General features: G+C 63.6%; 54 protein-coding genes (2 of these 54 running past the window's edge). 27 read left to right on the forward strand and 27 right to left on the reverse strand.

The window, feature by feature from the left end; genetic code table 11:
- Positions 1–187 carry the 5' portion of a cyclase family protein gene (locus tag ACEWPM_RS13390; RefSeq protein WP_393962766.1) on the reverse strand. The gene continues 776 nt to the left of window position 1, outside the view, so only the first 187 of its 963 coding nucleotides appear in the window; it begins with the start codon at positions 185–187; its stop codon lies off the left edge, out of view.
- Positions 188–391: 204 nt separating this feature from the next.
- Between ACEWPM_RS13390 and ACEWPM_RS13395 the strand changes: the two genes are divergently transcribed.
- The 9 genes from ACEWPM_RS13395 to ACEWPM_RS13435 all read left to right on the forward strand — a co-directional run bounded on the left by ACEWPM_RS13395 (position 392) and on the right by ACEWPM_RS13435 (position 9586).
- A complete protein-coding gene (locus tag ACEWPM_RS13395) occupies positions 392–1516 on the forward strand; it encodes a zinc-dependent alcohol dehydrogenase family protein (protein WP_393962765.1) in 1125 nt (374 codons plus the stop codon).
- A 77-nt stretch (positions 1517–1593) separates the two neighbouring features.
- Positions 1594–2529 carry a LysR family transcriptional regulator gene (locus ACEWPM_RS13400; RefSeq protein WP_393962764.1) on the forward strand — a complete coding sequence of 312 codons (936 nt, stop codon included), beginning with the start codon at positions 1594–1596 and terminating at the stop codon, positions 2527–2529.
- 91 nt (positions 2530–2620) lie between these two features.
- Positions 2621–3793: an acyl-CoA dehydrogenase family protein gene (locus tag ACEWPM_RS13405; protein ID WP_393962763.1), complete on the forward strand. Its 1173-nt coding sequence runs from the start codon at positions 2621–2623 to the stop codon at positions 3791–3793.
- A complete protein-coding gene (locus ACEWPM_RS13410) occupies positions 3790–5079 on the forward strand; it encodes an MmgE/PrpD family protein (protein ID WP_393962762.1) in 1290 nt (429 codons plus the stop codon). Before ACEWPM_RS13405 ends, ACEWPM_RS13410 begins: the two co-directional genes overlap by 4 nt.
- Positions 5076–5900, forward strand: a complete 825-nt coding sequence (locus ACEWPM_RS13415; RefSeq protein ID WP_393962761.1) for an HTD2 family dehydratase — start codon at positions 5076–5078, stop codon at positions 5898–5900. The genes ACEWPM_RS13410 and ACEWPM_RS13415 overlap by 4 nt, the downstream gene beginning before the upstream one ends.
- A gap of 99 nt (positions 5901–5999) precedes the next feature.
- Positions 6000–6902, forward strand: a complete 903-nt coding sequence (locus ACEWPM_RS13420; RefSeq protein WP_393962760.1) for a metal ABC transporter substrate-binding protein — start codon at positions 6000–6002, stop codon at positions 6900–6902.
- A gap of 49 nt (positions 6903–6951) precedes the next feature.
- The gene (locus tag ACEWPM_RS13425; protein ID WP_393962759.1) at positions 6952–7869 is read left to right on the forward strand and encodes a manganese/iron ABC transporter ATP-binding protein; all 918 of its coding nucleotides are present in this window, start codon (positions 6952–6954) and stop codon (positions 7867–7869) included.
- The gene (locus tag ACEWPM_RS13430) at positions 7866–8744 is read left to right on the forward strand and encodes a metal ABC transporter permease (RefSeq protein WP_393962758.1); all 879 of its coding nucleotides are present in this window, start codon (positions 7866–7868) and stop codon (positions 8742–8744) included. The genes ACEWPM_RS13425 and ACEWPM_RS13430 overlap by 4 nt, the downstream gene beginning before the upstream one ends.
- Positions 8741–9586: a metal ABC transporter permease gene (locus tag ACEWPM_RS13435; RefSeq protein ID WP_393962757.1), complete on the forward strand. Its 846-nt coding sequence runs from the start codon at positions 8741–8743 to the stop codon at positions 9584–9586. Before ACEWPM_RS13430 ends, ACEWPM_RS13435 begins: the two co-directional genes overlap by 4 nt.
- A gap of 54 nt (positions 9587–9640) precedes the next feature.
- On the opposite strand, the gene ACEWPM_RS13440 is transcribed toward ACEWPM_RS13435, so the two are convergent.
- Complete coding sequence (locus ACEWPM_RS13440; protein ID WP_393962756.1) at positions 9641–10666, reverse strand: hypothetical protein; 1026 nt, start codon at positions 10664–10666, stop codon at positions 9641–9643.
- A gap of 13 nt (positions 10667–10679) precedes the next feature.
- Positions 10680–11150, reverse strand: a complete 471-nt coding sequence (gene greA, locus ACEWPM_RS13445) for a transcription elongation factor GreA (RefSeq protein WP_393962755.1) — start codon at positions 11148–11150, stop codon at positions 10680–10682.
- 257 nt (positions 11151–11407) lie between these two features.
- Between greA and ACEWPM_RS13450 the strand changes: the two genes are divergently transcribed.
- The 3 genes from ACEWPM_RS13450 to ACEWPM_RS13460 all read left to right on the forward strand — a co-directional run bounded on the left by ACEWPM_RS13450 (position 11408) and on the right by ACEWPM_RS13460 (position 15784).
- Complete coding sequence (locus ACEWPM_RS13450; protein ID WP_393962754.1) at positions 11408–13057, forward strand: electron transfer flavoprotein-ubiquinone oxidoreductase; 1650 nt, start codon at positions 11408–11410, stop codon at positions 13055–13057.
- 137 nt (positions 13058–13194) lie between these two features.
- A complete protein-coding gene (locus ACEWPM_RS13455) occupies positions 13195–14916 on the forward strand; it encodes a tetratricopeptide repeat protein (protein ID WP_393962753.1) in 1722 nt (573 codons plus the stop codon).
- Positions 14906–15784, forward strand: coding sequence for a 4-(cytidine 5'-diphospho)-2-C-methyl-D-erythritol kinase (locus ACEWPM_RS13460; protein ID WP_393962752.1), 879 nt, complete (start codon positions 14906–14908; stop codon positions 15782–15784). Before ACEWPM_RS13455 ends, ACEWPM_RS13460 begins: the two co-directional genes overlap by 11 nt.
- Here ACEWPM_RS13460 and ACEWPM_RS13465 read toward each other — a convergent pair.
- Positions 15781–16794 carry a polyprenyl synthetase family protein gene (locus ACEWPM_RS13465; protein ID WP_393962751.1) on the reverse strand — a complete coding sequence of 338 codons (1014 nt, stop codon included), beginning with the start codon at positions 16792–16794 and terminating at the stop codon, positions 15781–15783. The genes ACEWPM_RS13460 and ACEWPM_RS13465 overlap by 4 nt on opposite strands.
- Before the next feature lie 42 nt (positions 16795–16836).
- On the opposite strand from ACEWPM_RS13465, the gene ACEWPM_RS13470 reads away from it, so the two are divergent.
- Both ACEWPM_RS13470 and ACEWPM_RS13475 read left to right on the forward strand, forming a co-directional pair.
- Positions 16837–17058 (forward strand): putative signal transducing protein, encoded by a 222-nt coding sequence (locus ACEWPM_RS13470; protein ID WP_393962750.1) that lies wholly within the window; start codon positions 16837–16839, stop codon positions 17056–17058.
- Positions 17059–17207: 149 nt separating this feature from the next.
- A complete protein-coding gene (locus tag ACEWPM_RS13475) occupies positions 17208–17375 on the forward strand; it encodes a YdcH family protein (RefSeq protein WP_393962749.1) in 168 nt (55 codons plus the stop codon).
- 87 nt (positions 17376–17462) lie between these two features.
- Here ACEWPM_RS13475 and phbB read toward each other — a convergent pair whose 3' ends face one another.
- From phbB to ACEWPM_RS13490, 3 genes are all read right to left on the reverse strand, one after another.
- A complete protein-coding gene (gene phbB, locus ACEWPM_RS13480; RefSeq protein WP_393962748.1) occupies positions 17463–18185 on the reverse strand; it encodes an acetoacetyl-CoA reductase in 723 nt (240 codons plus the stop codon).
- 217 nt (positions 18186–18402) lie between these two features.
- A complete protein-coding gene (locus ACEWPM_RS13485) occupies positions 18403–19578 on the reverse strand; it encodes an acetyl-CoA C-acetyltransferase (protein ID WP_393962747.1) in 1176 nt (391 codons plus the stop codon).
- A 108-nt stretch (positions 19579–19686) separates the two neighbouring features.
- Positions 19687–20529: an EAL domain-containing protein gene (locus tag ACEWPM_RS13490; protein ID WP_393962746.1), complete on the reverse strand. Its 843-nt coding sequence runs from the start codon at positions 20527–20529 to the stop codon at positions 19687–19689.
- 90 nt (positions 20530–20619) lie between these two features.
- On the opposite strand from ACEWPM_RS13490, the gene ACEWPM_RS13495 reads away from it, so the two are divergent.
- Entirely contained in the window at positions 20620–21198 is a 579-nt protein-coding gene (locus ACEWPM_RS13495) for a DNA-3-methyladenine glycosylase I (RefSeq protein WP_393962745.1), read from the forward strand.
- A gap of 212 nt (positions 21199–21410) precedes the next feature.
- Complete coding sequence (locus tag ACEWPM_RS13500; protein ID WP_393962744.1) at positions 21411–22907, forward strand: D-alanyl-D-alanine carboxypeptidase family protein; 1497 nt, start codon at positions 21411–21413, stop codon at positions 22905–22907.
- 56 nt (positions 22908–22963) lie between these two features.
- On the opposite strand, the gene ACEWPM_RS13505 is transcribed toward ACEWPM_RS13500, so the two are convergent.
- Positions 22964–23848, reverse strand: coding sequence for a LysR family transcriptional regulator (locus tag ACEWPM_RS13505; RefSeq protein WP_393962743.1), 885 nt, complete (start codon positions 23846–23848; stop codon positions 22964–22966).
- 101 nt (positions 23849–23949) lie between these two features.
- Between ACEWPM_RS13505 and ACEWPM_RS13510 the strand changes: the two genes are divergently transcribed.
- On the forward strand, positions 23950–24090 hold the full coding sequence (locus ACEWPM_RS13510) for a hypothetical protein (protein ID WP_393962742.1): 141 nt from the start codon (positions 23950–23952) through the stop codon (positions 24088–24090).
- A 32-nt stretch (positions 24091–24122) separates the two neighbouring features.
- Here ACEWPM_RS13510 and ACEWPM_RS13515 read toward each other — a convergent pair whose 3' ends face one another.
- The 5 genes from ACEWPM_RS13515 to ACEWPM_RS13535 form a co-directional block, all read right to left on the reverse strand.
- Positions 24123–25721: an ABC transporter ATP-binding protein gene (locus tag ACEWPM_RS13515; protein WP_393962741.1), complete on the reverse strand. Its 1599-nt coding sequence runs from the start codon at positions 25719–25721 to the stop codon at positions 24123–24125.
- Positions 25718–26824 (reverse strand): ABC transporter permease, encoded by a 1107-nt coding sequence (locus ACEWPM_RS13520; protein ID WP_393962740.1) that lies wholly within the window; start codon positions 26822–26824, stop codon positions 25718–25720. Before ACEWPM_RS13520 ends, ACEWPM_RS13515 begins: the two co-directional genes overlap by 4 nt.
- Before the next feature lie 125 nt (positions 26825–26949).
- A complete protein-coding gene (locus tag ACEWPM_RS13525) occupies positions 26950–28041 on the reverse strand; it encodes a microcin C ABC transporter permease YejB (RefSeq protein ID WP_393962739.1) in 1092 nt (363 codons plus the stop codon).
- A 7-nt stretch (positions 28042–28048) separates the two neighbouring features.
- Positions 28049–30040: an extracellular solute-binding protein gene (locus tag ACEWPM_RS13530; protein WP_393962738.1), complete on the reverse strand. Its 1992-nt coding sequence runs from the start codon at positions 30038–30040 to the stop codon at positions 28049–28051.
- A 213-nt stretch (positions 30041–30253) separates the two neighbouring features.
- Positions 30254–30778 (reverse strand): c-type cytochrome, encoded by a 525-nt coding sequence (locus ACEWPM_RS13535; protein ID WP_393962737.1) that lies wholly within the window; start codon positions 30776–30778, stop codon positions 30254–30256.
- A 140-nt stretch (positions 30779–30918) separates the two neighbouring features.
- Between ACEWPM_RS13535 and ACEWPM_RS13540 the strand changes: the two genes are divergently transcribed.
- Positions 30919–31752: a prephenate dehydratase gene (locus ACEWPM_RS13540; RefSeq protein ID WP_393962736.1), complete on the forward strand. Its 834-nt coding sequence runs from the start codon at positions 30919–30921 to the stop codon at positions 31750–31752.
- A gap of 252 nt (positions 31753–32004) precedes the next feature.
- Positions 32005–32433 carry a hypothetical protein gene (locus ACEWPM_RS13545; RefSeq protein WP_393962735.1) on the forward strand — a complete coding sequence of 143 codons (429 nt, stop codon included), beginning with the start codon at positions 32005–32007 and terminating at the stop codon, positions 32431–32433.
- Between the two features lie 75 nt (positions 32434–32508).
- Here ACEWPM_RS13545 and ACEWPM_RS13550 read toward each other — a convergent pair whose 3' ends face one another.
- Positions 32509–32976, reverse strand: coding sequence for an SRPBCC family protein (locus ACEWPM_RS13550; RefSeq protein WP_393962734.1), 468 nt, complete (start codon positions 32974–32976; stop codon positions 32509–32511).
- 81 nt (positions 32977–33057) lie between these two features.
- The gene (gene nudC / locus ACEWPM_RS13555) at positions 33058–34014 is read right to left on the reverse strand and encodes an NAD(+) diphosphatase (protein WP_393962733.1); all 957 of its coding nucleotides are present in this window, start codon (positions 34012–34014) and stop codon (positions 33058–33060) included.
- 201 nt (positions 34015–34215) lie between these two features.
- Here nudC and ACEWPM_RS13560 point away from each other — a divergent pair, with 201 nt between their 5' ends.
- The 3 genes from ACEWPM_RS13560 (at position 34216) to ACEWPM_RS13570 (ending at position 37610) form a co-directional block, all read left to right on the forward strand.
- The gene (locus ACEWPM_RS13560) at positions 34216–36129 is read left to right on the forward strand and encodes a bifunctional 2',3'-cyclic-nucleotide 2'-phosphodiesterase/3'-nucleotidase (protein ID WP_393962732.1); all 1914 of its coding nucleotides are present in this window, start codon (positions 34216–34218) and stop codon (positions 36127–36129) included.
- 111 nt (positions 36130–36240) lie between these two features.
- Positions 36241–37137: an MBL fold metallo-hydrolase gene (locus tag ACEWPM_RS13565; RefSeq protein ID WP_393962825.1), complete on the forward strand. Its 897-nt coding sequence runs from the start codon at positions 36241–36243 to the stop codon at positions 37135–37137.
- 68 nt (positions 37138–37205) lie between these two features.
- Positions 37206–37610, forward strand: coding sequence for a metallopeptidase family protein (locus tag ACEWPM_RS13570; RefSeq protein WP_393962731.1), 405 nt, complete (start codon positions 37206–37208; stop codon positions 37608–37610).
- 21 nt (positions 37611–37631) lie between these two features.
- On the opposite strand, the gene ACEWPM_RS13575 is transcribed toward ACEWPM_RS13570, so the two are convergent.
- From ACEWPM_RS13575 to ACEWPM_RS13605, 7 genes are all read right to left on the reverse strand, one after another.
- Positions 37632–38420, reverse strand: coding sequence for a hypothetical protein (locus ACEWPM_RS13575; protein WP_393962730.1), 789 nt, complete (start codon positions 38418–38420; stop codon positions 37632–37634).
- A 140-nt stretch (positions 38421–38560) separates the two neighbouring features.
- On the reverse strand, positions 38561–38911 hold the full coding sequence (locus ACEWPM_RS13580; RefSeq protein ID WP_393962729.1) for an NAD(P)H-dependent oxidoreductase: 351 nt from the start codon (positions 38909–38911) through the stop codon (positions 38561–38563).
- Positions 38912–39004: 93 nt separating this feature from the next.
- A complete protein-coding gene (locus ACEWPM_RS13585) occupies positions 39005–40471 on the reverse strand; it encodes an aldehyde dehydrogenase (protein ID WP_393962728.1) in 1467 nt (488 codons plus the stop codon).
- A gap of 10 nt (positions 40472–40481) precedes the next feature.
- Positions 40482–41519 carry an LLM class flavin-dependent oxidoreductase gene (locus ACEWPM_RS13590; RefSeq protein WP_393962727.1) on the reverse strand — a complete coding sequence of 346 codons (1038 nt, stop codon included), beginning with the start codon at positions 41517–41519 and terminating at the stop codon, positions 40482–40484.
- Between the two features lie 13 nt (positions 41520–41532).
- Positions 41533–42441 carry a flavin reductase gene (locus tag ACEWPM_RS13595; protein ID WP_393962726.1) on the reverse strand — a complete coding sequence of 303 codons (909 nt, stop codon included), beginning with the start codon at positions 42439–42441 and terminating at the stop codon, positions 41533–41535.
- Positions 42438–43250 carry an alpha/beta fold hydrolase gene (locus tag ACEWPM_RS13600; RefSeq protein WP_393962725.1) on the reverse strand — a complete coding sequence of 271 codons (813 nt, stop codon included), beginning with the start codon at positions 43248–43250 and terminating at the stop codon, positions 42438–42440. Before ACEWPM_RS13600 ends, ACEWPM_RS13595 begins: the two co-directional genes overlap by 4 nt.
- Positions 43222–43824, reverse strand: coding sequence for an amino acid synthesis family protein (locus ACEWPM_RS13605; RefSeq protein WP_393962724.1), 603 nt, complete (start codon positions 43822–43824; stop codon positions 43222–43224). The genes ACEWPM_RS13600 and ACEWPM_RS13605 overlap by 29 nt, the downstream gene beginning before the upstream one ends.
- 107 nt (positions 43825–43931) lie before the next feature.
- Between ACEWPM_RS13605 and ACEWPM_RS13610 the strand changes: the two genes are divergently transcribed.
- Positions 43932–44633, forward strand: a complete 702-nt coding sequence (locus ACEWPM_RS13610) for a GntR family transcriptional regulator (protein ID WP_393962723.1) — start codon at positions 43932–43934, stop codon at positions 44631–44633.
- Between the two features lie 113 nt (positions 44634–44746).
- Here the strand turns inward: ACEWPM_RS13610 and ACEWPM_RS13615 are convergent, their stop codons facing one another.
- Entirely contained in the window at positions 44747–46411 is a 1665-nt protein-coding gene (locus ACEWPM_RS13615) for an NAD+ synthase (protein ID WP_393962722.1), read from the reverse strand.
- A gap of 150 nt (positions 46412–46561) precedes the next feature.
- On the opposite strand from ACEWPM_RS13615, the gene ACEWPM_RS13620 reads away from it, so the two are divergent.
- Together ACEWPM_RS13620 and ACEWPM_RS13625 are read left to right on the forward strand one after the other, a co-directional pair.
- On the forward strand, positions 46562–48079 hold the full coding sequence (locus ACEWPM_RS13620) for an MORN repeat-containing protein (RefSeq protein WP_393962721.1): 1518 nt from the start codon (positions 46562–46564) through the stop codon (positions 48077–48079).
- Between the two features lie 44 nt (positions 48080–48123).
- Positions 48124–48558: a GFA family protein gene (locus ACEWPM_RS13625; RefSeq protein ID WP_393962720.1), complete on the forward strand. Its 435-nt coding sequence runs from the start codon at positions 48124–48126 to the stop codon at positions 48556–48558.
- Positions 48559–48562: 4 nt separating this feature from the next.
- On the opposite strand, the gene holA is transcribed toward ACEWPM_RS13625, so the two are convergent.
- From holA to leuS, 3 genes are read right to left on the reverse strand one after another with little or no spacing between them, the layout of a single operon-like run.
- A complete protein-coding gene (gene holA, locus ACEWPM_RS13630) occupies positions 48563–49588 on the reverse strand; it encodes a DNA polymerase III subunit delta (RefSeq protein WP_393962719.1) in 1026 nt (341 codons plus the stop codon).
- Positions 49585–50082 carry an LPS assembly lipoprotein LptE gene (lptE, locus tag ACEWPM_RS13635; protein ID WP_393962718.1) on the reverse strand — a complete coding sequence of 166 codons (498 nt, stop codon included), beginning with the start codon at positions 50080–50082 and terminating at the stop codon, positions 49585–49587. The genes holA and lptE overlap by 4 nt, the downstream gene beginning before the upstream one ends.
- A gap of 24 nt (positions 50083–50106) precedes the next feature.
- Entirely contained in the window at positions 50107–52653 is a 2547-nt protein-coding gene (gene leuS, locus ACEWPM_RS13640; RefSeq protein ID WP_393962717.1) for a leucine--tRNA ligase, read from the reverse strand.
- Between the two features lie 165 nt (positions 52654–52818).
- Between leuS and ACEWPM_RS13645 the strand changes: the two genes are divergently transcribed.
- A complete protein-coding gene (locus tag ACEWPM_RS13645) occupies positions 52819–53493 on the forward strand; it encodes a hypothetical protein (RefSeq protein WP_393962716.1) in 675 nt (224 codons plus the stop codon).
- A gap of 27 nt (positions 53494–53520) precedes the next feature.
- Complete coding sequence (locus ACEWPM_RS13650; protein WP_393962715.1) at positions 53521–54771, forward strand: glycosyltransferase; 1251 nt, start codon at positions 53521–53523, stop codon at positions 54769–54771.
- Positions 54772–54789: 18 nt separating this feature from the next.
- On the opposite strand, the gene ACEWPM_RS13655 is transcribed toward ACEWPM_RS13650, so the two are convergent.
- Positions 54790–55072, reverse strand: the 3' portion of a protein-coding gene (locus ACEWPM_RS13655; RefSeq protein WP_393962714.1) for a DUF3576 domain-containing protein. Its footprint extends 200 nt past the window's final position; only the last 283 of its 483 coding nucleotides appear in the window; its start codon lies beyond the right edge, outside the window; its stop codon occupies positions 54790–54792.

The following is a 55072-nucleotide window of genomic DNA, read 5'->3' on the forward strand; positions in this document are numbered from 1 at the left end:
TGCCCTCTGTCACGAGACCCGCCGCGGATTTGACGCGCTCGGGCGTCATCGTGTTGGCGGCACCGATCTCATCGTCGGCGCCCCAAGGTGACTTGGTCCATTCGGGCTTTGCCGCGTCCTGGGCAAGCGCCGCGGTCCCGAGACAGGCCGCGAAGGCCGCAACGGCCGCTGTGCGTGAAATAAACATGATCAATCCTCCTCCCAAAGGTATGACGCCGATCAGCATACGCATGATCCGCACGGCGGCACTAATAGTTTGTGCCTTGTCCAGCCATAACACACACCTATACCTCTTGGAGCTTGTGGGTCTTTTGCATTACTCTGGCAGAGGACAAGAGTAGTCTGGGCCGCAGCCGCCACACCGCAGGTCGCGAAATTGGGAGAGGTCACCATGAAAATCACCGCAGCCGTGCTGATGCGCGACGGACTCACCGAGAACTTCGCCAAGGAGGCGCCGCTGGAGGTGCGCGAGGTCGATCTGGCGCCGCCGGGCCGGGGCGAGGTGCTGATCCGCATGGGCGCGGCGGGCGTTTGCCACTCGGACCTGTCGGTGATCAACGGCACCCGCCCCCGTCCCCTGCCGATGGCGCTGGGGCACGAGGCGTCGGGCTATGTCGAGGAGGTCGGCGAGGGTGTCGATGACCTGAAGCCGGGCGATCATGTGGTCTGCATCTTTGCTCCCGGCTGCCGCCAGTGCACGCCCTGCGCCGAGGGGCGTCCAGCCCTTTGCGAGCGTGCGGCCAAGCATCACGGCGTGGGCGAGTTGATGACCGGCGCGCGACGCCTCACTATGGATGGCCAGCCGATCAATCACCATGTGGGCGTCTCGGCCTTTGCCACCCATGCGGTACTGGACCGCCGCTCGCTGGTCAAGGTCGAGCATGACCTGCCTGCCCATATATCCGCCTTGTTTTCCTGCGCCATGCTGACCGGTGCGGGCGCTGTTTTCAACACCGCGCGCATCCTGCCGGGCCAGACGGTCGCTGTGATCGGGCTGGGCGGCGTGGGTCTCTCGGCGGTGCTGGGCGCGGCAGCGGCGGGCGCGGGGCGCGTTATCGCCATCGACCCGTTCGAGTCCAAAATGGAGGCGGCGCGCGGCATGGGCGCAACCGACCTCATCAAGGCTGATGGCGATACCATCCAGGCGGTGCGCGACCTCACGAATGGCGGAGTCGACTGCGCCATCGAACTGGCCGGATCGGTCAAGGCGCTGGAGACGGCGTATGAGATCACCCGCCGCGGCGGCCAGACCGTGACGGCAGGCCTGCCCCACCCTGATCAGCGCATGGCCCTGCCCGCGCTGAAACTGGTGGCCGAAGAGCGCACCCTGAAGGGCAGCTATATCGGCTCCTGCGTGCCGCAGCGCGATCTGCCGCGCATGTTCTCGCTCTACGAGCAGGGCAAGCTGCCGGTCGAAAAGATGCTGAGCCACCGCGTCCGTCTCGACGAGATCAACCTTGCGATGGACCGGCTGAACGATGGTAGCGCCATCCGCCAAATCGTCGATTTCGACTAGTCGGCGCCGTGCGCGCCAGCTTGACAATCCCATAGGCGACCCCTTTAGCTGAATGTCCGCGCTAGAAGGGTCTGCCTATGGATATCCGCCAGCTTCGCTATTTCATCGCCATCGCCGAGTCGCCCTCTCTGTCCGTCGCGGCCAGCACTCTGGGCGTGGCGCAGCCGTCGCTGTCGCAGAACGTGGTGCGCATGGAGGAAGAGCTGGGCGTGCGCCTGGTCGAGCGCAGCCCACGCGGCACGGTGCTGACCGACGATGGAACGCTTTTCCTGAAACACGCGCGCAATGTCTGCGCCGCCTTCGAGGATTGCCTCGACGAGATGCGCGAGGCGGGCGGGGCGCTGCGTGGCAAGGTCGGCTTTGGCATGCCGCCCTCGGTGTCGATGGTGATGGCGGTCCCGCTGGCCGAGACAGTGCGCGTCGAGTTCCCCGATCTGCGCCTGCAGGCGATCGAGGCGATGAGCGGGTATATCAAGACATGGATCGACGATGGCACTGTCGATATCGGCTTCATCTATGACCTCGCCAAGGCCGATCATTTCCGCACCATCCATGTGCTGAATGAACGCCTTTTCTTCTTTTCCGCGCCCGATGCGTGGCCACTGGACACGCCCCCCGGCACGCCCGTGCGCCTGCGCGATCTGCAAAAGCTGGACTTGATCCTGCCCAGCCCGTCCCATGGCCTGCGCCGCACGATCGAAGATTACGCCCAGCCCCGCGGGATACAGCTTAACGTTACCATCGAAATGGACGCGATGACGCAGATCAAGGAACTGGTGGCGCGCGGATCGGGCTATGCCATCTTCGCGCCCGCCGCCGCGCATGATTTCGTGGCGCGCGGCGATCTGGTCAAGGCGCCGATCTGCGAGCCCGATATGGTGCGCCCCGTATATCTTGCCACCAACCCCGCCCGGAAAAGCAGCCGCGCCTGCCACGCCATCGCGCAGGTCACACTGGACGTCGCGCGCGACCTGGTGCAGCGCGGCATTTGGGAAGGCGAGCTTGAAACATAGGACACCCCAATAGCCGCCAGAGCGCAACCCTATTGGCCGTTCCCGGCGCATTGCTGCACATATGGGCCAAGGCAGTTTTGCGAGGTAGCCCATGACATCCTTTCATCCGACGGCGGAGTATCAGGACATCCGCGAAGGCGTCGCATCGGTCTGCGCCCAGTATCCCGGCAGCTATTGGCGCGATCTGGATGCGCGGCGCGCCTATCCGAAGGATTTCGTGCAGGCGCTGATGCGCGAGGGCTATCTGGGCGCGATGATTCCCGAGGAATATGGCGGCCTCGGCCTCAGCCTGACGGCCGGCGCGGTGATTCTGGAAGAGATCCACCGCAGCGGCGGCAACGCGGCGGCCTGCCACGCGCAGATGTATACGATGGGCACCGTCCTGCGCCATGGCAGCGACGCGCAAAAAAAGATGTATCTGCCCGGCATTGCCGATGGCTCGATCCGCTTGCAAGCCTTCGGCGTGACTGAACCCACCAGCGGCACCGATACGCTGAGCCTTAAAACCACTGCCAAGCGCGACGGCGACGACTATATCGTCAACGGCCAGAAAATCTGGATCTCCCGCGCCGAGCATTCCGACCTGATGGTCCTTCTCGCGCGCACCACCCCGCGCGATCAGGTCGAAAAGAAAACAGATGGCCTGTCGGTCTTCCTGATCGACCTGCGCGAATTGCGAGGCAATGGCGTTGAAATCCGCCCCATCCGCACGATGATCAACCACGCGACGACAGAGATATTTTTCGAGAATGCGCGCATTCCCGCCTCGTCCCTGGTCGGCGAAGAGGGCAAAGGATTTCGCTATATCCTCTCGGGAATGAATTCCGAGCGGATCCTGATCGCCGCCGAATGCATTGGCGACGCCAAGTGGTTCCTAGAAAAAGGCTCGGACTACGCCCGCGAGCGGGTCGTTTTCGGCAAGCCGATCGGGGCCAATCAGGGGGTGCAATTCCCACTGGCCCGCGCGCAGGCCCATATGATGGCCGCGGAAGGCATCGTCTACCGCGCCGCCGCGATGTATGATGCGGGCGAGAACCCCGGCGTGGAGGCGAACACAGCCAAGATGCTGGCCGCCGATGCCAGCTGGGAGGCCGCCGAGGCCTGCCTGCAGACCCATGGCGGCTTCGGCTTTGCGGAGGAATACGATGTGGAGCGTAAATTCCGCGAGGCGCGGCTCTATCAGGTGGCGCCCATCTCGACCAACCTGATCCTCTGCTTCATCGCCGAGCGCGTGCTGGGCCTGCCGAAATCCTACGGCGCATGAGCGGTCTGGATGCACTCCTTGATCTGGCCGCGCTGCCGGATCACGCCATCCCCGAGGCCGGCATGGGCATCGCGCGCCTGTCGCTGATGGACTGGATGATGTGCGGCCGCGCCGGCACGCCCGAGCCTGTGGCCGGCATTTTGCGCGGACTGGCCAAGGCCGAGGGCGGCGCGCCACAGGCCGCGCTCTTCGGCGGGGGCCGTGCGCCTGCGCGCATGGCCGCGCTGGTCAACGGCACGACCTCTCACGCGCTCGATTATGACGACACGCATTTCGCCCATGTCGGGCATCTGTCGGTCGGCATCTATCCAGCTGCCGTCGCCGTCGGCGAGATGATGGATGCGCGCGCCGAAAGGGTCTGTGCCGCCTTCGCCATCGGCGGCGAGGCTGCGATCCGCGTCGGCCTCGCCCTAGGCCGCGCGCATTACGAGCGCGGGTTTCACCAGACGGCCACCGCGGGCGCCTTTGGTGCGACCATCGCCGCCGGGCGCCTTCTGGGCCTCAGCCGCGCCCAGATGCGCGCCGCCATAGGGCTGTGCGCCACGCGCGCGACCGGCTTGCGCTGCCAGTTCGGCACGATGGGCAAGCCCTATAACGCGGGCGTCGCAGCATCCGCGGGCATCGAATGCGCGCAGCTGGCCAAGCTGGGCATGACCGCGCCCGATGACGGGCTTTTCGGCCAGAATGGCTATCTGGCCACCCATAGCGACGCGCCGGGTGAGATCACGGCGCCGACCGGCGCGTGGCTGCTCGATGACATGAAATACAAGCTGCACGCTTGCTGCCACGGCACTCATGCGATGATCGAGGCGCTGAAGGGCCAGAGGCTGGAGGATGTCCGCGCCATCACCCTGCGCACCAATCCCCGCTGGCTGACCGTCTGCGACATCAAGGCGCCGCGCACCGGCCTTGAGGTGAAGTTCAGCTATGCCTGGCTGGCAGGGATGGCCCTGCGCGGCGATGCGACGGGCAGCGACCGAGCCTATACCGACGCGCTGGCGGCCGATCCCGCGCTGGCCGCGTTTGCCAAGGCCGTGACAGTGACGGGCGACAGCGCCCTCACCGATATGCAGGCCGCGGGCGAGGTGACGCTGGCCGATGGCAGCACGCAGAGCTTTGCCCATGACCTCGCCGCGCACATCCCGTTGGATACGCTCGCGCGTAGTCTGCGGGAAAAGGCGACCGCGCTGCTGGGCGCGCCCGGCGGCGCGCTTTGCGACGCGCTGACCTCGCTTGAGGGTATGGATGCGCGTGCTCTGGGTGATCTTATGGAGGCCGAGGCATGAGCGATTTCTCGGACTGGATCGGGCGCAGCATCACGCGCACGGACCCCGTCGCGCCCCGCCTAATGGCCGAATTTCGCGCGACGCTGGACGGCACGCTGGCCCCGCTGGATATGCCGCCGGGGGTCGAGTTCTGCCTTGCGCCCGACATCTGCGCGCCGGACCTGCTGGGCCGGGACGGGCATCCGCGCACCGGGGTATTCCTGCCCGATCTGCCCCTGCCCCGCCGCATGTGGGCAGGCGGGCAGATCACGCGCCACGCGCCGTTCAAAGAGGGCGATGAGGTCACGCGGATCTCGACCATCGAGGATGTGACCTTCAAGACCGGGCGCAGCGGTCAGCTGGGCTTCGTCACCGTGCGCCATCTCTATCAGGTCGAGGGCGAGACTTGCATCGACGAGCGGCAGGATATCGTCTACCGCGAGGACCCCGCACCCGGCGCCCCCGCGCCCGAACTGCCGCAGGCCGAGCCATGGCCGGATGCAGAGGGGTGGGACGTCACCACCACCCCGACGCTTCTCTTTCGCTATTCGGCGCTCACCTTCAACGGCCATCGCATCCATTATGACGCGCCCTATGCGCGGGAGGTCGAGGGGTATGACGGCCTTGTTGTGCACGGGCCGCTACAGGCGATCTGGATGCAAAACCTTGCCACCAGCCTGATGGGGCATGCGCCTGCGCGCTTCAACTATCGCGGCACTGCGCCACTGATCTGCGGTCAGCCCGTGCGCGTCGAGGCAACGACGGAGGGCACCACCCTGTCCCTCCGCGTGCGCCGGCCCTCGGACAATGCTGTCACGATGCAAGGCACCGCCCAAAGCTAGGGCCTCACCGCACCTTTTTGCGAGCCATTATCATTTTACTTGCATCTTGCGAGTGCTTCGCATTTACATTGCCTCAAGCTTAACCAGATCGAGGTCCAAATGATCCGCCGCACCGCCACCGCCCTGACCCTTGCCACATCACTGACCGTGCCCGGACAGCTGGCCGCTGCGGAGGGTCCGATGAAGGTGGTCACCACCTTTACCATCCTGCAGGACATCGCCCAGAACGTCGCCGGCGAGGCTGCCGAGGTCGTCTCGATCACCAAGCCTGGCGCCGAAATCCACGGCTATCAGCCCACCCCACAGGATATCGTGCGCGCCTCGGACGCCGATCTGATCCTCTATAACGGCCTCAACCTCGAGCTTTGGTTCGAGCAGTTCCTCGCCAATCTAGGCGACATCCCCTCGGCCACGCTGACCGACGGGATCGACGCGATCCCGATTTCCTCCGGCGCGTATGAGGGCAAGTCGAACCCGCATGCCTGGATGGGGCTGGATAACGCGATGGTCTATATCGACAATATCGCCGCCGCTTTTACCCAACATGACCCGGATAACGGCGGCACCTATGCCGCCAATGCCGAAGCCTATAAACAGCAGATCACGGACGCGGTCGCCCCCCTGCGCGAGCGTATCGCGCAGATCCCCGAAGAGGACCGCTGGCTGGTCAGTTGCGAGGGGGCGTTCAGTTATCTCGCGCGCGACTTCGGGATGAAAGAGCTATACCTCTGGCCAATGAACGCCGATCAGGTCGGCACGCCGCAACAGGTGCGCAAGGTCATCGACAGTGTGCGCGAGAACGCCATCCCCGCTGTCTTCTGCGAAAGCACGGTCAACACAGACCCTGCCCGACAGATCGCCCGCGAGACCGGCGCGGTTTTTGGTGGCGTGCTCTATGTCGACAGTCTCAGCGGGCCGGACGGCCCCGTGCCCAGCTATCTCGATCTTCTGCGCGTCGATGCCGAAACCATTGCCACCGCCCTCTCGCCGCAGGGCGAATGAGCCTTAGGTTCAGTGCGAAGCGCCCGAAACACATAAGGCCTACACAATCATGACGCCGGAACAGCTACAACCCGCGCCCCCCGAACCGATGGCGGATCAGCCGATGGACGGCATCACCGCCGAGAACGTGACAGTAACCTATCGCAACGGCCATACCGCCCTGCGCGGCGCCACATTCCAGATCCCGCGCGGGACCATCACGGCGCTGGTCGGCGTCAACGGCGCCGGCAAATCCACACTGTTCAAGGCGATCATGGGCTTCGTGCCTGCCGCCAGCGGGCAGATCCGCCTGTTGGGCAAATCAGTGAAAGAGGCGCTGGCTGCCAACCTCGTGGCCTATGTGCCGCAATCCGAAGAGGTCGACTGGGCTTTTCCGGTCCTCGTCGAGGATGTGGTGATGATGGGGCGCTACGGGCATATGGGCTTTCTGCGCCGCCCCCGCGCCGCCGACCGCGCCGCCGTGGATCAGGCCCTCACCCGCGTCGGCATGGAGGGCTATCGCCACCGCCAGATCGGCGAGCTTTCGGGCGGCCAGCGCAAGCGCGTCTTCCTTGCGCGCAGCCTTGCGCAGGACGGTCAGGTCATCCTGCTGGACGAGCCATTCACCGGCGTCGACGTCAAGACCGAGGAGCAGATCATCGCCCTCCTGCGCGAGCTGCGCGACGAGGGCCGGGTGATGCTGGTCTCGACCCACAATCTCGGCTCGGTGCCGGAATTCTGCGACAGGACGGTGCTGGTCAAGGGCACCGTCTTGGCCTTTGGACCGACCGACGAGGTGTTTACCCGCGACAACCTCGAGGATGCGTTCGGGGGCGTCCTGCGTCACTTCACCCTCGGCGGGGATGAGTTGCACGACGATGACGATCCGCGCGAGCTGCGCATCATCACCGATGATGAGCGTCCCTTCGTGCATTACGGCGAGCGCCGCAAGAAGGCCAAGCCCGCCAAGCCGGAGCGCGGCGAATGATCGAGACGTTGCTCGCGCCCTTCACCTATAGCTACATGTTCAACGCCATGTGGGTCTCGGCGCTGACGGGCGGCGTCTGCGCATTCCTGTCATGCTATCTGATGCTCAAGGGATGGTCCCTGATCGGAGACGCGCTCAGCCATTCGGTCGTACCGGGCGTCGCGGGTGCCTATATGCTGGGCCTGCCCTTCGCGCTGGGGGCCTTTATCGCGGGGGGGCTGGCGGCAGGCTCGATGCTCTTTCTCTCGGGCCGCTCTGGCCTCAAGATCGACGTGATCATCGGCATCATCTTTACCTCGTTTTTCGGGATCGGCCTTTTCATGGTGTCGCTCTCGCCCATGTCGGTCAGCATCCAGACCATCATCATGGGAAACATCCTGGCCATCACCCCCGAGGATACGCTGCAACTGGCCATCATCGGCTTTGTCGCGCTCGCTGTCCTTCTGGCCAAGTGGAAGGACCTCATGGTCGTTTTTTTCGACGAGAACCATGCGCGCACCATCGGCCTCAGGCCCGACCTGCTCAAAGCGATGTTCTTCGTCCTCCTTTCGGCCGCCGTCGTCGCCGCGATGATCACGGTGGGCGCATTCCTGGTGATCGCGCTGGTCGTGACGCCGGGCGCGACGGCCTATCTGCTTTGTGACCGGTTCCCGCGCCTCATCGTGGTCTCGGTGCTGATCGGCACGCTCACCAGCTTTGTCGGGGCCTATGCCAGCTATTTTCTGGACGGCGCGACGGGGGGCATCATCGTGGTGCTGCAAACGGTAATCTTCCTCATTGCCTTCTACTTTGCGCCCAAGCACGGGATGCTGGCGGCACGGCGCAAGGCCGCCAGCGCATTAGAGACGCCTGCCGCCGAGGGACCGCAGCCATGATCGACACAATCCTACTGCCATTCCAGTTTCCCTTCATGCAGAATGCCTTCTGGATCGCGCTGCTGGTGGCGCCACCGACGGCGATGCTGTCCTGCTTTCTGGTGCTCAAGGGCTGGGCACTGATGGGCGACGCGGTCAGCCACGCGACCCTGCCGGGGATCGTGCTGGCCTGGATGCTGGGCTTGCCTCTAATCGCGGGCGCCTTTGCCGCCGGAATGGCCTGCGCGCTGACCACCGGGTATCTGTCGCATAACAGCCGGGTCAAGGAAGACACGGTAATGGGCGTCGTCTTCAGCGGCATGTTCGGCCTCGGGATCGTGATGTATACGTCGATCACTACGAACGAGCATCTCGACCATATCCTTTTCGGCAACATGCTGGGCGTCGGTCCCAAGGACCTGTGGACCTCGGGCCTGATCGCGCTCGCTGTTACGGGCCTTCTGACGCTGAAGTGGCGCGACCTCTTGCTGCATGCGTTCGATCCGGCGCAGGCACAGGCTTCGGGGTTGCGCACGGGGCTCTTGCATTATGGGCTACTGACGGCGCTGTCGCTCTGCATCGTCGCGACGCTCAGTTCGGTCGGGCTGATCCTTGCTGTGGCGCTTCTGGTGACGCCCGGCGCGATAGCCTTCCTGCTGGTGCGCAGCTTTGGTGCCATGCTCTGGATCTCGGTGCTGGTCTGCGCCGCGTCGATGATCGGCGGCACTTATGCCAGCTTCTTCCTCGACTCGTCGCCGGCAGCAACCGTCGTGCTGATCCTCACGGGCCTCTTCGTGATCGCATTCCTGCGCCGCATCGCGATCACCCGGCGCACGTCGCGAAGGGCCGTGCAGGAGGCATAGGCCCTTTCGCTGTTCCAGAAAGACTCAGATCCGGCACCGGGCCCACGGGCGCCTTCAGTCGAAGGTGCCCGCGACCCGCCCCAGCAGCATGAAGGCGCGCGCCGTGCGCGTGTCGGACAGGTCCGAGATGTCGCTGTCACTCGCATCATCGGCAAAGCTGCTGAACATCTGGTCGAACCGGCGCAGGAAGTGATGTGCGGCATCGCGAAAGATCGGATCGTTCTTCATCCGCGCCGCCGCCAGCACCAGGGATGACCTGTCGTGAATCCCGCCCAGTGCGGCAATTGCGCGCCCGCGCGTGCCGCCTGCAAAATTGCGCCACGTCTCAGGGCGGGCCATATCGGGACGCAGATCGTCCATGTAGATCCCGTCCTCGCTCAGCAGCGTCAGGATGTCCTGCGCCGCCTGGATCAGCTGCGCGGTGGGCCGGTCCTTCAGCGCGCGGCGCAAGGCGGCAAAACCCTCCTTGTCCTCCGCCGTTTCGGGAAAGTTCAGCGCCCGGATGAAATCGCTGCGCTCCAGCGGCGGACGCATATCTTCGGCCTGAGTGCCCAGCGGCAGAGAAACCTGCGCATCATCGGCGGCCGGCGGCGCGGCGGGGGCCGGTGCGGGGCGGCGCGTGGGATAGACGGAAGGCAGCGGGCGGATGGAGGAAAACGTCGCCAGGGCCGTCTCGGTCTTGCGCTGCGCCGCCGCGATCTCGTCCAGTTTTCGCGCCACGGTAGTGGTGTTGCCCGCGGGCTCGGACTGGGCCTTGCTCTGGCTGATATAGGCCTGGCGGATGGCGTCGATCGCGGCATGCAGCCGCGCGCTCTCTTCGCGCATGATGCGGGCGGTGCGCGCTGCAGTCGCCGCCACCCAGATCATTGCGACGGGCAAAAAGATGACCAGTGCGATCACCAGAAAGCCCAGCGCCCCATCCGTGCCGCCCAACCCGAACACCGCAAAGACGACAACCGACAGCACGAGCCACAGAACAGACAGCGCCAATGCCGCCTTTTCGGGGCCCGACAGGTTCGGCGTATCCTGCGCCGGGGCCTTGGCCGCCGCCTTGCCTGTGTCTGGTCGGGAGGAGGGCATGGGTTGCGCCTTTTCAGATATACTGGATTTTCAGCACTTCGTAGGCACGCTCGCCGCCGGGGGTGCGAACCTCGACACTGTCGCCTTCCTCTTTGCCGATCAGGGCACGGGCGATGGGCGACTTTATGTTCAGCAGACCGTTTTCGATACTGGCCTCATGCTCGCCCACGATCTGCCAGGTCTTTTCCTCGTCGGTATCCTCGTCGACCAGCGTGACGGTCGCACCGAACTTGATGGCCCCCGACAGCTTCTTGGGGTCGATGACCTCCGAAAGTCCCAAAGCCCCCTCCAACTCCTTGATGCGGCCCTCGATAAAGCTCTGCTTTTCGCGTGCGGAATGGTATTCGGCATTCTCCGACAGATCACCATGCTCGCGCGCCTCCGCGATGGCACGGATGATCGCCGGACGCTCCACCGATTTCAGCTGTTTCAGCTCGGTGCTCAGCGCGTCATAGCCGGCGCGTGTCATCGGTATTTTGTCCATTATCGTCCCCCAATCGGCTTCGCGGCCCCTGCCGCATCTGCCGCTCCTTGCCTTGTTCATCACCCAAGGATGACCCAAGCGCGTGCGGCTTTGCAATAGGTCATCCGCCATGCGCGCGCAATCGCGCCGCACCAGCGGCGAAATGCCGTTTTGCACCCCCTGATCCGTCGTGTTTGAATTGACGTGGACCTTCGACGCGCGCTAGGCAAGTGCGCACATGAATTGCCCCGCGGGGGCGCCCAAATGAGGATATCCGGATGGCCGATCAGGCACGCGAGACAATGGAATACGACGTCGTGATCGTCGGTGCCGGCCCCGCAGGCCTCAGTGCTGCGATCCGGCTAAAGCAACTTGATGCCGATCTCGAGGTCGTCGTGCTGGAAAAAGGCAGCGAAGTGGGCGCGCATATCCTGTCGGGCGCGGTGCTGGACCCGATCGGTCTGAACCGCCTGATCCCCGACTGGAAGGAAAAGGGCGCGCCGCTGAACGTGCCGGTCAAGGATGACAATTTCTACCTGCTGGGCGAAGGCGGCCAAGTGCGCGTTCCCAACTTCCCCATGCCCAAACTGATGAACAATCACGGCAATTACATCGTCTCGATGGGCAATGTCTGCCGCTGGATGGCCGAACAGGCCGAAGGGCTGGGAGTCGAGATTTTCCCCGGCATGTCCTGCTCGGAGCTGGTCTATGGGACCGATGGCAGCGTCAAGGGCGTGGTCGCGGGCGAATTCGGGCGCAACCCCGATGGCAGCGAGGGTCCCAATTACGAGCCGGGGATGGAGTTGCATGGCAAATACGTCTTCCTCGGCGAGGGCGTGCGTGGATCACTCTCTAAACAGCTGATCGCCAAGTTCGATCTGGCCGCAGGCCACGAGCCACAAAAATACGGCCTTGGCATGAAGGAAATCTGGGAGATCGACCCCGAGAAACACCGCGAAGGCAGCGTCACCCATACGATGGGCTGGCCGCTTGGCAAAAATGCAGGCGGCGGGTCTTTCATCTATCACCTTGATAACAATCAAGTTTATGTCGGATTTGTTGTCCACCTGAATTACAAGAACCCGTACCTTTACCCCTATATGGAGTTCCAGAAGTTCAAGCATCACCCGATGGTGGCCGAGCTTCTGAAAGGTGGCAAGCGCGTTGCCTATGGCGCGCGCGCCATCAGCGAAGGCGGGTATCAGTCCATGCCCAAGATGGTCGCGCCGGGCGTCGCGATGCTGGGATGCTCGGTCGGGATGGTCAACGTGCCGCGCATCAAGGGCAACCATAACGCCATGCTGTCGGGCATGGCCGCCGCCGAGGCCGCTCATGCCGCCATCAAGGCAGGCCGTCAGGGCGACGAGCTGCCCGATTACGAGGCCGAAGTGCGCGGTGGCGACATCGGCGCCGATCTGAAAAAAGTGCGCAACGTCAAACCGCTCTGGTCCAAATACGGCCTCATGCCCTCGCTGATGCTGGGCGGCATGGACATGTGGACCAACAGCTTCGGCTTCTCGCTATTGGGCACGCTGAAACACAGCAAAACCGACGCCGAGGCGACCGAGCCCGCCGAAAAGCACAAGAAGCTGGACTACCCCAAGCCCGATGGCAAGCTCAGCTTTGACCGGTTGACCAATGTCAGCTTCTCGATGACCAATCACGAGGAAAATCAGCCGGCACATCTGAAACTCAAAGATCCCAGCATCCCGGTGGACGTGAACCTGCCCAAATACGCCGGCCCCTCGGCCCGCTATTGCCCGGCCGGCGTCTATGAGTTCGTTGAGGAGGATGGCAAGCCGCCGCGCTTCCAGATCAACTTCCAGAACTGCGTGCATTGCAAGACCTGCGACATCAAGGATCCGGCCCAGAACATCAACTGGACCACACCGCAAGGCGGCGACGGGCCGAACTACCCCAACATGTAGGGGCAGGCGCTCCGGCGCACACGGGAAAGTCATAAGCGGGCGGGCGCGGATGGCGCCGGCCCGCATTGCCCTTGGGCCAGCGCCGCATTACGTTGCGCGCCATGAGGTACAAGAATTCCAAGCAGGGGCCAGCGCGCGTGACATTCCGATTTCTGACCATTCTGGCCCTCGCGGCCCCCACCTACCTTGCAGCTCCTGCCCCGGTGCTGGCCCAGGAGGCAGCGGGCCCCTATCTTGCTACGCGGCAGGCGCGCTATGACAGCGATTATGCAGCAGCTGCGAAATACGCGCTTGAGGCGCTTAAAACGGACGCCGACAACCCCCTTCTGATGGAGAGCGCCGTCGGCGCCCTTCTGGCGACCGGCGACGTCGCGCGCGCCCTGCCCATTGCCCAGCGCATGGAACAGGTCGATATCCGCAGCCAAGTTGCCCAAATGGCCCTTTTGGGCGACGAGGTGATGCGAGGCGACTACGATGCGGTCCTTGCGCGCATTGAGGCCGAAGAGGGCGTGGGCCCCTTGGCCGATGGTCTGATCGGCGCGTGGGCTACGCTTGGCCAAGGCGATATGGGCGCGGCGCTGGAGAAATTCGACACAATCGCCGCCGAGCCGGGACTGCGCGGCCTTGCCATCTATCACAAGGCGCTGGCTCTGGCTTCGGTCGGCGATTTCGAGAGCGCGGACAAGATCTACGCTGGCGAGACTGATGGTCCCATGCAGACGACGCGCCGCAGCGTGATCGCCTGGACCGAAGTGCTTAGCCAGCTTGAGCGCTACGAGGACGCGATCAAGGTCTTGGACGACACATTCGGCACGGACCCCGATCCGCAAATCGTCGATTTGCGCGCCCGACTTGAGGTGGGCGAGGCGCTAAATCTGGGCCGCATCGAGACACCGGCGCAGGGCATCGGTGAGGTTTTCCTGTCGCTCGGCATGGCGCTCTTGCAAGATACCAGCGCCGATTATGTTCTGCTCTATAGCAGAATGGCCGAATACCTGGATGACACGGATGTTGATGCCTTGATCATGACCGGCGAGCTTCTGGAACAACTGGGTCGCTATGAGCTGGCCACCGAGGCCTATGCTCGCGTCCCAAAGGATGCGCCGGCCTTCTATACAGCCGAATTGGGCCGCGCCGAGGCGCTGCGCAGCGCGGGCGATCTGGATGCCGCGATCGAGGTTGTGGCCCTTCTTCGCGAAACCCATCCCGATGTTGCGCTGGTGCACGCCTCGGCGGGTGATCTTTATCGCCAGAACGAAGATTTCGCCAAGGCCGTTACCGCCTATGACGCGGCTCTTGAACTTTATGAGGCGCGAGAGGGCGAGGTGCCGTGGTTCGTCTATTACTCCCGCGCGATCAGCTACGAGCGCCAAGGTGAGTGGCCCGACGCCGAGGCCGATTTCCGCCGTGCGTTGGAGTTGAGCCCGGACGAGCCCATGGTGCTGAATTATCTCGGCTATTCGCTGGTAGAGCAGCGCGAGAAACTGGACGAGGCGCTGGCGATGATCGAGCGTGCAGTTGAGGCCGAGCCCAATAGTGGCGCTATCGTCGACAGCCTCGGCTGGGCGCAATTCCGCCTTGGCCGCTACCAGGAGGCTGTCGTCACGCTGGAACGTGCGGCCGAGCTATATGCCGTTGACCCGGTGGTAAACGATCACCTCGGGGATGCGATGTGGGCGGTCGGCCGCACCACCGAGGCCCGTTTTCAATGGCGGCGCGCCCTGTCGCTGATTGACCCCGACAAGCCGTCGCCCGATGTTGATCCCGATCGAATTCGCCGCAAGCTGGAAGTCGGTCTGGATGCCGTGCTAGAAGAAGAAGGCGCAAAGCCCCTGAAAGTGAGTGACAATGAAGGATGAGAAAACCCAGCCGGAAGGCGGCACGACCGAAGTCTTCGCGCCTGCCAAGATCAATCTGACGCTGCATGTCACCGGCCAACGCGCCGATGGCTATCACCTGCTGGATTCGCTGGTCATGTTCGCCGATGTCGGGGACCGCATCACTGTGCGACCCGCCGCGCAGACCAGCCTGAGCCTGACCGGCCCTATGGCGGACCGCACACCCGTCGGCGATGACAACCTCGTCATCCGCGCGGCGCGGTTGATGGGCGTGACCGCCGAGATCACTCTGGATAAACACCTGCCCATTGCCGCCGGTATCGGTGGCGGTTCTACCGATGCCGCGGCGACGCTGCGCGCGCTTTCGCAGATGGCGGGCAAGGATATTCCGCAGGACGTTCAGGGACTTGGTGCGGATGCCCTCGTTTGCTGCGCCGCGCTGAAAGGCGCGGCAAGAATGCGCGGTATCGGCGACCGCGTCGAGTCGGCCCCGGATTTGCCGGAACTGCATGCCGTTCTGGTAAATCCCAACGTGCCCGTGGTTACCGCCGATGTATTTCGTCACCTTGCCAAGCGCGACAATGCTCCGATGCCGGAAGACCTGCCGCGTGGCTGCGATGCCTCCGACCTGATCGCCTGGCTCGCCGAGCAGCGTAACGACCTGCAGGACGCTGCCATCGCCGCCGAACCCGTGATCGAGCAGATATTTCGCGCGCTTGAGGTCACGCCCGGTTGCCTGCTGACGCGCATGACCGGCTCGGGCGCGACCTGCTTTGGCCTTTATGCCGATGCGGAAACTGCGGCCTCAGCAGCAGGCCGCCTGCAGGAAAGCCATAGCGCATGGTGGGTGGCCGCCACGCGGCTTAACGCGGCGCAACAGGGCGCCTAATTGATGCGCGAGACGACGTAGTCGGCGAGGTCCGACAGCATGCCGCGCACCGGGTGATCCGGCAGAACCGTTAGTGCATCGGTCGCCCGGCGCGCCCATGACAGCGCATCGGCGCGCGCCGCATCCAGCGCGCCATGTGCCCCCATCAGCGCAATCGCATGCTCCAGATCGCCATCCTGCTGATTGCCTTTTTCGATCGTGCGCCGCCAGAAGGCGCGCTCGATTTCATTTGCCTTCGCCACGGCCTTGATGATCGGCAGGGTCAGCTTGCGCTCACGGAAATCATCCCCGACATTCTTGCCCGTCGCCGTTGCATCTCCTTGGAAATCCAGCAGATCGTCGGCAATCTGAAAGGCGATGCCCAGTGCGTCACCATAGTCGAAAAGCGCCTTGGTCTGAGCATCCGGCGCACCGGCTATAACGCCACCCACCTCAGTTGCCGCAGAAAACAGCGCCGCCGTCTTGCCGCGCACGACCTGCAGGTAGATCTCCTCGGTGGTGGCCAGGTCCCGCGCGGCCGTCAGTTGCAGCACCTCACCCTCGGCGATTGTGGCCGAGGCATTGGCCAGAATGTCCAGAACGCGCAGGCTGCCGGTCTCGACCATCAACTGGAAGGACCGCGAAAAAAGGTAATCACCCACGAGAATGCTGGACTTGTTGTCCCATAGCAGATTGGCCGTCGCCCTGCCCCGGCGCTGGCTGCTTTCATCGACGACATCGTCATGCAGCAAGGTGGCGGTGTGAATGAATTCCACCGTCGCGGCCAGCTTTTCGTCATCCGTGCCGCGATAGCCACAGATGTCGGCCGCAGCCAAGGTTAACATCGGACGCAGCCGCTTGCCCCCGGCGCCGACCAGATGAGCGGTTACCTCGGGGATACGCGGCGCGTGGCGCGATTCCATGCGCGCACGGATCAGCGCGCCGACGGCGTCCAGCTTTGCCTCGAACCGGGCTGCCAGCCGGTCATGCGGTTTGCTCGCTATCTGGTCCAAACCTGCTCCATTTTTCATACATCTCTCGACAAAGGGGGGCCACGTGCCTAGATCAGCCCAATGAAGCAATTGATGCGCACAACCGATATGTCCACCATCGCCTTTGCCCAGGCCCTGCTACAGGGCGAGGGTATAGACTGCTTTGAAATGGACGTAAATATGAGCGTTCTCGAGGGGGGTATCGGCATTTTTCCGCGTCGCCTGATGGTTCATTCAGACGACTGGGACGACGCCGCTCGCACCCTGCGTGACAACGGCCTCGAGGTGCAGGACGGTGCCTGAGACTGCCCGTGTATCGGGAGTTTGCGACATTTAACGCAAGTTATCCGCGATAATTTGCCACAATGCTGCGCCTGCGGCGTGACAGGCTTTAAAATATGTGCTGCAATCCTCATGTTACATTACGTACACAATCACAGAGGAGCGCTTTCATGAGTCTGGGTTCGCATATCGAAGAACTGAAGAAGAAACATCAGGACCTCTCGGCCAAGGTAGACCAAGCGCAACGTGCGCCGGGCGTCAGTAATCTGGATGTGTCCGAAATGAAGAAGCAAAAGCTGCGCCTCAAGGAAGAGATCGCACGCCTCTCGGGCGTATAGCTGATACCATTGCCCTGTTGGGGCATCTGATATGCGAAGGGCCGGTGCAGTCTGCACCGGCCCTTTTTTCCGCCACCATGCCTTGGGTCAGACGAAGAACTGAGCGCCATTGGCAGATATGGTCGAGCCGTTGACAAAGCCTGAACCGTCGGCCGCCAGGAACGACACGCAGCGTGCGATTTCCTCGGGCTCGCCCAAGCGGCCCGTGGGAATTTGCGCGATGATCGACTCGCGCACCTTTTCGGGCACTGCCATGACCATCTCGGTCGCGATATAGCCGGGGCAGACCGCGTTGGCCGTGATGCCCGCGCGCGCACCCTCTTGGGCGAGACTCTTGATGATGCCCAAATCGCCAGCCTTGGTTGCTGCGTAGTTTACTTGCGCGAACTGCCCCTTTTGACCGTTGATCGAGCTTATGACGATGACGCGGCCAAACTTGCGCTCGCGCATGCCGGGCCAGACGGGATGGATCGTGTTGAAGACGCCGGTCAGGTTGGTGTCGATCACCTGGTTCCACTGCTCGGGCGTCATCTTGTGAAATGGTGCGTCCTTGGTGATACCGGCATTGGCGACGACGATGTCGATGGGGCCCAGATCGGCCTCGACCTTGGCGATGCCCGCGGCGCTTTCCTCGTAATCGGCCACGTTCCACTTGTAGGTCGCGATACCGGTCTCATCCGTAAAGGCCTTGGCCGCCTCGTCATTACCCGCATAGGTCGCTGCAACGTTGCAGCCATCGGCCTTGAGCTGCTTGGAGATAGCCGCACCTATCCCGCGCGTGCCCCCCGTCACCAGTGCTGTTCGTGCCATCTGTCTGATCCTCCTTTTTCGCGGGCAGCGCCGCAGTACTTCAGGTCGAAACTTTGTTACCCAAATTGAATGCTGTACGCAACATCGCTTCCAACACGTTTTCCGTGTCTTTTGACCAGCTTAGACACTCGACGCGGTTACGCAAGCGCCGCGACAGAAAAAGGGCACCCGCCGGGGTGCCCTTTGTCGTTTGGTTCGCGCCGCGTTTGGCCGCAGATCAATCCCGCTCGACGCACATGGCAACGCCCATGCCGCCGCCGATGCAGAGTGTCGCGAGACCTTTTTTCGCACCGCGCCGCTTCATTTCGAAGAGGAGTGTGTTCAGAACGCGGCATCCCGAGGCGCCGATGGGGTGGCCGATGGCGATGGCGCCGCCGTTCACGTTCACGATGGCCGGATCCCAGCCCATGTCCTGGTTTACGGCACAGGCCTGCGCTGCGAACGCCTCGTTCGCCTCTACGAGGTCCAGATCACCAACGCTCCAGCCTGCCTTTTCCAGCGCCTTGCGGCTGGCATGGATCGGGCCGACGCCCATGATCGACGGGTCCAGACCTGCCGTCGCATAGCTTGCGATGCGCGCCAAGGGCTCGATACCACGCTTTTCGGCACTCTCGGCGCTCATCAGCAGGGTCGCGGCCGCGCCGTCATTGATGCCCGAAGCATTGGCCGCAGTGACGGTGCCATCCTTGGTGAAGGCGGGGCGCATCTTTTGCATGGCCTCGATGACAGCGCCATGACGGATATATTCGTCTTTGTCGACGATCGTCTCGCCCTTGCGCGACTTGACAGTGAAGGGGACGATCTCGTCATCAAACTTGCCGTCATTCTGGGCGGCTTCGGCCTTGTTCTGGCTGGCGAGGGCGAACTCATCCTGCGTCTCGCGGGTGATCTGCCACTGCTCGGCCACGTTTTCGGCGGTCTGACCCATGTGATAGCCGTTGAACGCGTCCCAGAGGCCATCGCGGATCATCGTGTCGATCATCGACAGATCGCCCATCTTCTGACCCGCGCGCAGATTTGCGGCATGGGGGCTGAGCGTCATGTTCTCCTGGCCGCCTGCACAGATGATCGACGCGTCGCCCAGCATGATGTGCTGCGCGCCCAGCGCCACGGCCCGCAGGCCCGAACCACAGACCTGATTGATGCTCCACGCCGCCGATTCCTTGGGCAGGCCGGCATTGATATGCGCCTGGCGCGCCGGGTTCTGCCCCTGGGCGGCGGTCAGGACCTGGCCGAGGATCGTCTCGGACACTTCATTCTTGTCGATGCCCGCGCGGGCGACAACGGCCTCCAGCACGGCTTTGCCCAGATCATGCGCGGGCGTGTTCGCAAACGCCCCCCCGAATGAGCCGACAGCAGTGCGCGCGGCAGATGCGATAACGACGTTTGTCATAGGAATTCCTCCACCAGGATCATGGTGGGCGCACCGAGATCGGGCAGCCCCTGATGTTTTGCATACCTTATACGCCGCACTGCGGCAACCGGCGCGATCAGCGCCGCGTCAGGCTGCGCCTCGGCGCGCGTTGGCTTCCAGCCAGACAGGTTTGACGGAAGGCGCGCCAAAGTAATACCCCTGAAGACAGTCGATCCCGATAGCCGTCAGATAGGCCGCATCATCCTGCCGCTCGACGTTTTCTGCGACAGTAACCATGTCGAATTGTCGGCCGATCGTGGCCAGCGCAGTGGTCAGGACCTGGTTGTCGGCGTCCTGCGCGATCCCCCGGATGAACTGGCCGTCGATCTTGAGAATGTCGAAATAGAAGTCCTTGAGATAACGGAACGAGGTAAATCCAGCGCCGAAATCATCAAGCGCAAAGCTAACGCCACGCCTTGCCAGCTCGTCCATGAACCCGGTGACCAGCTCGGGGATAAGCATGGCAGAGCTCTCGGTGATCTCGAGGATCAGACGCTCACCAACGGTCGGATCGGCATCCAGCCCCTTGTGCAGTGTCCGCATCCAGCGCGAATACCCGATCGAGCGGGCGGACATGTTGATCGCCAGCCGCAGCGAACTGTGCATCGACAGCGTACGTAGCCCCTTTTCCAACGCGAGGCAGTCGATGATGCGTCCCGTTTCCGTCGTCTCGATCGCGCCAATGAATTCGCGCGCCGGGATAATCCGCCCAGTCGCATCCAACACACGCACCAGCCCCTCGTAGAAGGCTATGCGTTCGCACTGGCCAGCGGGCACGACGGGCTGGAAGGCCAGCATGACCTGCTTGTGCCGCACGGCATCATCGACCATCTGAATAGTCGACCTGTCCCTTGCTGAAATTGCGTATGATAGCGGGTCCTGATGGCCCTGAGGCACATCCGCCCACTTCCCCTTGCGATGGTCCGGCATATCTCGCTCCGATTTACGTCTGCCCAAATTGCGCCCCATACCCTAAAGAAGGCTTAAGACGCGCCTGACCAGATACCGAGGATTGTTCATATGTGCGGCAGATGTGCCTGGGCCGGACCCGAAGAGATCTACATTGCCTATCACGACACCGAGTGGGGCGTGCCCGAATGGGACAGCCGCGCATTGTGGGAGAAGCTGATCCTTGACGGGTTCCAAGCCGGACTATCCTGGATCACCATATTGAAAAAACGCGATAATTTCCGCGACGCCTTTGCCGGGTTCGACCCGGACATCATCGCCGGCTGGGGCGAGCAGGACGTGGAGCGATTGCTGGCAAACCCCGGAATCATCCGTCACCGGGGCAAGATCGAGGCAACCATCGGCAATGCCCGCGCATGGCGCCGGATCGAAGATGCCGAAGGGTTCGATACATTTCTATGGAATTACATGGATGGAACGCCGCGGCAAAACAGTTGGGCAACGCAGGCAGACGTGCCCACGCAGACCGCGCTCTCCGCCGAGATCTCGAAAGAGTTGAAGCGCCGAGGCTTCAAATTCTGCGGCCCGACCATCGTCTACGCCTTTATGGAGGCCTGCGGATTGGTGAACGACCACCTGATTACCTGCCACCGCCATACCCCCGTCGCGGCGATGGCCAAGTCCTGCTGAGAGGCCGCCGTATCGGCCACATTCCCGCCACAATCGCCGGTTTAGTGGGCTCTGACGATTGCGTCGCAAGATATGGATGCAGCACAGTGTCGCCAGTCATAAATTCCATTGAATCTATGGCTTTATTCAGAACAAATCATGTGATACCTTCAGTTTCATAATTAAGTCAGTCGAAAAAATCGGCGGCGTGAGGCAGTGAAAAGAGTGGTTCCATGAAAACTCGGAACAGGCGGCCGATTCGGCTGGGTCTGTGGGCGTTCGCGACGCTCTGGATGTTGATCATTTTGCCGCTGAGTGCGGCAGCGGCACCCTATGCAGCGATGGTGATCGATGCGAGGTCAGGCAAGGTCCTGCACGCGGAAAACGCCGATGCGCGGCTTCATCCGGCGTCGCTGACCAAGATGCTGACTCTGTATATCGCCTTCGAGGCGATCGAGCATGGCGAGATCGGGCTGGACGATAACGTCGTCATCACCCGCAACGCGGCCAATGAGCCTCCAAGCAAGCTGGGCCTGAAATCGGGCCAGAAGATCAGGCTGCGCTACCTGATCCGCGCCGCGGCCGTGAAATCGGCTAATGACGCGGCCACCGCCATCGGCGAGGCGATCGAGGGAAGCGAGGCGGCCTTTGCCCGCCGGATGAATCGCACGGCGCAAGCGCTGGGAATGACGCGCAGCACCTTCAAGAACGCCCACGGCTTGACCGAAGAGGGGCACCTCTCGACTGCGCGCGACATGACAATCATGGGGCGTCACTTGTTTTATGACTACCCCGAATACTATAATCTCTTCTCGCGCATCACCGCCGATGCGGGCATCCGCAAGGTCTATCACACCAACCGCAAGCTGCTGCGCGATTACAAGGGCGCCGACGGGATCAAGACGGGCTATACCCGCGCCGCCGGTTTCAACCTTGTCGCCAGTGCCCAGCACGGTAACGAACGTGTAATCGCCACCGTCTTTGGCGGACGCTCCACCGCAACGCGCAACGCACGGGTGGCCGAGCTTCTGGATATCGGATTCAAGAAATCGCCGACGCAGGTCGCCGTTAATCGCCCGGCCAAGCCGCGCTACGAAGGCCCCGGCGGTACACGCGTCGTCACCGTGGGTGACAACGAAGAGCACGGCGTCGCCGGCAAGACGGTGCGCCTGACCGCCGCCGCCGCCGTCAAGACCAGCCTGCGCCCCCAGGCGCGCCCCCTGCCCGCCGAGCCGGTCATGATTGCCGCACAGGATGACATCGAAAAGGCGCTGGCCGCCGCACAGGAAGCCGATGTTGCCGCCGCGTCCCTGCCGGGTGCCGAACAGCCCGCCGCGGCCACCACGCCCGGCACTGTCGCAGTCGCCGTGGCTCAGGCCGAGCCGGATACGGCCCGCCCCGTTCGCCGCCCCGAGGGCCTGACGCTGGCCAGCCTCCAGACCCCGGCGGAGGACCCGGTGCAGGAAGTCGTCACGCGCATTTCCACCTCTGGCGGTCGCAACTGGGGCATCAATGTGGGCCGCTATCCCAGCCAGTACAAGGCGCGCAAGATCCTGCTGCAGACCGCGCTCAGCGAGATGAGCACGCTGGACGGCTCGCTGCGCAAGGTGGTCACGCGCCCAAACGGATATGATGCGAATTTCATGGGCCTCACGCGCGAGACTGCCGATCTGGCCTGCCGCCGTCTGCAATCCCGGCAGTTCACTTGCTTCATGATCGAACCGGGCTGAACGCCCCGCTACATCACCGGAAAAGGCGCGGATGGGCATGGCCCCCGCGCCTTTTTTCATGGCGCAGGCGCAGCTGTCCGCTGCGCCCTCAGCCAGCGCAGGAAGGCCTTGGCCTGCGGGCGCAAGACGCCGGGCCGCGTCACGATAAAATACCCGGTCTCGCCGCAATCGCGGAAAAGGATGCGCAGCCGACCGGCGGCAACATCCGCCTCCACCGACGATGCTGTCATCACCGCGATGCCATGGCCCGCCCGCGCGCCGTCCAGCATGAGATTGCCGGGAACCTGCGTCACCGACGTGCCGCGCATCTGGTCCAGCCCCGCGCGAAACATCCAGTCCGACGCCGGGCTTTGATCCAGCTCCATCAGCCACGGATACTCCAGCAGCTCATCGCGCGAAGAAAACGCGCGATCCCCGACCAGCGCGGGCGCCGCCGTCACCACGATATCAGTCGGGACCAGCAGCTCGGCCTCAAGCCCATCCCAGCGCCCCAAACCAAAGCGAATGGCCAGATCGACACCGCCCGGCGCAGGATCGGCGCGCTGCGGCGACGGGTGCACCATCAGATCGACGCCGGGATGGCGCGCCTGGAAGTCCCGCAGGCGGGGCATCAGCCAAGCGGCGGCAAACTGCGGCGTGGTCGATATCTGCAAGGGCCGCTCGGCATCGGCCCCGGTCAGCATCGCCACCCGCTGCGCGATCTGGCCAAATCCCTCATCCAGCGCCTCGGCCAAGTGCTGACCCTCCGCCGTCAGGGCAAGGCCCCGTCCCTCGCGCCGCACGAGGGCGAGGCCCATATCCGCCTCCAGCGCCTTGACCTGCTGGCTGATGGCCGCGTGCGTCACGTTCAGCGCCGCGCCCGCGCCGCTGGCCGATCCCGTCTGCGCCAAAGCCGCAAAGGCCCTCAGCGCGTTCAAGGGCGGAAGCGTGCGCCAGTCCATACGTTAGCCCATCTTACATATGCGAATTCTTTCAGACTCGCATACTGCCACGTTTGGGCGCATCTGTATAGGACATCACCAGAGTATGAGAGGAAAACCCCATGCTGAGTATCTTCGCCAAATCTTTCATGACAGCCGCCCGCCAACCCGAAGCAAAAGGCCATCAAGGCCGCCGCTCCCGTTACGACTCGCGCCGCGAGGCCGAGATCGAGGCGCATCTGACCGCGCGCCGCCGGGATTAATCTATCGCCCCGCCCTGTCTTGGGGTGGGGCCTTAACCGTGCGTATCGAGCGCCGCGCGCAGCAGCGTCTGCGCGTATTCCGTCTGGGGCCGCTCAAAAAGGTCCTCGGCGCTGCCCGCCTCGATCACGTCGCCCTGTTTCATCACCATGATCTTGTGGCTCATCGCGCGCACCACCGCGAGGTCATGAGAAATGAAGAGATAGGCCAGCCCGTATTTCTGTTGCAGCCGGCGCAAGAGGTCCACGATCTGCACCTGAACCGTCATGTCCAGCGCACTGGTCGGCTCGTCCAGGACAAGCAGCTTGGGCCGCAGGATCATGGCGCGCGCGATGGCGATACGCTGGCGCTGCCCGCCCGAGAATTCATGCGGGTAGCGGTCCATCGCATCACGCGGAAGTTCGACTTCGTCCAGCATCCGGGCCACCAGATCGCGCTGCGAGACCTTGCCAGCAGGCCCGTCCGGCTGGCCATGCACGCCCAGACCCTCGGCAATGATTTCGGCGCAGGTCATGCGGGGGCTCAGGCTTCCGAACGGGTCCTGAAAGACAATCTGCATGTCGGCGCGGCGGCGACGCAGCTGCCGTGTGTTCCACCCGTTCACGTCCTCGCCGCAAAAGGTGATGCGCCCTTCCGAGCCAATGAGCCGCATCATCGCCAGCGCCAGCGTCGTCTTGCCCGACCCCGATTCCCCGACAAGGCCCAGCGTCTCGCCCGCGCGCACGCTGAGGCTGGCGTCATTGACCGCCTTCACATGGCCGACGGTCTTTTTCAGAAAGCCCTTTTGGATCGGGAACCACACCCGCAAATGCTCGGCCTCGGCCACCACGGGCGCATCCTCGGCCACCGGCTCCGGGCGCCCCGAGGGCTGCGCGCCCAGAAGTTTGCGGGTATATGCGTGCTGCGGATTGCCAAAGACCTCCGCCGTCGGCCCCGCCTCGACGATCATCCCATCCTTCATCACGCAGACCTTGTCGGCGATGCGCCGCACGATGCTGAGGTCATGGGTGATAAAGAGCAGCCCCATATCGCGGCTCTTCAATTCGGCCAGCAATTCCAGGATCTGCGCCTGAATCGTAACGTCCAGCGCTGTCGTCGGCTCGTCTGCAATGAGAATATCGGGCTTGTTCGCGAGTGCCATCGCGATCATCACACGCTGCCGCTGCCCGCCGCTGAGCTGATGCGGATAGGCGCCCAGACGGCTCTCGGCGTCGCGGATGCCCACCTCGGTCAGCAGCTCGATGATACGGGCCCGCGCCTCCGCTCCGGTCAGCCCCTGGTGCAGCGCCAGCGACTCACCCAGCTGCTTTTCCAGCGTGTGCAGCGGGTTGAGCGACGTCATCGGCTCCTGGAAAATGAAGCTGATATCATTGCCCCGCACGCGCCGCAGTACCTTGGCCGGCGCACCGATCAACTCCTGCCCATCATAGCGCACCGAGCCGCCCACCTCGGCTGCATCACCCAACAAAGAGACCGTACTGAGCGCCGTCACCGACTTGCCCGAGCCGCTCTCGCCCACCAGCGCGACAGTCTCGCCCCGGTCCACGGTAAAGCTGACACCATGCACGGCCTTGGCCAGCACCCCATCCTGCCGAAAGGCGATGGTCAGGTTCTCGACCGTCAGAAGACTCATTGAAACGTCTTTCTGGGGTCGAACGCATCGCGCACGCCCTCGAAGATGAAGACCAGTAGCGACAGCATGATCGCGAAGGCGAAAAAGGCGGTGAAGGCCAGCCACGGCGCCTGCAGGTTCTGTTTCGCCTGGAGCGTCAGCTCGCCCAGCGAGGGCGACGAGGAGGGAAGGCCGAAGCCGAGGAAATCGAGCCCCGCCAGCAGGCTGATCGTGCCGGTGATGACAAACGGCAGCATGGTCAGCGTCGCCACCATGGCGTTTGGCAGCATATGGCGGAACATGATGCGCCGGTTGCTGACGCCCAGCGCCTTGGCCGCGCGCACGTATTCCAGATTGCGCGCGCGCAGGAATTCAGCCCGCACCACGCCTACCAGCGCCATCCAGCCAAAGAGCACAGTGATCCCTACCAATAGCCAGAACCCCCTTGGCAGAATCGCGAAGAGGATGATGATCACATAAAGCTGCGGTGTCGCCGCCCATATCTCGATAAAGCGCTGGAAGGTCAGGTCCAGCCAGCCGCCAAAATACCCCTGCACCGCACCCGCCGCGATGCCGATGATCGAGGCGAGCGTCGTGACGATCAGCGTGAACATCACCGACAGGCGAAATCCATATATGACCCGCGCCAGCACGTCCCGCTTGGTATTGTCGGTGCCCAAGAGGTTCTGCGCATTGGGCGGTAGTGGCGCTGCACCGGGACGATCGACGGGCGTGTCGTAGCTGTAGGGAATAGGCGGCCAGATGGCCCAGCCGCGCTGGATGTCTTCGCCTGAAACCACACCGTCACCGGCATCCGCGATGATCCCCTCAGGATCGTCGAAGCAGGCATCGAGCCCCCCCGACGCGATCAGACAGCGCACTTCCGGGTCGCGATAGACCGCCTCGGTCCTGAAATCTCCGCCGAATTCCGTCTCAGGATAGAACTGAAAGATAGGCGTATAGTACTCACCCCGGTACTGCACCAGGATCGGCTTGTCATTCGCCAGGAACTCGGCAAAGAGGCTCAACCCGAAAACGAGGCAGAAAAGGATCAGCGACCAGAGTGCGCGCCGGTTGCGCCGAAAGTTGCGCCACCGGCGCTGGTTGAGCGGAGACAGAGCCATTCAGCATTCGCCCCTTGTATCTTCTGGCGAAAAATATCCTGGGGGGAGGGCCGAAAATTCCCCGAATTTTCGGCTCGGGGGGCAAAGCCCCCCTGCCTGGCCCGATATTACAGCGGCCCCGGTCATCATCCCTCCCGCTTTTCGAAGTCGATGCGCGGATCGACCAGCACATACATCAGATCGCTGAAGATGTTCACCACCAGCCCGATCAGGCCAAATAAAAACAGCGTGCCGAACATCACCGGATAATCGCGGCCAACAGCAGCCTCGAAGCCCAGGCGCCCCAGCCCATCCAGCGAAAAGATCGTCTCGATCAGGACCGACCCACCAAAGAAGATGCCGATGAAGACCGTCGGAAAGCCCGCGATGACGATCAGCATCGCGTTGCGAAAGACATGGCCGTAAAGCACCCTTTTCTCCGACAAGCCCTTGGCGCGGGCCGTGATCACGTATTGCTTCTTCACCTCATCGAGAAAACTGTTCTTGGTCAGCAGCGTCAGCGTGGCGAAGGCGGCAATGGTGCTGGCCAGCACGGGCAGCGCGATGTGCCACAAGTAATCGATCGCCTTGCCCACCAACGAATAGGTCTCGAACTCGTCCGAGGTGAGGCCGCGCAACGGGAATATCTTCCAGTAACTCCCACCCGCGAACAGCACCAGCAGCATGATGGCAAAAAGAAATGCGGGAATCGCGTAGGCCACGATGATCACCCCGCTCGTCCAGGTGTCAAAACTGCTGCCGTCGCGCACCGCCTTGGAGACGCCCAGCGGGATCGAGATGAGATAGGCGATCAGGGTCGACCAGAGGCCAAGCGAGATCGACACCGGCATCTTCTCCAGCACCAGGTCGGTCACGCTGATCTTGCGAAAATAGCTCTCGCCGAAGTCGAACTGCATGTAGTTCCACATCATCAGGCCGAACCGCTCAAGCGGCGGCTTGTCGAGGCCGAACTGCTTTTCCAGCTCGGCAATCATCTCGGGCGGCAAACCGCGTGCACCGACATATTGGCTCTCGCCGCCCTGCGCGCCCATGTCCTGTCCCGCGTCGTTGCCGCCGCCCGCAAAACTGTCAAAGACGTCGCCCTTGCCCTGCATGTTGGCAATCGCCTGCTCGACCGGCCCGCCCGGCACGAATTGCACGAGGGCAAAGTTGATCACCATGATGCCCAGAAGCGTCGGGATGATCAGCAGCAGGCGCCGCAGGATGTAGGCCCCCATCGCCGCGCTACCTCAGCTCGCCCGAGGCTTCGAGCGCAGCAGCCTTTTCGGCATCGACCCACCAGAAATCGAGAACGCCCAGAGCGTAGGGCGGCATGGGATCGGGATGGGCGAACTTGTCCCAATAGGCGACCCAATGCGCATCATTATACCAGACGGGGATCATGAAGCGCTCATGGCGCAGAGCGCGGTCAAGGGCCATCAGCGCGGCGTTCTGCATTTCCAGATCATCCGTTTCCAGCGCAACATTGATGATCGCATCCACCATCGGGCTGGCGAGACCGGCGGGATTGAACAGGCTGAACTCGGCCTCGGCCGAGCCAAAGCGCTGCATCAGGCCGGTGCCGGGCTGCAGGAAGGACATGTAATTGTCAAAAATGAGGTCATAGTCGCGGTCGCGATTGCGCAGCGTGTATTGCGACGAGTCGATCTTGTCCATGCGCGCATCGATGCCCATTGCATCGAGATTGTTTATGAAGTTCTGCACCACGGCACCGATCGTCGCCGAGCCCGCGGACGAGATCGGCAGCTCGATGATCAGCGGCTCGCCCGCAGCATTGCGGCGCTGGCCGGATGCGTCGACGGGCCAGCCCGCCTCGTCCAGCAGCTTCATCGCGCGGCGCAGGTTGCGCCGGTCCGTCAGCTGGCTGGCGTCCGAGCTATGGGCGCGCACGGCCGGCTCGCTCAGCATCTCGGGCGGAACCAGATCACCAAGGCTTTGCAGCAGCTCCAGCTCGGCTCCCTCGGGCGGGCCCATCGCCTCGAGGGGCGTATCCTGAACAAAGCTGTGGCGCTGCTCGAACAGGCCGTATTGCAGGCTCTCATTCGTCCATTCGAAATTGAAGGCCAGCGCGATCGCCTCGCGCACACGCGGATCCTGCAGCTTTTCACGGCCAAGGTTGAACACGAAACCGGCCGGCGTCGGCGGCGAGCCGTCGGGGATTTCCTCCAGCTTGACCCAGTTTTCTTGCACCGCCGGAAAATCATAGCCCGTCGCCCATGTCTTGGACGTGGTTTCCTGGCGGAAGGTGTATTCGCCCGCCGTGAACGCCTGAAAGGCGACCGCATCATCGGCGAAATACGTCACGCTGATCGTATCGAAATTGTGCCGCCCTACATTGATGGGCAGATCGCGGCCCCAGTAATCGGGGTTGCGCTGATACGTGATGCTGCGGTCGGCCACGGCACTTTCCAGGACATAAGGGCCAGAGCCGGGCGCGGGGTCCATGCGCGGCTCGTCAAGACGCGCGCCGGTTTCCTCGTACCATGCCTTGGGAAAGACCGGGACGCTGCCCACCTGATCCACCAGTGACCGGCGCGAGATGCCTTCCGCGAAGGTGAATTTCACCGTGTGATCGTCGAGGGCCTCGGCGCCCGTCACGCGGCGCTTGACCGCTTCGGCATAGGACTGCAGCCCCTGCTCCAGAAAGAGGTTGTGCGAGAATACGACGTCATGCGCTGTCACGGGCGTCCCGTCGGAAAACCGCGCCTCGGGGCGCATGTGGAAGATGACCCATGTCTTGCCCGCGTCATATTCCAGACTCTCCGCCAGAAGGCCGTAGGATTCGCCATAGACGTCCGCAGGCAGGCCCTCGCTTGTCGCGGGCATGTCGCCGAGCAGGCTCTCATAGGCCATCCAGGAATAGGCGCCCGCGCGGTCCTTGCGCGAATAGGGGTTCATCGAGCTGAAGGATCCGGTCACGGCCAGCGAGACTTCTCCGCCCTTCGGCGCATCGGGATTGACGTAATCGAAATGCGGGTAGTCCGCGGGATATTTCAGATCCCCGAAATAGCTGTAGCCATGGCTGCGGATGATCTCCTGATCGCCCTGCGCGCCGCTGGCCTCTGCATTGGCGCTGTCCTCTACGGCCAGCGCGCCCTGCGCCATCAGCGCCGCAATAGCCAGCCCGGCCAAAGCGCCGCGCATCCAAAGGGCGGGGCGCGGCGTGTGCAGCGTGCGCCCTGCGGCCGCCAGCGTTGGGCTTTGTGCCAATGTCATGCCATCCCTCCAGAATGATGCATATGCGATACGTATATACATGCCGCACGCTAAAGGAGGGCGGGCGCGACATTCAAGCGGGTAAAAACTTTGTCAGGTGCGCCGCAAGGGGCCGGACCTTACGTCATGCGCGCCCCGTCGCACAGCCTTCGGCATGAAAAAGGCCGCCCTCCCGGCAGAGAGAGCGGCCTTCAGGCGTCAATGACGCGGCAATCAGCCGCCGATGGTCGACAGATAGGCGATCAGGTTCGCGCGGTCCTCAAGCTTGCCAAGGCCGGAAAAGCCCATCGAGGTGCCGGGAGCGTAGCCCTGCGGATCTTCGAGAAAATGGTTCAGGTTCTCCGGCGTCCAGACGTCGGCAACCTCTTCCAGCGCACCGGAATAGCCATAGCCGGCGGCGGTGTCGACTTCGCGCCCGACCACGCCATAGAGATAGGGACCGGTCGAATTCTCGCCCTGCTCCAGCTTGTGACAGGCCTTGCACTTGTTGAAGACGCGCTCGCCCTTGCCGGCATCGGCGGAGGCAAAGACCTCTTCGAAGGTCGGGCCAGCGGCCTCTTCCTCGCCGCCTTCGTCACCACCTGTGTCGATCATGTAGCCCTGCACGACCTCGCCATCATGGTGACCGCCAGCGTCGGCATGATACAGTGTCTCGGCCGCGAACTTGCCCAGCAGGAACACCAGAAAGGCGCCCGCGAAGCCGCCCAGAATTTTGGTCAATGTCATTGTATCGAACATGAGCCCGCTTCCATTTGATATCCGTTGGCCGCGTATCTATCCGCTTCCCCTCCCCTTGCGCAAGGTATAGTTTCCGCGACCAAATGCCCGCCGGCCGCCTTTGGCGCCGGGACGGGGTGCATGAAAGGGATTGCAGCAACATGAGCCACACCATAGCCTTTCAGGGCGAGCCGGGCGCCTATTCCCATCAGGCCTGCATCCAGACCTATCCCGATGCCACGCCCCTTCCCTGCCGCACGTTCGAGGACGCGATCGAGGCGGTGCGCAGCGGCGCGGCAAATCTGGCGATGCTGCCGGTCGAGAATTCGACTTTCGGGCGCGTGGCCGACATCCACCATCTGCTGCCGGGCAGCGGGCTGCACATCATCGGCGAGGCGTTCGTGCGCGTCGAAATCGCGCTGCTCGCCGTTCCGGGCACGCCGCTGTCGCGCGTGAAGCAGGCGATGAGCCATCCCATGCTGCTGGGCCAGTGCCGCGCCTTTTTGGCCGAGCATGGCATTACACGCATCACCGGCGCCGATACCGCAGGTTCGGCCCGCGAGGTTTCCGAGCTGAACGATCCGGCCACCGCCGCGCTGGCCAGCCCGCTGGCGGGCAGCATCTATGGTCTCGATGTTCTGGCCACCGGGATCGAGGATGAGGGCAACAACACGACGCGCTTTCTGATCATGTCCGAGACGCCGGATCTGAGCCGCCGCGGCGAGGCGGGGATGATCACCAGTTTCGTCTTCGAAGTGCGCAACATTCCGGCCGCGCTCTACAAGGCGATGGGCGGCTTTGCGACGAATGGCGTCAACATGACCAAGCTGGAAAGCTACATGGTCGGCGGGTCGTTCTCGGCCACGCAATTCTATGCGGATGTCGAGGGGCACCCCGAGGACGCAAACGTTGCACTGGCGCTGGAAGAGCTCGACTACTTCACCAGCCAGGTCAATATCCTCGGCGTCTACCCGCGCGATCCGCGCCGGGATTAGCCAATCCCCTGATTATCAGTGATTTTTAGCGCTCGTCGGCTCCTTCGACGGGCGCTTTTTCATGCTGGCTACATTTCAAACACTCACGCGGGATCATCCCCGCAGTCACGCCCGCGTGTCTGCCCGCAAGGCCGGGATCACAGGGTGGCGAGATGGGTTTCCGTATTGGACCGATGGGTCCATATCTTGGTCATGGCGCAGCGATACCGCCGCGCTGACATGCCAAACGATAGACAGAAAAAGGAAAATGATATGACACGCTTTGCTCTTTTCGCCCTGATTGCCGCAACCGCAACCACCGCTCTCTCCGCCAACCTCACCGGCGGGGCCTTCGACACGATCGCAGCCCGCGATATCGGCGACCGTGCAGACGGCTATCCGATCAGCGCCCGCGATATCGGCGACCGTGCAGACGGCTACCAGATCTCGAGCCGTGACATCGCGGACCGCGAAGACGGCTACCAGATCAGCGAACTCAGCCGCGACGAGCGTGGCGGTCTGGATCTGCCCGCCGCCCGCGATATCGGTGACCGCGCAGACGGCTACCAGATCTCGAGCCGCGACATCGCGGACCGCGAAGACGGCTACCAGATCAGCGAACTCAGCCGCGAGGAGCGCGGGGGGCTAGATCTGCCGGCCGCCCGCGATATCGGAGACCGTGCCGAGCGCACGACTGCCTGAAGCTGCCCATTCACGAACATGACCAAAGGCGCCGGATCCCGTCCGGCGCCTTTTGACATGCCTGTCGCGGCGTGGTCACGCGTGGCGCTTGTACTTGTCCTCGAGATCCTTGGCGTAGGAGGCGACCCGCATCTCGAACCGCTTGGTCAGGTTGCCGCGCGCCAGTTTCAGTGATTGGAGCATCAGCCGTGCCGACAGGTTCAGCGGGGCCAATTCGCTGGTGAGGGCGACGCGGGTGCGTCCGCGTGACAGGGCCACCAGTTCGACCGAAAGATCGCAATTCAGCGACTTGCCCTTGCCTTCAAACCTCATCGCGCCGGGCGGATCATAGGTAACCAGGGTGACCTCCATCTGGCGCCGCTTGCCCTTGAGGTCGAATGCTGCGTCCCACGCCATTCCGGCGGCGGGCGGCGCCCGATCGACCTTGCGCTGCACTTCGGCGCCGCGCCGCAGGATCGACCGCTCAAGCGCGGCGAAATCCGACAGTTGGGCAAACACGAAATCAATCGGCGCTTCGATATCCTCGCGGGTGGTAAAAATCATGGTCTGGGTCCGCCTGTCTGCTGTCGCCCGCTGAGCAAGGCCCGTCGGGCCTGCGGCGGATCTTTGGCAGCCATTGTCGCCTCAATCCAGCGTATCTGCAAGCCAGTTGCGAAGCAGGAACTGAGCGATTGCGCCTTCGCGCGCGGGGGAAAGGAAGGGATGTTGACCTGCAAAAGCCTCCATCAGGTCTTCGCGGGTGATCCAGACGGCATCCTCGATCTCGTTCGGATCGATGGTGATTTCGCGGCTCAGCGCCGTGCCGCGCATCCCCATCATCAGCGACGCGGGGAAAGGCCAGGGCTGACTGGCCAGATAATCGACCGCGCCCACACGCACCTGCGTTTCCTCCAGAACCTCGCGGCGCACCGCGGCCTCCAGCGTCTCGCCCGGCTCGACAAAACCGGCGAGCAGCGAATACATCCCCTCCGGCCAGCCGGGCGAGCGCCCGAGCAGCGCGGAATTGCCCATGGTAATCAGCATGATCACCACCGGATCGGTGCGCGGAAAGTGATGTGCGCCGCAAGAGGGGCAGATGCGCTGCCAGCCCGCCAGAACGATGTCGCTGGCCGCGCCGCAGCGTGCACAGAAGCCGTGGATATCGTGCCAGCCGAAAATCCCGCGCGCGGTCGAGGCCTGCGCAGCATCCTCGGGGTCCAGCAGCGTCATGATGCGGCGCAGTTCGGCAAAGGCCTGGCATTGCGGCAATGCGGGATGCCGCTGCTCGCTGGGGTCCGAGAAGGTGTCGAGCGATGCTGGTGCCTCCTCCGGCACCCAATGCGAGATGTCATGCGCAAAGATCAGGCGTCCGGCCGCGTCCCGGCCCAGCAGAATGCGCCGCGCGCCCTCAAGCACCGGGTGATCCAGCGGCAGGCGCACGAGGGCCGAGAGCGTGGCCGCTTCGACCAGCGGCTTGCCGCGCCACATCAGGATCGTCTCGCCCCCGGCCGCCGCCGCAGCCGCCGCCAGGTCGGTCCCGCGCAGCTCGGCGGCGCGGTCGAGCGTGCTGCCTGCGAAAGTCACGGTCTCTGCCAGTTTCACGGCGCGCCATCCTTGCTGTTTTCAACCTGCCTGAGGTGCCATGATCGCCGCGCCTGTGCAAGCCGTGCATGGCCTGCGGGCAACAGTGGGGCGACATTCAACGTAAATCTCCTTAGAGTTGTATCATAAGTCTTTGAAAAACCTCATGGCTGCAATACGCCGATGGGGCAGTCGGATAAAGCCGTGCCGCAAGGAGAGCGTATGAGCCAAGGATCCACCAGCGAGGCCCGGCACGACAGTGCCTCCGCGCCGCTGCCAGACGGCACCGTGGCGCAACTGCGCCTATTGGGCACGACCGATCTGCATGCGCATTTGATGGCTTATGATTACTACGCCGACGAAGGCGACCGTCCTTACGGCCTCGTGCGGATTGCCACCGCGATACGCTCTGCCCGCGCCGAGGCGGTCAATACGCTCCTGTTCGACAATGGCGATGCGCTGCAGGGCACCCCGATCGGGGATCTGACCACATGCCCGAACGGATGCTGGACAGGGCCAAGCCCTGTCATCGCGGCGATGAACCAGCTGGGCTATGACGCGGCGTCGCTAGGCAATCACGAGTTTAACTTTGGCCTCGACTGGCTGGCAGGCACTCTGCGCCGCGCGCAGTTTCCCTTTACCTGCGCGAATGTGGATGCACCCTGCGCCCGTGACGGCACGAGCGCGGCCTGGCCCGTCGCCCGGCATCTGATCCTTGAGCGTGAGGTGACATGCGAGGACGGCACGCGCCGTCCGCTCAGCATCGGCGTAGTGGGACTGGTGCCGCCGCAAATCACAATGTGGGATCACATCCATTTGGCGGGCCGGCTGGAAGCGCATGACATGGTCGCGGCAGCGCGCGAGGCCGTTCCGCGCCTGCGCGTTGAGGGCGCAGATATCGTGATCCTTCTGGCCCATAGCGGCATCGACCCCGATGCGCCTGACGCCATGGCCGAGAACGCCGCCCTGACACTGGCCCGCATCGACGGCGTGGACGCGATCATGACAGGGCATAGCCACGGTCTCTTTCCGCAGCCCGGAGGGGCCGAGGCCGGCAACCCGGGCGGCGTGGATCATACGCGCGGCCTTCTGGCTGGAACGCCCGCGCTGATGGCAGGGGCCTGCGGCGGGCATCTGGGCGTGCTGGACCTGACCCTGACGGTCAAAAACGGGCGGTGGCACAGCCGTGCCCGCCATGCCGAGCTGCGCGGCGTGGCCGCAGTGCCGCCCGATGCGCCGCTGGAGGCGGCATTGGGGCCAGCGCATGACATGACCCTGCGCCATATGCGCCGTCCGATCGGCACATCGCAAATGCGTCTGCACAGCTATTTGGCACTAGCACGGCCCGATCCATCGGTGGCCGCCCTGAACGCGGTGCAGACGCGGCTGATGCAGCGCGCTCTGACGGGCACGGTGCATGAGGGCCTGCCGATCCTCTCGGCCACACCGCCTTTCAAGACCGGCGGGCGCGGCGGTCCGCGCAATTTCACCGATCTGCCCAAAGGCACGCTCTCCTATCGGCACGCGGCCAACCTCTATCCCTTTCCCAACCGGCTATGCGGGTTGCTGATCACCGGCGCGGGCCTGCGCGACTGGCTTGAACGGGCGGCGATCTGCTTTGCCACCATCGTGCCCGGCGCGCCGGACCAGATGCTGCGCGACATGGAGGTGCCGGGCCACGATTTCGACGTCATCTCGGGTCTGACCTATGAGATCGACTTGTCCGCGCCACCGATGTTCACCCGCATGGGCACGCTTCTGAGATCAGGGGGGGGCCGCATCCGCGCGCTGGCATATCAAGGCCGTCCTGTGGCCGACAAGGATCGCTTTGTCCTGGCGACGAACACCTACCGGGCCTTCGGCGCCGGTGCCTTCGGCCCTACCCCGCAAGAGCGAATCGTGCATATCTCGCCCAGCCTTCTGCGTCAGGACCTGATCGAGGATATCGCCCGCACGCCGCTGGCGCCGCCGCCAGATTACCACCTCAACTGGCGATTTGTGCCGATGCCCGGCACCACTGTGCTGCTGGACACCGGCCTGCCACTGCGCAATGACCGCGCGGCGCTGAAAAGTACCGGCGCCGAGGATATTGGTGAAACGCAAGGCGGGTTTCTGCGGCTGCGGCTGCCGCTCTAGCGAGGCTGCGCCGGCGCTCACAAAAACGTGAGCGTGCGGCATGGGACGCCGCGCTACCCTTTGCCCGACCCATTGCATCCACAAAGGAGACACCGCGTGACACGATTCAACATGACCCGCCGCAGCCTGCTGGGCGCCGCCGCCGCATTGCCGCTGGCGCATGTCGCGAATGCCGCCGCCCCGATGATGGGCGCCTCCGCCGCCATCCACCGCCGCATCGCCCTGGGCGGGTTCGAGGTGACGACGTTGCTGGCCGCGACGGCCCCCCGCGACGATCCGCATTCGATCTTTGGCCTCAATGTCGACGATGCCGCCTTCGAAAAAGTGGCGCGCGATGCCTATCTGCCGGTGGATGCGGCACAGTTCTTCTTTACGCCGACGCTGGTCAATACCGGCGAGGCGCTGGTGCTCTTCGACACAGGCATGAACCCCGAAGGGATCACCGCCGCGCTGGAGGCGGCGGGATACACGCCGGATCAGGTCGATATCGTTGTCGTGACCCATATGCATGGCGACCACATAGGCGGCCTGCGCGGCGAGGATGCCGCGACCTTCCCCAATGCCCGCTATATCACCGGCTCCACCGAGTATGACCATTGGGCCGCCGCCGGAAATGACACGTTCGACGCCAAGATGCGCCCCTTGGCCGAGCAAACCACGATGATCGCCCCCGGCGACGAGGCGGCGCCAGGCATCACCGCAGTCGAGGCGTTCGGCCACACTCCCGGCCACATGGCCTACAGGCTGGAAAGCGAGGGCAAGTCCCTGCTGATCGCCGCAGATTTCGCCAATCACCCCGTCTTCTCGCTGGAGCAGCCCGACTGGGAGGTCAAGTTCGACATGGACAAATCCGCCGCCGCCGCGACACGCCGCAAGCTGCTGGATATGCTCGTGGCCGAGCGGATGCCGTTCATCGGCTACCATATGCCTTTCCCCGCCATGGGCTTTGTCGAAAAGCGCGGCGATGGCTACGGCTATATCCCCGAAAGCTATCAGCTGCGCCTCTGACCCGTCCACCGACAAAGACACGCGCCGCGCAGCTTTCCTTTGCGCGGTGCACGCCCCATATGGGGCGGATGACATATGCGCCCGACATTGCCGCCAGCCTCGCCCGGATCGAGGAAATCGCCCTCGCCACCGTCGAGGCGCTGCCCGCACCCTTTGCCGCTGTCGCGCGCGAGGTCGTACTGCAGGTTGAGGACTTGCCCGATGTCCGAATGCTGGCTGAGTTGGACATCGACGATCCACTGATGCTGACCGGCCTTTATGACGGCGTGCCGATGACACAAAAGTCAGCGGCCTATCCCGAGCCTTGGGCCGATACCGTCTGGCTTTTCCGCCAGCCCATCCTTTCCGAACTGGCCACCCGCGACGGTGTCACGCTGGAGGAGCTGGTCGCCCATGTCACGATACACGAATTCGCGCATCATTTCGGCTGGTCCGATGACGATATCGCCAGCATCGACCGCTGGTGGGAGTGACGCGGCGCCGCGCTCGCACCGTCAGGGGGCGTCGCCCCGCAAGATGGCGCCCAGCATAGCGTCCTCATCATCCTGAGCCTTTGCCGGTTTGAGGCGCTGCACCCGCGCGAAGATCGACCGCGCGTCAGACATGACGAGGGTCAGCATGGACCGGGCGAGCGGGGCGATGACAGGGTCCGCCTCCGACAGCGCCCAAAGCCGCGCAAGCATGGTGCGGTCCAGATCGCCCCTCTTGAGGGAGTAGGGCTCCATCCCGAAAGCCAGCGGGTATCGCGGCGCCCCGCGATCCGGCTTGAAAGGGCGGCGGCCCGGCTGACCCGAGAGCCGCCTTTCGCTATCATGCAGCTTGACCATGTCAAAGAGTATCGACAGCCCCATGCCCAGCGACCGCTGCTCGAAGGTGGTGCCGTGGTCGGCAAAGGTCGTGGCGGCCGAGATTTTCCATCGCACAGTCAGATCCTTGGCCAGACGCGGGCCGCATTCCGCCCAGAGGCGCTGAAACAAGGCTATGGCCGCTTCGGGCGGGTTCGCCTTGCGCTGGATCGCGATCAGCAGCGCATGAAGCAGCAAGAGACGGCTTTGCCCCGCGAACTCGGCTTGCAGCAGCGCGTGCCTGGCCCGCATATCGCCCCGCTCGAACGCCTCGGGCTGCTGCGTGGGCGCGATGACGATTTCCTCGGCCAAGGCCGCCAGATCGACATCTGCAGGCGGCAGGACCTTTTCCACATTGAAGAACGGCAATTTCTTCTTCTCATGTGTCTTGAGAAGCCCGTAGTAGCCGCCCGGATAGATTTCCTTTGATATGTCCATGCCGATACTGTTCCCGGAGCGGTTTGGATGATGCCCTTGGCAGGCCACAGTCACGCCGACATCAAGGCCACACAAGACACTGCCGCAGGAAGATTTTCAACACGGGCTTTAAGGATACACGCGGACCATTCGCCGGGCCACTACCCCGCCACCTTGCCCGCCATGACGCCCTTCTGCCAAAGCGGGCCGAGCGTGTCGAAAAAGGCCTGCATCTGGCTGGACATCGCGGAAAAGCGCATCGGCGCAGAAACCAGGTGCGCGCTGGCCCATTCCATATCTTCGGGCGCGGCCTCGGGAATGTCCTTCATGCGCTCGATCTGGGCCTTCCAGGCGTCCTGTGCGTCGATGACATCCTGCGGCGCCGTCTCGCGGACGCGGCGCAGGCGCACATCTGCTCCGGCCTCGCGGGCGGCATCGACTGCGCATTCGGCCATCTGATGGTTGGTGCCATAGGTAGTGTAGAACAGGATCAAGAGGCGCCTATCGGACATGGGATCTCTTTTGAGGGCTTGGCCACTCAATGCCTGCCCGTCCCGTTCCGTTCCCGCGACATTTTGCGCGGAGGCCGCCAGGTCATTGCAGCGTCAGCGCATGACAAAAGGATCAGGAATCGGCGCGTCACTGGTGCGCAGCCAGACGGCCTTGACCCTGGTGTAATCCAACGCCGCCTGCAGACCGCCTTCGCGCCCGTGACCGCTGAGGCCGTGGCCGCCGAAGGGCACGATGGGGCTGACGGCGCGGTAGGTGTTCACCCAGACGATACCCGCGCGCAGGCCCCGGATCATCCGGTGGGCGCGGGTCAGATCCCTGGTAAAGACACCAGAGGCAAGGCCGTACTCGGTATCGTTGGCGATGCGCAGCGCCTCCTCCTCGGTGTCGAAGGCAAGAACCGACAGGACCGGGCCGAAGAATTCGCCCGTCAGGCAAGGCGCATCGGGCGCGTTCGAGCAGTCGATGATCGTGGGCGCGAAGTAGTTTCCGTCACGCTGCGCACGCGTTCCGCCCGTGATGACGGTGGCCCCAGCCGCCTTTGAACGATCGATCAGGTCAATGGCCGTTTCGACTTGCGCCATGGTGCAGAGCGGGCCCACCTCGGTCGCCATGTCGTCCGGCGCACCGATGATCACCGCCTCGGCCTTGGTCTTGAGACGGCTCAGAAAAACATCCTTTATCGCATTCGAGATCACAAGACGCGATCCTGCGACGCAGCTTTGTCCCGAGGCGGCAAAGATGCCCGAGACCTGCGCATTCACCGCGCTGTCGATATCGGCATCCTCGAAAACGATGAAGGGGGATTTCCCGCCCAACTCCAACGAGGTCGAGGCGAGGTTCTCGGCCGAGTTGCGCACGACATGCCGCGCGGTTTCCGGCCCGCCGGTGAAGGCGACATGGTCCACCTTTGAATGGCGCGTCAGGACCGCGCCACAGCGCGGGCCGAACCCGGTGATGACGTTCAGCACACCTGGCGGAAACCCCGCGCGGTCAAAGAGGCGCGCGAATTCCAGCATCGGCGCCGGGGCCTCTTCCGAGGCTTTCAGGACCACCGTGCACCCGGCGGCCAGCGCCGGGCCTATCTTGACCGCCGCCAGGAACAGCTGAGAGTTCCAGGGCACGATGGCCGCGACGACGCCGATGGGCTCGCGGCGCAGCCAGACCTCCATGTCAGGCTTGTCGATGGGCAGATGCGCGCCCTCGATCTTGTCGGCAAGCCCCGCATAATAGCGGTAATACTCGGCCACATAGGCAATCTGGGCCGTGGTTTCGCGGATGATCTTGCCGGTATCGCGTGTCTCGATCTTGGCCAGGGATTGCGCGTTCTCGGCCACCAGATCGGCCAGCCGCAGCAGCAGCTTGCCGCGCGCCGAAGCGCTCATGCCGGCCCATTCGGGCGACAGAAATGCGGCGTCCGCTGCATCCACGGCAGCCTCCACATCGGCCTCGCGCGCCTCGGGCATCAGCGCCCAGACCTGCCCCGTCGCGGGATCGCGGCTTTCAAACCGGGCGGCGGCGTCCGAGAAGGCCCCGCCGATATACTGCTGAAACTCTCGCATGGCCTTCCCCTTATGCAAACGCGGGCATCACGTCCTTGATGAAGCGCTCGAGCGACGCTTTCTTGCGCTCGAAACTCATGCCGCTGTCGATCCAGAAGGAATACTCGTCATAGCCCAGATCGGCATAGGCCTGAATCCGGCCAATCGCTTCGGGCGCGGTCGCGATGACATTGTCGCGCAGCATCGCCTCGGGCGAATAGAAGGGATGGCTTGCAATCTCGTCCTCGCTCAGCGTCTCGATCAGGCCCTGGGACACGGCGCGCTCGTTTTTGAACCAGGCCCCGAAATAGCAATAGAAGCGATTGATCTCTTCTGCCGCCTGCCGGGCATCCTCGGCGTCGGCGGCGATATATGTGTGGTTCAGCAGCATGATCTCGGGCCGACGTATGTCGGGGAATTTGGCGCAAGCGGCGTTGAATGTCTCCATCAGGCGGGTGATTTCGCCATCGCCCTGCCAGAGTGGCGTCACCTGCACGTTGCAGCCCTGCGCCACGGCAAACTCGTGGCTGTTGGGATCGCGCGCGGCAATCCAGATGGGCGGACCGTTCTTTTGCACCGGTTTGGGCGACGAGGTGGTCGCCGGAAAGGAATGATAGACGCCTTCCTGCGCATAGTCGCCCTTCCAGAGGCCCTTTACCGCCGGGACCAGCTCGCGCAGGCGCAGGCCCGCATCCCACGCATCCATACCCGGCATCATGCGCTCATATTCATAACTGTAGGCGCCGCGCGCGATGCCAAGGTCCAGCCGGCCATCGACGATCATGTCGGTCATCGCCGCCTCGCCCGCCAGACGGATCGGATGCCAGAAGGGCGCGATTACGGTGCCCGTACCCAGGCGCACGTTTTTGGTCTGCCGCGCGAGGTCGATCAGATTCAGGAACGGGTTCGGGGCGATGGTGAAATCCATGCCGTGATGCTCGCCGGTCCAGACTGCATGCATCCCGCCGGCATCGGCAATCTTGGAGAGCGCGATGAAGTTGTCATAGAGCTGCCTTTGATCCTCGTCGGGCGACAGCCGCTCCATGTGGACGAACAGTGAAAACCGCATGTGACGCCTCCTCTCAAGCCACCGGGCGGACTTCGCCGCTGGTCTGATCGCCGTAATAGATGCCGTAGTGGCCCAGCGTGGTCTCCGCGGCAAAGCGCGTCAGCATGGTCCTGATGGCCGGGTCGGACACCGAAGACAGCACCGCCGTATCAAGGGCGGTGAACGCCCCCCTGGCCGGCACGCCGCCGACTCCTTGGCACAGGAACGAGATATGCTGGCGCCTGCGATCCACATCTTCGAAGACCGAGTAGACAAAGCCGGGCTGCGCCTCGACGCCGGTGGCCGCGATCAGCTTCTTGACCGCAGTCGACGCGCCCTCATCCTTCACGGCGCGCCCCGGCAGGGTCAGGCCGCCCGCGCCATCTTCAACCAGCAGGACACGGCCCTCCCTCTCGATCAGCGCCGAGACGATCAGGTTGGCCCCATGCGCCAGCGCGTGGGTGGCCGTGGAGGGCGTGACATAGGCGCCGCGCGCATAGCCAAGGCCAGACTCGGCGGTGCTGCCGAAGGCTTCGACCTGGCCGATGAGAATGATGTGATCCCCGGCCTCGACTGTCCGGTGCATGCTGCAATCGAACCATCCGCACGCGCCCTCCAGAATGGGCGATCCATGCGGCCCAGCTTGCCAGTCGACGGTCGCGAAGCGATCCTCGACCGGCTGCGCGAAGGTGTTGGAAACCTCTATCTGCGTCTCGGACAGGATATTGACCGCAAACCCCTTGGCAGCGACCAGTGCATCGTAGTTCCGTGACGATTTCCCAAGGCAGACCAAGACCAGCGGCGGGTCCAGCGATACCGAGGTGAAGGAGTTTGCCGTAAATCCCAGTGGCGCTCCCTCGCCGTCACGGGCCGTAACCACGGTCACCCCGGTCATGAATGTGCCAAAAGCGTTCCGCAGCTTGCGCGAATCGAGCGGTGTCATTGCAGTTCCTTTTGTGTCGCGGGCTGGGTGAGCCAGGTGCGCAGATGCGCCCCCACTTCGGCGGGGGCCGTGAGGTTGATCATGTGCCGGTGCCCGGCGATGGTGACGGCCCTGCCCCGCGGCGCAAGGCGCGCCATCGCGGCGGACATCCCGGGCGTCGAGTTGGGATCGCCGTCGCCGGTCATGGCCAAAAGCGGACAGGTGATTTGCCGCAGCTGGCCTGCATAGATCGAATCGCCACTGGCGAAGGCCGTATAGGCGGCGGCATAGCCTGCGGCATCCACCGCGCGGAGCCACCCGGCGACCTGAGCCTTGGCCGCATGCTCGGCAGGGGTGTCGCCGAACCAGCGCGCCAGCGGCGTCTCCACATCAATCTGGCCGCTGCGGATCTCGCGGGCCCGCGCCTCTACCGCGCGGCGCGCGGCGGCATCCCGGCGATAGACACCGTTCAGAAGTGCCACGCGGCGGGTCAGCTGCGGATAGCTGGCAGCAAATCCCGCCGCGATCAGCGCGCCCATGGAATGGCCTGCGATATTGACCGGGCCCAAATCCAGCGCCAGAACTGCCGCGTGGCACCAGGCGACGAAGTCAGGCAATTCGCTTCCCTCGGCCAGGCGGTCGCTGCCGCCATGCCCCGGCAGATCCAGCGCGATGACGCGGTAGTCGCCCGACAGCTCGGCGATTTGCGGCCCCCATGCCGCCGATTGCATCCCGACGCCGTGCAAGAGGACCAAAGGCTCGCCCTTGCCGCTGTCGCGATAGGCGACGGTTACGCCGAACTCAGACAGCCGCAGGGTTGTCAACGTCATGGCCCAGCTCCTTGAGGTCCTGATAGCGGTCCCCGATCCTGTGATGCGGACGCCCGCCAATCGACGCGCCAAGGGCGACCACGATTTCGTCCGCGCCGGGCGCATCGGCTACCGAGGTCTGGATCGTCAGGTAGTGTGAGCGTTTGCCCGCATCATCCTTGTCCATCAGCGGGATCATCAGGGGCGCATTGGCCGGACCGCGCGTGTTGCAGAACGACAGGTAGGATTTGGCACCGACGGCGTTGCGGTAGTGATTGCCAAAGCGCAGCGTGTGGATCAGCGCCGAGGCGTGCTCGACCTCACCATTGAGGCCGACGATGGCCGACTTTCCATAGCCCTCCACCTTGTCGCCGCCGCCCGCAGCCTCCAGCACCATTTCGGTCAGCAGCTTGCCCAGCCCCGATGCGCAGTCCTGAATGGCCGGCGACAGATCCTCGACAAAGCCCTGCCCGGCCCAAGGGTTGCGGATCACGGCCATCGCCGCGATCAGTGTCAGAGCGGTCGGCGCGGCCTTACCCCCTTCGATCAAAGTCGTCTCGATATGCAGCAAGGTCTTTCTGATTTCGGCGGGCATCGGTGTCATCCTGAAATGGGTGGCTCTCATTCAATCTTATGGTATACCATCATACCATAAGTCAATAATCCTTGTTGCCCAATTTGCCACCTGCTAGGAAATCCCGCATGGATCCTGAAAAAATCGCCCTGCAGAAAATCGACAAAGCCCCGCAAACATTGCGCGATATCGTGCAGGAGCGAATGCGCAGCGCGATCATCGAGGGGCATTTCGCCCCCGGCGAGCGCCTGGTCGAGCGGCCCCTGTGCGACCAGCTGGGCGTCAGCCGCACCGTCATCCGCGAGACGATCCGTTTTCTCGAAGCGGAAGGCTTGGTCGAGATTATCCCCAATCGCGGGCCCATCGTGGCGACTTTCGACTGGGATCAGGTCAGGCAGATCTATGATATCCGGCGACAGCTGGAGGGCTCGGCCGCAGCCGCCTGCGCGGCCGCGCAGGACAAGGGGTTTGCCAAGCGTCTCAGCGCCGCGTTGCGCGCCCTTGCCGATACCATGGACGACGATACATGGACCGAGCTTTTGCAGGCCAGCACGCATTTCTACGAGCTGATTTTCACGCAGGCCGGCCATAGCGTGGCGTGGGAAATCGTGCAGCGCCTCAATGGCCGGATCAGCAGGCTACGCGCCCTGACGCTGGCTGAACGGGACCGTGCGCGGCCCGGCATCGCGCATATGACGGCTATCCATGACGCAATCCTCGCCCATGACCCCGAGGCGGCACGCGCTGCAGTGCGCGCGCATATCGACGACGCCTCGCGCACGGCCCGGCGCGTCCTGAGCGCGGAAAAGGCGGATGCCGCCAGCGCGTGACTAAAGCGTTTCGCGAAAAACCTGGATCACTGATTTTCGCGAAACACGTGCCACGTTTCAATGTGGCGCGCGTTTCGCCTTTATCTGATGTCTCAGGTTAAAGGCGAAACGCTTTAGTCCTTGCGCCCATCCCGCCAGCGGTTGACGATGGGGTAACGCCGGTCCAGCCAGAAAGCATGTTTGCTCAGCCGGGTGCCGGGGGCGGACTGAAAGCGCTTGTATTCGCTGATATAGATCAGATGCTCGATCTGGGCGGCATCCTCGCGCGAATAGCCCGCCAGAACGCAATCCTCAATACTACCATCCCCATCGACAAGGATCTGAAGGATACCGTCCAGCACCGGATAATCGGGCAGCGAGTCGCTGTCCTTCTGGTCTTCGCGCAGCTCGGCCGAAGGGGGCTTGTCGATGATGCGCTTTGCTATCACCTCGCCTTTCGGGCCCATCATCCAATCCCGGTGATTGGCATTGCGCCAGCGGCACATGTCGAAGACGCGCGTCTTGTAGAGATCCTTGATCGGGTTGTAGCCGCCATTCATGTCGCCATAGATCGTGGCATAGCCCACGGCGACCTCGGATTTGTTGCCCGTGGTCAGCAGCATTTCCCCGAACTTGTTGGATATCGCCATCAGCAGCAGCCCGCGCAGGCGCGACTGGATGTTCTCCTCGGTGATGCCCGGCTCTGTGCCTGCAAACAGGGGCGCGAGCGTGGACGTGATCGCCGCGCGCCCCTCGTCGATGGGCACGAAATCATAGGCGCAGCCCAGCGCCTCGGCCATCCCCTGCGCATCGTCCAGCGACGCCTGGCTGGTATACTCGGATGGCAGCATCACGCAGCGCACATTCTCGGGGCCGAGCGCATCAGCGGCGATGACGGCCACGATGGCCGAGTCGATGCCGCCCGACAGGCCCAGGAGCACCTTCTTGAAGCCCGTCTTGCGCATATAGTCGCGCAGGGCCAGCACCATGGCGTTGTAGTCCTGCTCCATCAGGTCCGGGATATGCGCCAGATCGCCCTTTTCGGCGGTCCAGCCGCCCTCGCCGCGCGTGAAATCCACATGCGCAAGGCCCGCCTCGAAGACCGGCATCTGCACGGCCAGCGCGCCGCCGGGGTTCAACACGAAGCTGCCCCCGTCGAACACCTGATCGTCCTGTCCGCCGGCGAGGTTCAAATAGATCAGCGGCAGCCCCGTCTCGACCACACGGCTGACCATGATGGTCTGGCGCACCTCCATCTTGCCCCGGTAATAGGGCGAGCCATTGGGCACCAAGAGGATTTCGGCCCCCGTTTCGGCCAGCGTCTCGGTCACATCATCATGCCAGGCATCTTCGCAGATCGGGCTGCCGATGCGCAGGGCGCCCACCGTATACGGCCCCGCGACGGGGGCCGAGCCATAAAGCCGCACCTCGTCGAACACCGTCTCGTTGGGCAGGTGATGCTTGAGCACGCAGGCCGTCACCTTGCCGCCCTGCAGGATGTAATAGGCGTTGCAGAGCTTGGCCCCCTCCAGCGCAGGGCCGCCGATGGCGATGGCCGGGCCGTCGGCGCAGCCCCGCGCCAGTGCTTCGATCGTCTCGATCGCCGTCTGGTGAAAGACCGGTTTCATCACCAGATCCTGCGTGTTGTAACCGGTGATAAACATCTCGGGCAGCGCCAGCATGTCGGCCCCCGCCGCCTTGGCCTGCCGCCACGCATCCCGCGCCATGGCGGCATTTGCCTCCAGATCACCGACGGTTGGATTGAGTTGGGCGAGGGTCAGGCGAAACCTGTCGGGCATGGGCACTTCCTATCTTTGCGCCCCAACATCTAGCAGACACGCACGCGGAGGAAAGCCGATATGACCGAATCGCGTTGCCCCGATGGGACCTGTCCATTAACTTCTGCAAAAGCCGCGCGGGTGCGCGGGCAAGGGCATCCGGGGCAGAGCATGGTAACCATTACGGCAAGACGAACAGTATTCGCCATATCGCTGGCGCTTGGCGCAGGTGCGCTGGTCACAGGCGCCGCGGCGCAGGACGATGCGATCCAGACCAAGCAATATGATGATGGCGGCGTCTATGAGGGCACGTTCAAGGACGGGCTGCAGCACGGCACCGGCACCTACACCCTGCCCAATGGCTATGAATATTCCGGCGACTGGCAGGAGGGCGAGATCAAGGGCAGCGGCACGGCCCGCTTTCCGAACGGATCGGTCTATGAGGGCGAGTTCGCGTTGGGCAAGCCCAACGGCATCGGCAAGATCGTTTTCACCGATGGCGGCACCTATGAAGGCCAGTGGGTCAACGGCAAGATCACCGGGCGCGGTGTGGCCGTCTATGCCAATGGTGTGCGCTACGAGGGCGAATTCCTGAACGCGATGCATCACGGGCGTGGCACGATGACTTCGCCGGGCGGCTATATCTACGAGGGCGACTGGGTCGAGGGGATCAAGGAGGGTAACGCCTCCATCACCTATCCAGATGGCGCCACCTATGAAGGCGAAGTGAAGCGCGGCGCACGCGATGGCACCGGCACGCTGACCATGCCAGATGGTCTGGTCTATTCCGGCCTCTGGAAGGACGGGCAGATCGACGGCAAGGGCACGCTGACCCAGCCCAATGGCGATGTCTACGAGGGTGATCTGGTGGCCGGTCGCCGCGAGGGCGAAGGCCGCGTCGTTTATGAGGGCGGCGACGTCTATGAGGGCGAATTCGCCAATGACAAGCGCGACGGTCAGGGCACGTTCACCGGTACCGATGGCTATGTCTACACCGGTACTTGGGTGGCCGGCAAAATCTCGGGCACCGGGCGCGTGACCTATCCTGACGGGTCGGTCTACGAGGGCGAATTCCGCGACGATCTGGCCAATGGCGAGGGCAAGATCACCTATCCAGATGGCGCCACCTACGAGGGCCAGTGGGTCGATGGGGTGATCGAAGGCCAAGGCCGCGCGACCTATCCCAGCGGGCTGGTTTATGACGGGATGTTCAAGAACGCCCGCAACCATGGGCGTGGTGTGATGACATATGCCGATGGCTACCGCTATGAAGGCGACTGGATCGAGGGCGAGCGTGAAGGCACCGGCACCGCGACCTATCCTGACGGCACCGTCTATACAGGCGGCTTTACCGCCGGGCAGCGCGATGGGCAGGGCCGGATCGAGATGCCCGACGGTTTTACCTACGAAGGCGAGTGGAAGGATGGCGAGATCAACGGGAAGGGTGTTGCCACCTATGCCAATGGCGACGTCTATGAGGGCCTTTTCGTCGATGGCAAGCGGCAGGGCACCGGCACGATGCGCTATGCTACCGGGCAAGAGGAGACCGGCCGCTGGCAGAACGGCGCGCTGGCGGCCGAACCGGGCGAGACCGGCACCGCCCCTTCCGAGACCGCTCCTGCGCCTACGCAAGAGCCGGCTGCGGACCCCGCACCCGAGGCTGTATCCGAGCCTGCCACAAGCGAATAGCAACCTGCGCCGCTGCGGCGCTTTCCTGAGAGATGGAGCGCCCCATGACCCATACCGGCTCCTGCCTCTGCGGCGCCGCAACCTTCACCGTCACAACCCCGATTTCGCAGGCGGGTGCCTGCCATTGCGACATGTGCCGAAAATGGTCGGGCGGGATCCTCACCTCGGTCGAGGTGCCGCAGGACGGTCTGACTGTTACCTCCGGCGATACGATCAGCGTCTTCACCTCATCTGCTTGGGGCGAGCGGGCCTTTTGCACGCGCTGCGGCAGTGGTCTGTGGTTTCGCCTGACCATGCCGGGGCCGCAGCACGGCATGCATTACGTCAACATGGGCGCGCTTGATGATCCATCGGGGATTACTCTGACAGAGGAACTCTTCATCGATGCCAAACCCGAGGGCTATGCCCTGGCCGGCAATCACCACCGCATGACCGGCGCCGAATTCTTTGCCATGATCGAGGCCGCGACCAAGGGCTGACGCTTCAGCGCCGCACCATCATCGCCAGCCGGATCAGCGCGCGCTCGACCAGCGCCATCTGCGGCGCGGTCTGCCCGGCCGAGCGGAGGGCAAGGTCGACCTCCACCAGCACGCTCAGCGCCGATTGCAGATTGGCCGCGCCCCAAGCCTGCGCCTGCCGCTGCATCCGGTCGCGGCGCGGGCCAAAGACCGGCGGGCGCATCCGTGCCATGCCCTGTGACACCCCGCCGGGATCGGACGCCGCCGTGTAGAGCGCGCGGAAATGCCGTGAAGCCGCTATGACAAGGCCCACGGGCTGCACCCCCTGCGCACGAAGCTGCTTCATCATCGGGCCAATCTCACCCGAGCGCGCCTCGGCCACGATATGCAGCACGTCATCCAGATCCGCCTCGACCGAGGCAGGCGCGCAAGCGGCGATATCCTCGGGCGTCACCGGGCCGTCGTCGTTCAGCTTGTATAGCGCCAGCTTGTCCATCGTCTGTCGAAAATCGCCCGGGTCGAGCGCGCGGGCCAGATCGTTCAGATCGCGCATCGCCTCCTGACCGATATTCTTCAGTCCCGATTTTTGCAGCATCGCCTCGATCTCGGCGCGGCTGGGCGGCTCGTCATAGATGGCGGCGGCATAGGCATTCTTATGCGCCTCAAAGGTTTTGCGCAGCTTCGATGTGGGCTTGAGCTGACCTGCCGTCACGATGATCTGCGCATCGCCCTCACGCCAATCGTCCAGCGCCGCCAGAATGGGCACGGCCAGCGCCTCGGTCGCGTCTTCGACGAAGGCGACGCGCGGGCCGGGGAAAAAACTCGCGGCCTTGACCGCGTCGTTGAGCCGCGCGGGATCCTTGCGCAGATCGCCCGCCGGCATGCGCGTCACGCGCATCTCCTCCTCGCCGGTAGGGCCGACAAGGGCCGCGATCACCTCGGCGCGGCGCAGGGCTATGCGCATGGCATCGGCACCGTAGATCAGCAGGCCCGCCCGCGCTGCTTCGGGGCGCGCGAAATAGCCGGGGGCGTCGCGGGGGCTGAGCTTCATAGGCCCGAGGCAGGTATGGACACGACAAGGCGCGTCACGATCTGGTTTGCAAGGATCGACATCAGGCGCTCGCGCGCGTCCCGTTCGGCGGCCTGTGTTGCCACGGTCGTACCCGATGCAGAATAGCCGGTGAAGTTGCTGGTCTTGCCCGAGGTGATGACCGCCTGCGTCTCCAGATCGCGTAGCGCATAGATCGCCTCGCCCAAAAGGTTGTAGCGCGTGGTCACGTCCTCGCTGGAAATCGCGACCGCCTCGCTATCGACGGTGATCGAATAGCTCAGCCCGTAGCGGCCCGGATTGGCCCGGCCCAGCCGTGTCTCAAGCTCGCGGACAAGCAGGTATTCCTCGCGCGTGACGGGTGTGTCGGGCAACACCGCGCCCTGCAGGGCGGTCGCTGCGCCGCTCGGGCCATAGACCGGCGCGAAACCGCAAGCCGGCAGCACGCCCAAAAGGCCAAGAGCAAACGTGCGGCGCGTGAGGCTGGTACGGGTCACTTGGCTTCTCCTGGTATGCGCGGCTCAGACGACGACGTTGACGATCCGGCCCGGCACGACGATCACCTTTTTCGGCTGGCCGCCCTCCAACGCGCGTTGCACAGCATCGGTCGCCAGCGCGATCTTTTCAACCTCGTCCTTGGGCATGTCCTGAGGCACCTCGATTTCCGTGCGCCGCTTGCCGTTGATCTGCACGGGCAGCGTGATGGTGTCGTCGATCAGCATGGCCTCATCGGCCACCGGCCAAGGCGCCATGGTGATCAGCCCTTCGCCGCCCAGCATGCTCCACAGCTCTTCGGCCAGATGCGGCGTCATCGGCGACATCAGTTGCGCCAACGTGCGGGCCGCCTGGCGCTTGGCCCCGGCGCCGGCCTCGCTCTTGGCCAGCGCGGCGGTAAAGGCATAAAGCCGCGCGATAGCCGCGTTGAAGCCAAAGGATTCGACCCCGGTGCTGACATCATGGATCGCCTTGTGCATCTCGCGCAAGAGCGCCTCATCGGCCTCGGGCGCATCGGCGGCCTCGCTGACCGCGATCTCGGATGCGATGCGCCAGACGCGGGCCAGATGTTTGTGCGCGGCCTCGGCGCCGGCGGCGGTCCATTCGACATCCCGCTCGGGCGGGCTGTCCGACAGGACAAACCAGCGCGCGGTATCGGCGCCATAGGCGTCGATGATGCCTATGGGGTCGACCACGTTCTTCTTGGATTTCGACATCTTGGCCGATGGGACGACCTCGACCGGCGTGCCGTCTGCCAGTTTGCCGTCCGTCACATCTTCGGGCAAGTGATATACGGGGCGGCCCCGCTCGTCCTTGGTCTGGTAGATCTCATGAGTCACCATCCCTTGGGTGAACAGCGCATTGAACGGCTCGATCGCTTTCTTGGGCAGATGACCGGTGATCTGCATCGCGCGGGCAAAAAAGCGGCTGTAGAGAAGGTGCAGGATCGCATGCTCGATCCCGCCGATATACTGGTCCACGTTCATCCAGTATTCCGCCGCCGCCAGATCGGTGGGCGTGTCCGCATGCGGCGCGGTGAAGCGTGCGTAATACCACGAGCTGTCGACGAAGGTATCCATCGTATCCGTCTCGCGCCGGGCCGCGTTGCCGCATTTTGGGCAGGTGGTATCGCGCCATGTCGGGTGACGGTCCAGCGGGTTGCCCGGCACGTCAAAGCTGACATCATCCGGCAGACGGATGGGCAGGTTTTCCTTCTTCTCGGGCACGACGCCGCAGGAAGGGCAATGCACGACCGGAATGGGGCAGCCCCAATAACGCTGGCGCGACAACCCCCAGTCGCGCAAGCGGAACCTGGTCACGCCGTGGCCGACGCCATTCTGCTCGCAAAATTCGATGGCGGCGTCGATGGCGGCATTCGCGGTCTGGTGTGCCTCCCCGGCAAAGCCGCGATTGTAATAGACGGTTTCGGTCTTGGGCGGCACATAGGCTTGCGTCAATTCCTCATCCGCCTCCTCGGAGGGCAGGAAGGTGGCGATGATCGGCAACTCGTATTTCACCGCAAAATCGAAATCGCGCTGGTCATGCGCGGGGCAGCCAAAGACGGCGCCGGTGCCGTAATCCATCAGCACGAAATTGGCGACATAGACGGGCAACTCCCACGACGTATCAAAGGGATGGCGCACGGTCAGGCCGGTGTCATAGCCACGTTTCTCGGCCTTCTCCAACGCCTCCTCGGTGGTGCCGCCCTTGCGGCATTCGGCCGAGAAGCTGGCCAGCGCGGCATCCCCCTGCTCCAGCTTCTTGGCCAGAGGGTGATCGGGCGAAATGGCGATGAAACTGGCGCCCATCAGCGTGTCGGGGCGCGTGGTGTAGACATCGATGCGGTCAAATCCCTCTGGGCCGTCACCCAGACCGAAGGCGAATTGCAGACCGCGCGATTTGCCGATCCAGTTCTCCTGCATCAGCCGCACCTTGGCGGGCCAATCGTCGAGCGTATCGAGCGCGTCCAGAAGCTCCTCGGCCATGTCCGAGATGGCAAAGAACCACTGCGTCAACTCGCGCCGCTCGACCTCGGCGCCGCTGCGCCAGCCGCGCCCGTTCTCGACCTGCTCATTGGCCAGAACGGTCATGTCGACCGGATCCCAGTTGACCACCGCTTTTTTGCGATAAACCAGTCCGGCCTCAAGCATATCGAGGAAAAGTGCCTGCTGCTGGCCGTAATATTCAGGATTGCAGGTGGCGAATTCGCGGGACCAGTCGATGGAAAGGCCCAGCGGCTTCATCTGGGCGCGCATGTCGGCGATGTTTTTATGGGTCCACTCCTTGGGGTGGATGCCTCGTTCCATCGCCGCGTTTTCGGCGGCAAGCCCGAAAGCGTCCCAGCCCATCGGATGCAGCACGTTGTGACCCGTCGCCAGTTTGTGCCGCGCGATCACGTCGCCCAGCGTGTAGTTGCGCACATGGCCCATGTGAATGCGCCCCGAGGGATAGGGAAACATCTCGAGCACGTAATACTTGGGCTTGTCGCGGCCCTGCCGGGCGCGGAAAATCCCGGCCTCGTCCCAGGCTTTTTGCCAGTTGGCTTCGATCTCGGCGGCGGAATAGCGGGACATGGGCGGGCCTTCATCTATGGATGCTGTCAGGACGCGTGATAGGCCGAGTGCGCGCCGGGGTCCAGTGGTTGCCGGCCTTTGCTGGCAAGGCAACACGTCGCTGCCGCAATATCGCCATACGCCCGTGAGAGCTTCCGCCGCATGAACCCGTCCGAGCGTTTTTCCTTGTCCATATGGCTTTTGCTGAGACATCTGCCGCCCGTCTCGGCGGGACGCCTCTTGCTGCCTGCGGTTTTCATCACGGCATGGACTGCCCTGCGCTTGGTCGGCGCAAGCGACGAAGTCTCCTTCGTCTGGGCGTGCGTGCTGGCGCAGGCGGCCCATGTCTGGGCTGTGCTTCCTCTTACGGCATGGCTTCAGCGCCGTGCCTTTGGCCCCTCAGTCAACACTCTGATTCTGGTGCTCTCGGCCTTTCTTGGTTCATTCGCATTTCAGATCGGGTGGTGCGATCCTTGGATGAGTCAGCGGGTCGTCACAATCTGTTGCGCACTGTACGCAGCGATCCTGGCGCTTGGTCTCTTGAGTGGCGGAAAGACGATGGACGCAATCATGCCCGTGTGCGGCCAGGATCCCGCGCTCCTCGCATTCCGCCTGCATCTGGCAAAGCTGAAGGCACTCATTGCGATTCTGTTTCTTGCGTCGAACGAAGCTCTGCTTGCCATGGACGCCGCCCTTGATGCGCGGGTAACAACGCTGACACTGCTTCCGGTCGCGTTGCACTACGTATTTCACATCGCGGCGCGCCTGACCTGCCCGCCCCTCGACGAGGAAAATGACTGGGCGCTGGGCCAATCCTGCGCGCAAGCCACGGCTAGGCAGAGCGCCGGGCCGCATCTATAAGAACGCTCAAATCTGCAGGCAACCCATATGAAAATACTCTTTATCCACCAGAATTTCCCGGGCCAGTACAAGCATCTGGCCCCAGCCCTTGCCGCGCAGGGACACGAGTGCACTGCGCTGACCCTGAAGGTGACCAAGCCTATGACTTGGAAGGGTGTGCGCGTCCTGCCCTATACTCTGCCCAAGCGCACGGGCCAGCAGACCCATCCTTGGCTGCTCGATCTGGATACCAAGGTAACGCGCGGCGAGGCGTGCTGGCGGGCGGCGCGGGTGCTGGCCGATGAGGGCTATGCGCCCGATCTGATCCTTGCGCATCCCGGTTGGGGCGAATCGATGTTTCTGCGCGATCTGTGGCCGGGCGCGCGCCTGGCGCTCTATTGCGAATTTTATCATCACCCGGGCTACCCGCACATGGACTTCGATCCCGAGTTCAAATCACGTGAGCCAGAAGTTCACCCACCGCGCATCCGTCTGAAAAACCTCAGCAACCACCTGCATTTCCCTCGGGCCGAAGCCGGAATCAGCCCGACGACGTTTCAGGCCGATACGTTTCCGCCCGAGTTCCGCGACCGCATCACCGTATGCCATGACGGCATCGACACCGACTGGTCCGCGCCCAACCCCGACGTAACGCTGCGTCTCAAGGGGCAACCCGAATTTTCGCGCCAGACCGAGATCGTGACCTTCATCAATCGCAATCTCGAACCCTATCGCGGCTATCACATTTTCATGCGCGCACTGCCCGAAATACTCCGCGCGCGGCCCAATGCGCGCATTATAATCATCGGCGGCGATGAGGTCAGCTATGGCACCGCGCCCCCGCAGGGCAAAACGTGGAAGCAGATCTTTCGCGACGAAGTGCAGGACCAGATCAGCGCCGATGACTGGCGCCGCGTGCATTTTCTGGGGCGCATCCCGCATGAGGATTTCACGCGGGTGCTGCAGATCAGCCGCGTGCATGTCTATTTGACCTATCCCTTCGTGCTGAGCTGGTCGCTGATGGAGGCGATGTCCTGCGGCGCGGCCATTGTCGCTGGGGACACTGCCCCCGTGCGCGAAGTGATCACCCATGATCAGACCGGGCGGCTGGTGGACTTCTTTGATCGCAAGGCGCTGGTGCGGGAAGTCTGCAGCCTGCTCGACGACGCCGAGGCGCGCGCCCGTATTGGCGAAGCGGCCCGTTCGCTGATGGTCGAGAAATATGATCTCAAGACGGTCTGCCTGCCCCGGCAGCTTGCCTGGGTGGATGAGGTCATGCAGCTGCCGCTGATCGCATGATCAAAGACGGCGGATTGGTCAGTAATTCTCGGCCTGGATCCGCAACTGCCGGGCGCGTGACAGGATCGCATCCTCGACCGCGCGGCGCGTATCCGCATCGACCGGACCGCTTTGCGACGACAGTGATACGTTCAGCGAGCGGGCGTCCAGCGCCGGATCGCTGATCAGGATCGTCGCGCGATAGGCGCGGCCACCACCGGGCGGAACGCCGTAGCCTGTTGAAATCACACCGGTAAACGGATCAGCCGATTGAATGGGAAGAAAATCCAGAACCTGCAGCGAGGCGGTCCAAAGGTAACGG

The organism is Roseovarius maritimus (genome assembly GCF_043355895.2).
In the GTDB taxonomy this organism is placed as follows: Bacteria; Pseudomonadota; Alphaproteobacteria; order Rhodobacterales; family Rhodobacteraceae; genus Roseovarius; species Roseovarius maritimus.

What these genes read in the sequence shown, in the direction of transcription:
- ACEWPM_RS13395 (WP_393962765.1), top strand. Translation starts at nt 392, where the DNA reads ATGAAAATCACCGCAGCCGTGCTGATGCGCGACGGACTCACCGAGAAC.
- ACEWPM_RS13400 (WP_393962764.1), top strand. Translation starts at nt 1,594, where the DNA reads ATGGATATCCGCCAGCTTCGCTATTTCATCGCCATCGCCGAGTCGCCC.
- ACEWPM_RS13405 (WP_393962763.1), top strand. Translation starts at nt 2,621, where the DNA reads ATGACATCCTTTCATCCGACGGCGGAGTATCAGGACATCCGCGAAGGC.
- ACEWPM_RS13410 (WP_393962762.1), top strand. Translation starts at nt 3,790, where the DNA reads ATGAGCGGTCTGGATGCACTCCTTGATCTGGCCGCGCTGCCGGATCAC.
- ACEWPM_RS13415 (WP_393962761.1), top strand. Translation starts at nt 5,076, where the DNA reads ATGAGCGATTTCTCGGACTGGATCGGGCGCAGCATCACGCGCACGGAC.
- ACEWPM_RS13420 (WP_393962760.1), top strand. Translation starts at nt 6,000, where the DNA reads ATGATCCGCCGCACCGCCACCGCCCTGACCCTTGCCACATCACTGACC.
- ACEWPM_RS13425 (WP_393962759.1), top strand. Translation starts at nt 6,952, where the DNA reads ATGACGCCGGAACAGCTACAACCCGCGCCCCCCGAACCGATGGCGGAT.
- ACEWPM_RS13430 (WP_393962758.1), top strand. Translation starts at nt 7,866, where the DNA reads ATGATCGAGACGTTGCTCGCGCCCTTCACCTATAGCTACATGTTCAAC.
- ACEWPM_RS13435 (WP_393962757.1), top strand. Translation starts at nt 8,741, where the DNA reads ATGATCGACACAATCCTACTGCCATTCCAGTTTCCCTTCATGCAGAAT.
- ACEWPM_RS13440 (WP_393962756.1), bottom strand. Translation starts at nt 10,666, where the DNA reads ATGCCCTCCTCCCGACCAGACACAGGCAAGGCGGCGGCCAAGGCCCCG.
- greA (WP_393962755.1), bottom strand. Translation starts at nt 11,150, where the DNA reads ATGGACAAAATACCGATGACACGCGCCGGCTATGACGCGCTGAGCACC.
- ACEWPM_RS13450 (WP_393962754.1), top strand. Translation starts at nt 11,408, where the DNA reads ATGGCCGATCAGGCACGCGAGACAATGGAATACGACGTCGTGATCGTC.
- ACEWPM_RS13460 (WP_393962752.1), top strand. Translation starts at nt 14,906, where the DNA reads ATGAAGGATGAGAAAACCCAGCCGGAAGGCGGCACGACCGAAGTCTTC.
- ACEWPM_RS13465 (WP_393962751.1), bottom strand. Translation starts at nt 16,794, where the DNA reads ATGAAAAATGGAGCAGGTTTGGACCAGATAGCGAGCAAACCGCATGAC.
- ACEWPM_RS13470 (WP_393962750.1), top strand. Translation starts at nt 16,837, where the DNA reads ATGAAGCAATTGATGCGCACAACCGATATGTCCACCATCGCCTTTGCC.
- ACEWPM_RS13475 (WP_393962749.1), top strand. Translation starts at nt 17,208, where the DNA reads ATGAGTCTGGGTTCGCATATCGAAGAACTGAAGAAGAAACATCAGGAC.
- phbB (WP_393962748.1), bottom strand. Translation starts at nt 18,185, where the DNA reads ATGGCACGAACAGCACTGGTGACGGGGGGCACGCGCGGGATAGGTGCG.
- ACEWPM_RS13485 (WP_393962747.1), bottom strand. Translation starts at nt 19,578, where the DNA reads ATGACAAACGTCGTTATCGCATCTGCCGCGCGCACTGCTGTCGGCTCA.
- ACEWPM_RS13490 (WP_393962746.1), bottom strand. Translation starts at nt 20,529, where the DNA reads ATGCCGGACCATCGCAAGGGGAAGTGGGCGGATGTGCCTCAGGGCCAT.
- ACEWPM_RS13495 (WP_393962745.1), top strand. Translation starts at nt 20,620, where the DNA reads ATGTGCGGCAGATGTGCCTGGGCCGGACCCGAAGAGATCTACATTGCC.
- ACEWPM_RS13500 (WP_393962744.1), top strand. Translation starts at nt 21,411, where the DNA reads ATGAAAACTCGGAACAGGCGGCCGATTCGGCTGGGTCTGTGGGCGTTC.
- ACEWPM_RS13505 (WP_393962743.1), bottom strand. Translation starts at nt 23,848, where the DNA reads ATGGACTGGCGCACGCTTCCGCCCTTGAACGCGCTGAGGGCCTTTGCG.
- ACEWPM_RS13510 (WP_393962742.1), top strand. Translation starts at nt 23,950, where the DNA reads ATGCTGAGTATCTTCGCCAAATCTTTCATGACAGCCGCCCGCCAACCC.
- ACEWPM_RS13515 (WP_393962741.1), bottom strand. Translation starts at nt 25,721, where the DNA reads ATGAGTCTTCTGACGGTCGAGAACCTGACCATCGCCTTTCGGCAGGAT.
- ACEWPM_RS13520 (WP_393962740.1), bottom strand. Translation starts at nt 26,824, where the DNA reads ATGGCTCTGTCTCCGCTCAACCAGCGCCGGTGGCGCAACTTTCGGCGC.
- ACEWPM_RS13525 (WP_393962739.1), bottom strand. Translation starts at nt 28,041, where the DNA reads ATGGGGGCCTACATCCTGCGGCGCCTGCTGCTGATCATCCCGACGCTT.
- ACEWPM_RS13530 (WP_393962738.1), bottom strand. Translation starts at nt 30,040, where the DNA reads ATGACATTGGCACAAAGCCCAACGCTGGCGGCCGCAGGGCGCACGCTG.
- ACEWPM_RS13535 (WP_393962737.1), bottom strand. Translation starts at nt 30,778, where the DNA reads ATGTTCGATACAATGACATTGACCAAAATTCTGGGCGGCTTCGCGGGC.
- ACEWPM_RS13540 (WP_393962736.1), top strand. Translation starts at nt 30,919, where the DNA reads ATGAGCCACACCATAGCCTTTCAGGGCGAGCCGGGCGCCTATTCCCAT.
- ACEWPM_RS13545 (WP_393962735.1), top strand. Translation starts at nt 32,005, where the DNA reads ATGACACGCTTTGCTCTTTTCGCCCTGATTGCCGCAACCGCAACCACC.
- ACEWPM_RS13550 (WP_393962734.1), bottom strand. Translation starts at nt 32,976, where the DNA reads ATGATTTTTACCACCCGCGAGGATATCGAAGCGCCGATTGATTTCGTG.
- ACEWPM_RS13560 (WP_393962732.1), top strand. Translation starts at nt 34,216, where the DNA reads ATGAGCCAAGGATCCACCAGCGAGGCCCGGCACGACAGTGCCTCCGCG.
- ACEWPM_RS13565 (WP_393962825.1), top strand. Translation starts at nt 36,241, where the DNA reads ATGACCCGCCGCAGCCTGCTGGGCGCCGCCGCCGCATTGCCGCTGGCG.
- ACEWPM_RS13570 (WP_393962731.1), top strand. Translation starts at nt 37,206, where the DNA reads ATGACATATGCGCCCGACATTGCCGCCAGCCTCGCCCGGATCGAGGAA.
- ACEWPM_RS13575 (WP_393962730.1), bottom strand. Translation starts at nt 38,420, where the DNA reads ATGGACATATCAAAGGAAATCTATCCGGGCGGCTACTACGGGCTTCTC.
- ACEWPM_RS13580 (WP_393962729.1), bottom strand. Translation starts at nt 38,911, where the DNA reads ATGTCCGATAGGCGCCTCTTGATCCTGTTCTACACTACCTATGGCACC.
- ACEWPM_RS13585 (WP_393962728.1), bottom strand. Translation starts at nt 40,471, where the DNA reads ATGCGAGAGTTTCAGCAGTATATCGGCGGGGCCTTCTCGGACGCCGCC.
- ACEWPM_RS13590 (WP_393962727.1), bottom strand. Translation starts at nt 41,519, where the DNA reads ATGCGGTTTTCACTGTTCGTCCACATGGAGCGGCTGTCGCCCGACGAG.
- ACEWPM_RS13595 (WP_393962726.1), bottom strand. Translation starts at nt 42,441, where the DNA reads ATGACACCGCTCGATTCGCGCAAGCTGCGGAACGCTTTTGGCACATTC.
- ACEWPM_RS13600 (WP_393962725.1), bottom strand. Translation starts at nt 43,250, where the DNA reads ATGACGTTGACAACCCTGCGGCTGTCTGAGTTCGGCGTAACCGTCGCC.
- ACEWPM_RS13605 (WP_393962724.1), bottom strand. Translation starts at nt 43,824, where the DNA reads ATGCCCGCCGAAATCAGAAAGACCTTGCTGCATATCGAGACGACTTTG.
- ACEWPM_RS13610 (WP_393962723.1), top strand. Translation starts at nt 43,932, where the DNA reads ATGGATCCTGAAAAAATCGCCCTGCAGAAAATCGACAAAGCCCCGCAA.
- ACEWPM_RS13615 (WP_393962722.1), bottom strand. Translation starts at nt 46,411, where the DNA reads ATGCCCGACAGGTTTCGCCTGACCCTCGCCCAACTCAATCCAACCGTC.
- ACEWPM_RS13620 (WP_393962721.1), top strand. Translation starts at nt 46,562, where the DNA reads ATGGTAACCATTACGGCAAGACGAACAGTATTCGCCATATCGCTGGCG.
- ACEWPM_RS13625 (WP_393962720.1), top strand. Translation starts at nt 48,124, where the DNA reads ATGACCCATACCGGCTCCTGCCTCTGCGGCGCCGCAACCTTCACCGTC.
- holA (WP_393962719.1), bottom strand. Translation starts at nt 49,588, where the DNA reads ATGAAGCTCAGCCCCCGCGACGCCCCCGGCTATTTCGCGCGCCCCGAA.
- leuS (WP_393962717.1), bottom strand. Translation starts at nt 52,653, where the DNA reads ATGTCCCGCTATTCCGCCGCCGAGATCGAAGCCAACTGGCAAAAAGCC.
- ACEWPM_RS13650 (WP_393962715.1), top strand. Translation starts at nt 53,521, where the DNA reads ATGAAAATACTCTTTATCCACCAGAATTTCCCGGGCCAGTACAAGCAT.